Source organism: Pseudomonas sp. PDM01 (assembly GCF_014852325.1).
Classification (GTDB): domain Bacteria; phylum Pseudomonadota; class Gammaproteobacteria; order Pseudomonadales; family Pseudomonadaceae; genus Aquipseudomonas; species Aquipseudomonas migulae.
Genome location: NZ_JACVBK010000009.1, coordinates 229,844 through 287,157, shown reverse-complemented (window position 1 = coordinate 287,157; position 57,314 = coordinate 229,844). Strand labels below are relative to the sequence as shown.

Here is a 57,314-nt window from a genome sequence, read left to right as displayed (position 1 = left end):
GATGCGTTCACCATCGAACGGCTTCGCGCCACGGGTGCGATCTGCCTGGGCAAAACCAACATGCCGCCGATGGCGAACGGCGGCATGCAGCGCGGGGTCTATGGCCGGGCCGAAAGCCCGTACAACGCTGACTACCTCACCGCCCCTTTCGCCTCGGGTTCGTCGAATGGCGCCGGGACGGCGACCGCCGCCAGTTTCGCGGCCTTCGGTCTCGCGGAAGAAACCTGGTCGAGCGGTCGCGGTCCGGCCTCGAACAACGGTTTGTGCGCCTACACGCCGTCGCGCGGGGTGATCTCGGTGCGCGGCAACTGGCCGCTGACGCCGACCATGGACGTCGTCGTGCCCTTCGCCAGAACCATGGCCGACCTGCTTGAAGTGCTCGACGTGGTGGTGGCGGAAGATCCCGACACCCGCGGCGATCTGTGGCGGCTGCAACCCTGGGTGCCGATCCCGAGCGTCGCCTCGGTGCGCCCGGCGTCCTATGCCGAACTTGCGGCGAACACCGATGCACTCGCCGGCAAACGCCTCGGCGTTCCGCGCATGTACATCAACGCCGATCCCAACGCAGGCACGAGCGACGCACCGGGTATCGGTGGGCCGACGGGGCAGCGCATCAACACGCGTCCATCGGTGATTGGGCTCTGGGAAGAGGCCCGCAAGGCACTTGAAGCGGCGGGCGCCGAAGTGATTGAAGTCGACTTCCCGCTGGTCTCCAATTGCGAGGGTGATCGTCCGGGTGCGCCGACGGTGTTTACCCGAGGCCTGGTGTCGAAAGAGTTCCTGCATCATGAGTTGTGGGACCTGACGGCCTGGGCATTCGATGATTTCCTGCAGGCCAACGGCGACCCGAAATTGAACCGTCTGGTCGATGTCGACGGGCCGCTGATTTTCCCGCACGACCCGGGAACCCTGCCCAACCGCGAGGGCGACCTGGTCGCCGGCATGGACGAATACGTGCGGATGGCCGAGCGCGGCATCACCCCGTGGGATCAGATTTCCACAGTGCCTGATGGCTTGCGCGGGCTGGAAAAAACCCGTCGAATCGACCTGGAAGACTGGATGGATCGGCTGGGGCTCGATGCGGTGCTGTTCCCGACAGTGGCCGACGTTGCGCCGGCGAATGCCGATGTCGACCCGGCCTCTGCGGACATTGCCTGGAGCAACGGCATCTGGGTGGCCAACGGCAACCTCGCCATCCGGCATTTGGGTGTGCCAACGGTCACCGTACCGATGGGCGTGATGCCGGACATCGGCATGCCCGTCGGCCTGACGTTTGCCGGTCGCGCCTACGACGATTCGACGCTGCTGCGCTTCGCATCGGCATTCGAGTCGACGGGGACCAAGCGCCTGATCCCGCCTCGAACCCCACCGTTGTCGGCCGCTAAAAAGTAGAGCCGAGCGGTTTCACAGGGCAAGGCGTTGGTCGAAGTGTTCTTCCTTGAGAATATCGAACAACGCCTGCGCAGCCGCCGACAACTCCACCCCAGGCTTGGTCAACACCCCGATCGCCCGTTCCACCACCGGGTCACGCAGGGTAATGCACCGTGCGCCCAACTCGCGCATCTGCCCGGCACACAACGCCGGAACCGCGCTCACCCCCAGGCCACTGGCGACCATTCTCCCGACTGTCGCCAACTGATGGCTTTCAAACTCCACCGGCAACTTCATCCCTCGCGCTTGCAAGTGCTCCTCCAGCATCACCCGCACCGTCGAAGGTCGCTGCAAGGTAATGAAAGGCTCTTCAAGCAACGTCTGCCAATCAATGTCTTCGCGCCCTGAAAAAGGCGAATCGAACGGCACCACCGCCACAAACCGGTCCCGGTACAACGGCGTGAATTGCAGCGACGAACTTTGCGTCGGTTCAAACGCTACGCCCAACTCGACCTGCCGATCGCGCACCATTTCCAGCACCTGCTCGTTGATCACGTCATTCACCGTGACGTTGACCTTGGGATAGCGTGCGCGAAACGTCTTGAGGATCGGCGGCAGCAGGTTGCCGGCAAACGACGGCATCGCCGCCAGCGTCACGCGCCCGCGCTGCAGGGTAAAACGCTGGCGCAATTCGTCCTCGACATTGTCCCAGTCCGCGATCAATCGGCGGGCCAACGGCACCAGCGACTCCCCCTCGGGCGTCAGCGCCACGTTACGCGTGTTGCGGGTAAACAACCGCCCGCCCAGGCCCTCCTCCAGCGCCTTGATGGTCAGGCTCAACGCCGATTGCGACAGGTGCAATCGTTCGCAGGCGACGGCAAAGCTCAGACTCTGGGCCACCGCCAGAAAGGCGCGGATCTGCTTGACTGTCATAGGCTAACTGCTCCAGTAATGAACGCAGGTGCTTTCTGTAGGAGCATGGCTTGCCCGCGATGGCGTCCTGGAGATCGTCATCGCGGGCAAGCCATGCTCCTACAGGATTGATTGGTGAGTTTTATCTATCAATCAACCTTAAAAATCAACTTAACAAATAAATCCTCCAGCGAGACACTCCATCCCATACGGCTAGCCAGCCGCCCACAAAGAATAAAAGAGGTGCATATGGCAGGTTTCGACAAGCGCGTGAGTTCCTACGAGGAAGCTCTGGCAGGTCTTGAAGACGGCATGACGGTAATCGCGGGCGGCTTCGGCCTGTGCGGCATTCCGGAAAACCTGATCGCCGAGATCAAGCGCAAAGGCACCCGTGACCTGACCGTGGTTTCCAACAACTGCGGCGTCGACGGTTTCGGTCTTGGCGTGCTGCTGGAAGACCGGCAGATCAAAAAAGTAGTGGCCTCCTACGTTGGCGAAAACAAACTGTTCGAAGACCAACTGCTGAAAGGCGAAATCGAAGTCGTCCTGACACCTCAAGGCACCCTCGCCGAAAAAATGCGCGCGGGCGGCGCCGGCATCCCGGCATTCTTCACGGCTACTGGCGTCGGCACCCCGGTCGCCGAAGGCAAGGAAGTGCGCGAATTCCACGGTCGCAAGTACCTGATGGAAGAATCCATCACCGGTGACTTCGCCATCGTCAAAGGCTGGAAAGCCGACCATTTCGGCAACGTCATCTACCGCCACACCGCCCAGAACTTCAACCCGCTGGCCGCCACCGCCGGCAAGATCACCGTGGTCGAAGTCGAAGAAATCGTCGAACCCGGCGAGCTGGACCCGGCGCAGATCCACACCCCTGGCATCTACGTCGACCGGGTCATTTGCGGCACGTTCGAGAAGCGCATCGAACAGCGCACCGTGCGTAAGTGATCCCCTGCCCCCGGACCGAATGAAGGAATAACAACAATGGCACTTTCCCGCGAACAAATGGCTCAACGCGTCGCCCGCGAAATGCAGGACGGCTTCTACGTGAACCTGGGCATCGGCATTCCGACCCTGGTCGCCAACTACATTCCCGAAGGCATGGAAGTCATGCTGCAGTCGGAAAATGGCCTGCTCGGCATGGGTCCTTTTCCTACTGAAGAAACCATCGATGCCGACATGATCAACGCCGGCAAGCAAACCGTGACTGCGCGTACCGGCGCGTCGATCTTTTCCTCAGCCGAGTCCTTCGCGATGATTCGCGGGGGTCATGTCGACCTGACCGTGCTCGGCGCCTTTGAAGTCGACGTACAAGGCAACATCGCCTCGTGGATGATCCCCGGCAAGCTGGTCAAGGGCATGGGCGGCGCGATGGACCTGGTGGCCGGCGCAGACAACATCATCGTCATCATGACCCACGCGTCCAAGGACGGTGAGTCCAAGCTGCTATCCCAATGCAGCCTGCCGCTGACCGGCGCCGGTTGCATCAAGCGCGTACTGACCGACCTGGCGTATCTTGAAATCGAAAACGGCGCGTTCATTCTCAAGGAACGTGCGCCGGGCGTCAGCGTCGAAGAGATCGTCGCCAAGACTGCCGGTAAACTGATCGTGCCGGACCACGTTCCGGAAATGCAGTTCGCTGCCCAGTGAGGAATCATTCCATGCAAGAAGTCGTCATTGTCGCCGCCACCCGTACTGCCATCGGCAGCTTCCAGGGCTCGCTGGCCAATGTGTCCGCCGTAGACCTCGGTGCTGCGGTGATCCGTCAGTTGCTGACGCAAACCGGTCTGAACCCGGCTGAAGTCGATGAAGTGATCATGGGCCAGGTGTTGACCGCCGGCGCCGGGCAAAACCCTGCGCGTCAGTCCGCGATCAAGGCGGGCCTGCCGTTCACCGTGCCGGCCATGACCCTGAACAAGGTCTGCGGCTCGGGCCTCAAGGCCCTGCACCTGGCCACCCAGGCGATTCGCTGCGGCGACGCCGAGGTGATCATTGCCGGCGGCCAGGAAAACATGAGCCTGTCCAACTACGTCATGCCCGGCGCGCGCACCGGTCTGCGCATGGGTCACACGCAAATCGTCGACACCATGATCAGCGACGGTCTGTGGGATGCGTTCAACGATTACCACATGGGCATCACCGCCGAGAACCTGGCTGAAAAGTACAGCCTGACCCGCGAGCAACAGGACGCCTTCGCTGCGGCCTCGCAGCAGAAAGCCACGGCCGCCATCGAAGCCGGGCGTTTTGCCGATGAAATCACGCCGATCCTGATTCCGCAGCGCAAGGGCGATCCGCTGTCCTTCGCCACCGACGAACAGCCACGCGCCGGCACCACCGCCGAAGCCCTGGGCAAACTGAAACCGGCCTTCAAGAAGGACGGTTCGGTGACTGCCGGTAACGCCTCGTCGCTGAACGATGGTGCCGCCGCCGTGATCCTGATGAGCGCGGACAAAGCCAAGGCCCTGGGCCTGCCGGTGCTGGCAAAAATCGCGGCTTACGCCAACGCGGGCGTGGACCCGGCGATCATGGGCATCGGCCCGGTCTCGGCCACTCGCCGTTGCCTGAACAAAGCCGGCTGGTCCATCGACCAACTGGACCTGATCGAAGCCAACGAAGCCTTCGCCGCGCAATCCCTGGCGGTGGCCAAGGACCTGGAATGGGACTTGAACAAGGTCAACGTCAACGGCGGCGCCATCGCCCTCGGTCACCCGATCGGTGCGTCGGGTTGCCGTGTGCTGGTGACTTTGCTGCATGAAATGATCAAGCGCGACGCCAAGAAAGGCCTCGCCACCCTGTGCATCGGTGGTGGTCAGGGCGTGGCACTGGCGATCGAACGGGCTTAACGCGTTCAACGGACGGCGCGGGGACCCACGAAGATCCGCGCCATCCGGCAACAACCCCGGTGTGACAAACGTCGCACCGGGTTCCGGCGAACCGTGTTTCAGGCGAACTTCACGAGGTTCAACACTGGCAGCGGCCCACCCGGAAACTGCGCCAACCGCGCACCGACACTCAACTCCCCAAGATCAATCCCGAAGAAGCCCAAGCGTTCGGTCAACGCAACCACCTGAGCTTTCGCCTCGGCATCATCGCCCGACACAAACAGCACCCGCCGACCGCCCTCCGCCGCCGGATCGCTCTCCAGCAAGCGCGCTGCCAAGTGATTGAACGCCTTCACCACCCGCGCCCCCGGCACCCATTCAGCGAACACTTCGCTGGACATACGACCCTGCAAATCCACAGCCTTGAACGACGGCGCCTCAATCGAGTTATTGGCGTCGATCGCGATCCGCCCGCCGAAATCGGGCAAACCAGCAAGTGCAGTCGGCAACTTCGACCAGTTGACCGCCACCAGAACGATTGGCTGGGCGGCCGCTTCTTCACGGGTGCCGGCGCGTGCCGTCGGACCGAGCTCCGCCACCAGGGCGGCCAAGGTCTCCGGACCACGACTGTTGGCGATGACTACTTCGATGCCCTGACGGGACAAGGCTCTGGCAAACGCTGAACCAATGGCGCCAGCGCCGATGATGCCGATGATGCCGATAGTACTCATGGTGATTCACTCCAAGGGGTTGTCGTTGGCGTGAATACTGCGCTTGTCATTAGCCCTTGATTAGCGGGTAATGACTTGAATGATTTTCAAGCATTCATAGCAGGTGCCAGACATGGAAACCCTCGCCAACCTCGAATCTTTTGTACGCAGCGCTGAAACGGGCAGTTTTTCCGCCGCGGCACGTTTGCTGGCGCTGACACCCGCCGCGGTCAGCCGCAACGTGGCGATGCTGGAACGCAATATGGGTGTGCGGTTGTTCCAGCGTTCGACCCGCAAGCTGTCGCTCACTGAAGCCGGTGAGGGTTTTCTGGCCGGCATCGGCGGCAACCTGGAGGCGTTGCAAGCGGCGATCAGTGCCGTGAGCAGTGATCGCGGGGAGCCGGCCGGTGTGCTCAAGGTCAGCCTGGCGCCGACGTTTGGCATCGGTCATGTGTTGCCGTTGTTGCCGCAGTTCCTGGCGCGTTATCCGTTGATTCGCCCGGAATGGCACTTCGAAAATCGCCAGGTGGACTTGATTGCTGAAGGTTATGACGCGGCCATCGGCGGCGGCTTCGAACTCACGCCTGGAGTCATCTCACGGACGTTGGCGGCGGCGGATATCGTCGCGGTGGCCTCACCGGCCTACCTGGCAGGACGCACGCTGCCGCGCACACCGGCCGACCTGATCGGACACACCGGCATTGTGATGCGCGGCATTCGCACCGGGCGGATTCGTCAGTGGGTGATGCACGATCGAGCGGGCCATGAAGAGAGCGCCGGTCTGAACGAAAACATCGTGCTCAACGATCCTGCCGCCATGCGTGAGGCAGCGCTCCTGGGCCTGGGGGCGACACTGCTGGTGTTGCCGGATGTGGCAGCGAACATCGAGCGCGGGGAACTGGTGCGCCTGTTGCCGGACTGGCACGCCGATGCGGGGCCGATCTCGCTGTATTACCCGAGCCGGACGCTGATGCCGGCCAAGACCCGGGTGTTCATTGATTTTGTGGTTGAGGCGTTTCAACGGTAGACCGCGTCATCGTTCATCGCCGGCAAGCCGGCTCCTACAGGTTCACCATGTCCTTGTAGGAGCCGGCTTGCCGGCGATGAGGCCAGACCTGTCACCCAAAAAACTGAAAGATCAACCAACTATTCGCCCCACTGATCACCGCAAACAACCCCCACGCCAACACCCGCGTCGGCAATCGATTCACAAACGGCCCCATCAACTTGTGATCATTGGTCATGCGAATCAACGGATACAACGCAAACGGCAACTGTAAACTCAGCACCACCTGACTCAACACCAGCAGCTTGCCAATCGCGTTGTCCCCCATCAGCCACACACCGATAAACGCCGGGATCAACGCCAGCCCTCGGGTAATCAACCGCCGCTGCCAGCAGGGAATCCGCAGGTTGAGGTAACCCTCCATGATCACTTGCCCGGCGATGGTGCCGGTGAACGTCGAACTCTGACCGGACGCCAGCAACGCGACGCCGAACAGCACGCTGGCCAACGCGCCGCCCACCAGCGGGTCGAGCAAGTGATAGGCGTCCTGAATGTCCACCACATCGGTGTGCCCGGTCTTGTGGAAGGCCGCGGCCGCGAGGATCAGGATCGCCGCGTTCACCAGCAGCGCCAGTGCCAGGGAACCAATGGTGTCGATGCGCGCCAGTTTCACCGCGTCCTGCTTGCTGGCCAGGTCCTTGCCGATCATCCGGGTCTGTACGATCGAGGTGTGCAGGTACAAGTTATGCGGCATGACCGTGGCCCCGAGAATCCCGATGGCCAGGTACAGCGGCGCCGCATCGCCGATGGCCGACAGTGACGGCGTGAAACCCCGTGCGACGTCCGGCCAGTAAGGCTTGATCAGCAACAATTCAACGAAGAAACACACACCGATGGTGCTCACCAGCACCAGCATGATCGCTTCCAGTCGGCGGAAGCCACGGTTCTGCAGGGCCAGCACCAGCAGCGTGTCGAACGCTGTGAGGGCGATGCCGACGCTCAGCGAACAGCCCAACAGCAGATGGAACGCCAGCGCACAGCCGAGCACTTCGGCGAGGTCGGTGGCGATGATCGAGATCTCCGCCAGCACCCATTGGGTCCGTGCGGTCCGCGTGCTGTAGCGCTCGCGGGACAACTGCGCCAGATCGCGCCCAGTGGCAATGCCCAGGCGCGAGCACAAACACTGCACCACCATCCCCGCCAGACTGGCAAGCAACACCACAAACAACAGGCTGTAACCAAACCGCGAACCGGCCTCGATGGCGGTGGCCCAATTGCCCGGGTCCATGTAGCCGATGGACACCAGCAAGCCCGGGCCGGCGAAACGCAGGACACGCTTGAAAAATGACGCGCGAGGGTCAACAGCAACGCTGCCCGCCACTTCCGGAGGACAAAACGGCGCAGTGGCGACTTTGGGCAAACTGAATTTCACGCAAACATTCCAGAAAACAGGCGGGAGGGCGCAGCTTAGACGTTTCGCGCTTTTCGGTGTACAGACAAAACGCAAAGATCGCCGCAGTTGCCTTTGCTCTTGTAGGAGTGAGCCTGCTCGCGATGAACGATAACGCGCAATGTCTGGAACACCGCGGTGTTGCCATCGCGAGCAATCGAGCGTCGACCGGCTGCTCCTACAAAAGCAAAAACAACGGCGGGTGATGATCAGGGCTTGGCAATGCCCAGCAACTGCTCCCGCAACCCGGGATTGCTCGTGCGCGGGTCGAGCCAGATATCAAAAAACGCCCGGGCGAACACCGGGTCCGTCACCTCGTACTGCAACTGCGGGCCGACAAAAAAGCGCGCGCCCTGCCCCGGCAAGTAAACCCCGATGAGTCGGGTCCCGGCCTGCACATCGACAAACGCCTGCTGCATCTGCGCCTGCCATGCCGCGAGTTGCCCGGCACTCACCAATGCGCCCGACAGTCGTTTGATTTCTTCGACGCTGGCCTGGACCAGATCGTCCCGGGAAATCCTGCGCTGATAAATCAGCTCCAGGGCGAACGGCTGGTCGCTCGCAAATGGCTGCGCGGCGCTCCACAGACGAGCATTGTAGATATCGAAACCGAACATCCGGAACTCGCCGGTACCAACGATTTGGGCGCCAGGCAAAGACTCCTGCCAATTGGCCAACGCGTGGTTGCCCAGCAATACCAACAGCCACAGGGTATGACGCAGAGGTGATCGTGGTCGGGTCATGATCGGCTCGATTCAGCGCGTATGGGTTCTGTTACTTATACGCATAAAGTGTTGCTGTACAAGCTTTCAACTTTGTATACAAAAACAGCCAATCCTTAGAGCAATCTACTTGTCGCAATGCTAACGTTGCCGCTTCACTCAGGTCGGAGGCGCCTACGTGCTGCTGCTCAAACTGCTGGTCATTCCCGGGTTTCTCTTACTGATCTCCCTCGCGGGCAAACGCTGGGGCCCGAGTGTCGCCGGTTGGCTGTCAGGGTTGCCGGTGGTAGTCGGGCCGATTCTGTTCTTCCTCGCCATCGAACAAGGCGAAGTGTTTGCCGCGCAATCGGCGACCGCCGCGTTATCCGCGATGTTCGCGATGATTGCCTTCTGCGTAACCTACGCCCAGGTCGCCCAACGCGCGGGATGGCCTTGGGCGCTGACGGTTTCGCTGCTGGTCTGGGCCACAGCAGCGGTGGTGCTGTCGGTCATTCCACCGTCCCTGGTGTTCTCGGTGATCGCCGCCGCGACCGCGCTGCTGGCGGCGCCTTACCTGTTTCCCAAGGTGCAGCCGATCGTCTCCGGCCCGGCACCGAAGTCCGACAAATTGCTGCTGCGCATGATTGCCGGCGCCCTTCTCACTCTCGCGGTCACCTGGCTCGCCAGCACCGTCGGCGAACGCTGGAGCGGCCTGCTCGCGGTGTTCCCGGTGCTGGGCAGCGTGATGGCGGTGTTTTCCCAGCAAACCCGTGGCCCGGCGTTTACCGCCGCCTTGTTGCGCGCCACGGCCACCGGCATGTATTCATTCAGCGCGTTCTGCCTGGTCCTGGCGCTGACCTTGCCGGGCATGGGCCTGAAGGCCTTCGGCCTGGGCGTCGCGGTGTCGGTAGCCATGCTTGGCGTCACCCGGCGCCTGTTGGCCAAACCGGTGGCAACGCCCGCAACCCGTTCAACTATTTCGAACGAGTAGAACAACAACCCCGTACGTCAATCGAACGGGTTTCGCCCACTATCAGCCTCAGTTCCTGACCAACCACTGACTGAGGCCTACACCATGAAATTCTTTTTCCACCCTTCGCCAAACCCGATGAAAGTCGCCCTGCTGCTTGAAGAACTGCAAACGCCGTACGAATTGATCGGCGTCGACACCTTCAAGGGCGAGCAACACCAGCCAGCCTTCCTGGCGATCAACCCGAACGCCAAAGTGCCAGCGCTGGTCGATGGCGACGCCACCGTGTTCGACTCCCAGGCGATCCTGTTGCACCTCGCGCAAAAACATCAGCGCTTCCTGCCGACCTCCGTTGCCGGCCAGGCCGAACTGCTGTCGTGGCTGATGTTCATCGCCACCGGCCTGTCGCCATTCTCGGGTCAGGCAGTGCACTTCCTGCACCACGCCCCGGAAGACCTGGCCTACGCAAAAAACCGTTACCTCAAGGAAGTCGAGCGTCATTACCGCGTGCTCGATCAGCGCCTGGCCGACCATCAATACCTGGCCGGCGACACCTACAGCATCGCCGACATGGCGCTGTGGGGCTGGGCCAACTACGCGCCGTACATCCTCGGCGAAAACGGTTTGGCGGCGTACCCGAACGTCAAGCGCCTGTTCGATGAAATCAGCGCTCGCCCGGCGGCCGTACGTGCTCACGGCCTCAAAGAGAAGCTGGTACTGAAAGCGGAGTTCGACGAAGAAACCCGTCGCAACCTGTTCCCGCAAAACCAGGCGCAGTAATCCATTCCCCGCAAGCGAAGGTGATGAAATGAGTGATCAAGTCGCGTTTATCGTTTACCTGCCAGCCAAACCGGAACGCTTCGCCGAAACAAAGGAGCGCCTGCTGGACGTGGTGCACCAGATGTCGGCCGAGCCGGACTTCGTCAACACTTGGGTCCACCAGTTGCAGGACGAGCCGAACACTCTGGTGCTCTACGAAACCTGGAGCTGCAGCAAGGAAGACTTCATCACCCGTCACCTGAGCAAGCCGTATCGCCAGGACTACGAAAAGCTGTTGCCGGAGCTGTTGGCCAGCGACCGTCGGATCGAGTTTCTGGACGTGATCGAGAGCTACCCGGTGCGCCGGGACGTGTAACAGCGTAATCCCCGTGGTGAGGGCCAGCCTCTCACTATGGGCATCCCTATTACTCTGCGGCGTCGAGTTTATCCAGTGCCTGGTTCACCGCCAGCTCCCCAAGCATGATGACCTGCGCAATGCCCAACAGCGAATTGCGACGGGTCCCCTCCATATGATCCGCCAGGTCCATGGCCATGACATTGGCCGATGCCAGCGACTCGCACGCATGGCTGAGCAGGGTCTGGATATCGAGTTCGGGGTTGACGCTGAACATGCTGTCGAGTTGCCGTGGCGTGGCGTTGATCAGGGCAATGTGCGCGGCAGGATTGGCGTAAAAGTCGAGGGCGAGTTTGATGGTCTCTTCGAGCTTCTCTTGGTCAGTGCTTTGGGCTGGAGCGGACAGGTCCGGGTTGGGGGGATTGGGTGTTGGTTTGGGCATAGATGGAGCTCCGATGCTACTTAGAAGGAGCCATCAACCTCTCGCTACCAAACGGAGGGTGGCGGCCATACGAAGGTTGGTAGACCGGGCATCGGAACCGGCGCCCCCGAAGGAGCCCTGCGCATGGCCACCATAAAACGCAGCCCTGAGAAAGGGCCGAACAAGGTGACGCTATGCGTCGATGCTGAGGGTCTACCAAACCCGATCACTGTGTTTTTCAGCGACCGGAAAACAATAGAACCCACCCCAAAAGCGCACAAGCCGGCGGATTCTTACGTACCTGTAGGCAACGACGCAAGGTGTTGTAGCTTTCATGAAGTAACGCTGAGCGCGGTTAAACAACATTCGTGAATGCGTGGATTTGTCCTCATCGCGGTTCCCACAAACGACGTCAAAAATCAAAAATCCAGGGATTTTTCCCACGCGTTTTTCGGGTTGGCCTTCGGAAGTTTAAGGATTAGCGTGGTAGAGCCAAATCCGGTAACAGACCCATCTCGGCGCGAATTGAAGGAGAGCAAAACGGTGCGACTCAACCACCCGCAAAATGCGGTTTCCTTCCAGTTTGAGGAGGTCTTTAAGCACGCCATAATCGTATTTGGCGATCAGCAGTCGGTTGAAGACTGGCTGAAGAAACCATGCAGATACTTGGGCAGTAAAATCCCCTTGGAGCTGATCAACAACCCACTCGGCGTCCAAGTCATAGAGGACTATTTGACCCGGATTGAACACGGGGTCTATCAATGAATGCTTCGCCCCGAATGCTGAGCAACCCGACCGCCCGTTAGCCCACACTGGAATGCGTCACGACCTCCATGGGATGATCGCCCCCACCGCGAGACCACCCTGGAGATTTTGAATGTCACTGTTGAGTAAAAAAGCCGTTGTCCTGCTGCTGGCAGCAGTTGCCAGCCTGGGGGCTTTGAATGCACAGGCGGCTAAAGAGGTAGCGCCAGCGCAGAACGTCTCGATGCTGGGCGGAAAATTCAAATTCAACCTGCCCAAGGGCTTCGTTGCCAACCCGCTGCCGGCGGACGCGACCGGTGCGAGTGGCACCATGTACACCAACGCAACCACGAAAACTGTGGTGATTGCCGCTGAAAACACCATTCCTGGTGGCGTCAACGCCAAGGACAACGACGGTGAGTTCCTCGACGCCACGGCGTCCGACTTCGCCACTCAACAAGCCAAGGCGCTGCCGGATTTCACCAAGCTCAGTGAGAAAAGCCTGACCCAGAAAGGCACCGGCCTCGGTCTGCGGGAGATCGACAGCATCGCCACCCAGGGCGGCGGCAAGACCCTCGATACCACGCTGATGGCCGCCTCGGGCACGCGCATGGCGCTGGTAAAGGTGATTTCCCGTCTCAGCGACAATGCCGGCCACGAAGCGCTGGTTAAACAGATCGTCAGCGGCAAGTAAGGCTCAGGGGTTGAGGCGCTGCAACCAGGCGCTCAAATCCTGCATTTCGGCGGCACTGATGTTGTGGCCAACGCCTGGGTAGGCATGAAATTCAGGCTTGAGTGACAGGCTCTGCAACAGGCTGTTTGCCTCGGTGCCGTCGTTGAAGGGAAGGCGTTTGTCCGCCGTGCCATGCCCGATGAAAATCGCCAGTTTCTGAAGTTTTTCATCGGGCTTGAGCTCGGACTTGAGCACCGGCAAGATCCGCCCGCTCAACGCCGCGATCCCGCCCACGGCTTCGGGATGACGCAACGCGACCTCGTAAGACATGATCGCGCCCTGGCTGAAGCCCACCAGGAAAACCTTGCTCGGTACTGTGTGATATTTCTTCGCAGCCTGTGCGACGAAATCCAGCAACACCGGGCCGCTGGCCTTCAGGTCATCCGTCTCGCCGTTGTAGGCACCTTCTCCCTTCTTGCGAAACCACTGATAGCTGCCCTCCTCCATGACCATCGGCGCGCGCACCGACAGGTAGTTGTAGCGGGCGGGCAATTCATCCTTGATGCCGAACAGGTCCTGCTCGTTACTGCCGTAGCCGTGGAGGAAAATCACCAGGGGTTGATTGACCGATTCGGGGTTGGCCTGCTCCAGGTATTTGAGCGGCAGATCGGTGTGCAGCGGGGTTTCAGCGTGGACGGCGGCGGACGCCAGGAGTGTCAGCAGAGCGAGAACCTTCAACATAAACCTTCCTTCACAGAGCGCAGGATTCGGGGTTGAGCCTAACACTGTGAACTCAGCCGGGGGATTTTGGTGTCGCTGATACCGCCATCGCCGGCAAGCCGGTCTCGCTCCCACAGTTGAAATGCATTCCCCTGTGGGAGCGAGCCTGCTCGCGATGAAGGCATCAGCGACACCAAAGCATCCCGGTCAATCGTTAATCAACTTCCCAACGCGGATCGGCTCGCGCCCCGCAACTTTCGCCTGCCATGTCCCCGGTTGCGTATACCGCCCGCGATCAATCGCAAACAACACACCACTGGTGCCGGCGCGTACGGTGGTCACCCGGTCGCTCAACGGGTCAACCACTTCAAACAACGCATCGCCCTTCTCGACCCATTCACCGGCCTCGCGCAGGAAACTGACCACGCCATGATGCGGCGCAAACAGGTATTCCGTGCCTTCAAACGGCATACCTTCACAGCATTCACTCGGTGCGGCCGGCCAGGTGCCTTTGATAAAACCCTGTTCGGCAAGGAAGCCGAGAATGGCCTCGCAATTGGCCTGAGCCTGATCGACCCGGGTATCGCCCATGCTGCCCAGCTCCAGCGTTGTCGCCAGGTTGGCCGGTGGAATCGCCGCCTCGGGGAATGCCTTGGCCAGACGCAACCATGGTGAAGAACAGGATTCATCGAAAGAACTGCCGCCGGAATCCTCACACAGCAGCGCAACGCCCGCCTTCAGTCGAGCCGCCAGGGACTTCCATTGCGACCAGTGTTGCGGCAGCGCATAAATATGAATCGCCGCTTCGAAATCGCAATGCAGATCGAGGGTGATATCGGCGTCACAGGCATGGCGCAGCAGCAGGCGATGCATGGCTTCCAGCTGCGACTTCGGTGCAGGCAAACCGTCGAGAACCTGGCCCATGGCCTGACGAATCAACGCGATATTGACCTGGGCATCGGCGCCCAACTGATCACCGATCAGCTCGCCGACCGGCACGCTCAGTTCAACGAACGAGCGGTTGAAATTCTTGCCACTGCCGAGTTCGAAACGGCCCATGTGGCTGCCTTGCAGGTGTTGGTCCAGGCCGATGGGATTGGCCACGGGAACCAACTCGATCACGCCTTGCAACTGACCTTGGGCTTCGAGTTCGGCCAGGCGTTTTTTCAGCTCCCAGGCCGTACGCATGCCCGGCAGTTCGTCCGCGTGCAGGCTGGCCTGGATGTAGACCTTGCGCGAGCCCGTGCCGTAACGAAATACGCTGAGGGTGCGTTCGGAGCCCAAGTGGCTCCAGGGCAATGGGTGGTCGATGCGTTGCATGAAACTACTCCTTCAATATCAAACACTGAGACCCCCTGTGGGAGCGAGCCTGCTCGCGATAGCGGTGTGTCAGTCAATGTTTTGCTGTCTGACCCAACGCTATCGCGAGCAGGCTCGCTCCCACAGGGTTCTCGATTTATTAAAGAGAACATAAAAAAAGTGGCAACCGCCTTCACGGTTGCCACTTTCTTATACGGCTGGATTACTCGCCGTAAACATCAAAATTGAAGTACTTGTCCTGCACTTGCTTGTACTTGCCGTTGGCACGAATTTCAGTGATGGCGGTGTTGAATTTGTCCGCCAGCTCTTTATCACCCTTGCGCACAGCGATGCCGGCGCCGCCGCCGAAGTACTTGGCGTCTTCGTAGGTTGGACCCACAAAAGCGAAGCCCTTGCCCGCGTCGGTTTTCAGGAAACCGTCGTCGAGGTTGACCGAGTCGGCCAGCATCGCGTCGAGGCGACCGGAGACCATGTCCAGGTTGGCTTCCTGCTGCGAGCCGTAACGCACCAGGACAATACCGGCCGGTTGCAGCACTTCAGTGGCGAAGCGGTCGTGAGTACTGGCGCGCAGTACACCGACTTTCTTGCCCTTGAGCTCGGTCAGCGGATCTTTGACGTCGGTGCCTTCCTTCATCACGAAGCGCGCCGGGGTGTGGTAGTACTTGATGGTGAAATCGACGTTTTTCTTGCGGTCGTCGGTGATGGTCATGGACGACAGGATCGCGTCGATTTTCTTGACCTTCAGGGCCGGGATCAGGCCGTCGAACTCTTGCTCGACCCAAGTACATTTCAGTTTCGCCTGCTCACACAGCGCGTCGCCGATATCGACGTCGAAACCGGTGAGTTTGCCGTCAGGGGTTTTCATCGAGAATGGCGGGTAACCGGCTTCGATACCGATGCGGATCGGCTTGGCGTCATCGGCCACAGCGGTCAGGGACAACATCGACAGTGCCAGGGCACCGAACATCACTAGCTTCTTCATTTATAACTCCTGTGGGCGGAGGCTTTTATTGGCAGCGTTCGATTGGTAGCGTTCGGTCAGCGCTTTTTTGTTGGAGAAAACCGAAGTGGCGGGCAGTCTAGAGCGGCTTCAGGCGCGTAAATTGTGCATATGCGACAAATACTTATAGAAAAGGCGAGCTGCATGAACGATGAGATTCGCACCTTGAACCTGATCCAGCACCACCCCGCCGAAGGACCGGGCGCAATTGCCGACTGGGCTGCCTCCCGGGGATTGTCGCTGAACGTCTACCGCGCCGACCTCGGTCAATTGCCGCCAGTCAGCGCGGAACCGGCGATTTTATTGGGCGGGCCCTATGAGTCCAACGCCGGCCCCGCATGGCTGGAGGCTGAACGTCAGTGGCTGGCGCGCAGCCTGGAACAGGGCGCGGCGGTGTTTGCGATTTGTCTGGGCGCGCAGTTGTTGGCGCTGAGTCTGGGCGGGAATGTGCGGCGAATGGATCGGACCGAAACCGGCTGGACGCCAGTGCGCTTTGCCGATGGCCAGGTATTGAAGGTGCTGGAATGGCACGAAGACGCCATCGACTTGCCGCCCGGCGCGCAGCTACTGGCCAGCAGCGATCAGTGCGAGCAGCAGATGTATCGCGCAGGGCCTGCGCGGGTGGGTTTGCAGTTTCATCCGGAGTGGAATGCCGAATCGGTAGCAACGCTCAATGCGCACTTTGCCGAGGAATCACCGCTGCCTCGGGGAGCACCGGACAGCGCCGCCCATGCCGCCGTTTTTGACTGGTTGCAGGTGACGCTGGATGAGTGGTGGGCATTAGCCAAAGATCGCAAGAACACCCCAAATTTGTAGGAGCCAGCTTGCTGGCGATGGCGGTGGATCAGCCGACACGTCCATCGCCTGAACGGTCGCGATCGCCGGCAAGCCGGCTCCTACAGGGAAAGCTACATCAGCATTCGCAGCCGATGGCAGTTGGCCGTTGCACCTCAGTGCTCAACTCAAACCCTTCATCCAGCCACCCGGTCACTCCGCCGATCATTTCCTTGACCGGGTAACCCAGCGCCGCCAGTTTCACCGCGGCCTTGTTGGCACCATTGCAATGCGGCCCGGCGCAATACACCACGAACAGCGTGGATTTCGCCCAGGTTGCCAACCCTTCAGCAGTCAGCAGTCGTCCCGGAAAATTGATCGCGCCCGGCACATGCCCACGCTCGAACGCCAGCGGACCGCGCACGTCCACCAACACAAAATCCACTTCACCTGCCTGCTGGCTGCTGTGGACGTCGGAACAATCGGTCTCGAAGGTCAGACGGTTGCTGAAATGCATCAGGGCAATGGCCGATGGGGCGGCGGGAATGTTGCGGACCAGGCTGGTCATGAGCGGTACTCCAACGTGTTGGTGGGTGTGAGAAGACTTTATCCGCCGTGCGCTTGCGGCTAAAGTGGCGCACAAGACACCAACCGGGAATTTTCCGCCAAATGCAGCCCACCCCTGGATTAGTCGCGATTCTGGCCTACGACGGCCTCTGCACCTTCGAATTCGGCATCGCCGTGGAGATCTTCGGCCTGGCGCGCCCGGAGTTCGATTTCCCGTGGTACGAGCACCGGATCGTCGCCGTGGATCAGGGCCCGATGCGCGCCATGGGCGGCATTCAAGTGTTGGCCGATGGCGGCATGGAACTGCTCGGCGACGCCCGAACCATCATCATTCCCGGTTGGCGTGATCGCAACGCTGCGGTGCCTGAAACGTTGATCACCGCCCTGCGCCAGGCCCATGCGCGGGGCGCACGGTTGCTGTCGATCTGCTCAGGCGTGTTCGTCCTGGCAGCAACCGGTTTGCTCGACGGTCACGGTGCCACCACGCATTGGCGCTACACCTCGGAACTGGCGGCGCGTTTCCCGAACATCCTGGTGGACCCTGACGTGCTCTACGTCGACTCGGGCCAACTGATCACTTCGGCGGGCAGTGCTGCCGGTATCGATGCGTGCCTGCATTTGGTGGCACGGGATTTCGGCACCCAGGTGGCCAACTCGGTGGCACGACGGCTGGTGATGTCGCCGCAACGCACCGGTGGCCAGGCGCAGTTCATTCCGACGCCGGTCAGTCCTACGCCGCGCAGCGATCTTTCCCGCGTGATGCAGTGGGTTCGGGAGCGCTTGCATGAACCGCTGGAGGTCCGCGACCTGGCCAGCGAGGCGGCCATGAGTGAACGGACATTCCTGCGTCGGTTTACCGAAGCCACGGGCATGCCGCCCAAAGCGTGGTTGCAGCATGAACGCCTGGCGCGGGCCCGTGAATTGCTGGAGAGCACGAGCAGAAACACCGACCAGATCGCCGAGCAGTGTGGTTATCGCTCGGTGGAAAGTTTCCGGGTGGCGTTTCGCAACGTGGTCGGCGTGCCGCCGTCGGTGTATCGGGAGCGGTTTGGGCGGGGGATTGAAGCGAAGATTTGAGGTGTGTTTGAGGTCCCCTTCGCGGGCAAGCCTCGCTCCTACAAGGTATACGTGATCTTTGTAGGAGCGAGGCTTGCCCGCGAAGGCGGCTTCAAGGCTTGCGCAGCAGGTACGTATCCATAATCCACCCATTAGCCAGCCGCGCCGCCTTGCGCACTCGCTCGATCTCATCCGCCACGTCCTTGAGCTTGCCGCTGATGAGGATTTCATCCGGTGTCCCCAGGTAAGCCCCCCAGTAAATCTCTGTCTCCTGATCCGCCACCTGATGGTAGGAATCTTCCGCGTCGAGCATCACCACCAGGCTGTCGGCATCGCTCACCTGCCCTGCCGCCAGTCGCCGGCCCGTCGTGATTTCGAATGAGCGCCCAATCCGGTTCAGCGGCACTTTATGCTGGGCTGCCAATGCCTGAACGCTGGTGATACCGGGGATCACGTCGAACTCGAAGACGCAGCGGCCGGACGCCAGAATCGCCTGCAAGATCCGAATGGTGCTGTCGTACAACGCCGGGTCGCCCCACACCAGAAATCCGCCACACTGGCCGTCGGACATTTCCTCATTGATCAGCCGTTCGAAGGTCAGCTGCTTGGCAAGATTCAGGTCTTCCACACTGGCCTTGTAGTCCACCTCTCCGCGCTCGCGCTCCGGGCTGTGGGCTTCAACGAAACGGTAGGTGTGATCAGTGATGTAGCGCTGGCAAATCTCACGGCGCAGGTCGATCAGTTTGTCTTTGCTCTGGCCCTTGTCCATGAGAAAAAACACATCGACGAGGTTCAGAGCCTTCACGGCCTGCATCGTGATGTAGTCGGGGTTGCCGGCACCAATGCCGATGACCATCAGTTTTTTCATCAACAGGCTCCCTCAAGGTCTGTGCCCAACACACGTAAGCGCCAGCGACCATTGAAGCGCAATTCGATGGCTGACAGCGGTTCGACATCGATCAGATTGAACGCGGGACTTTGCAGCACATGGGTCAGCGCGGCGCGAATGACAAAAGGGTGGGTGATGGCAACGCTGTGCCCCGGTGTTGCCTCCAGGGTTTTCAGCCAGGCGGCCACCCGCTCGCCGAGTTGCGCTACCGACTCGCCACCGTGAGGCGCCGAATGCGGATCATCGAGCCAGCTCTGCAAGGTCTCGGGTTCGGATTGCTGCAGGTCGTCGATCCGCAAGCCATTCCAGCGCCCGAAATCACACTCCCTCAGCGCCTCGACAATCTCCACGTCATCGGCGAACAACCCGGCGGTTTGCCGGGTCCGCAATTCCGGACCGCAGAACAGGCGCGATGCCTTCTTGAGTCGGTAACCCAACGAACCTCTTGCCGATTGCCAATCCATCTCCACCGGCTCATCCGTAGGAAAACGCGCCAATTTCTGTGCGACGGTTCGAGCGTGGCACATCAGGGTCAAACGGGTCGCCTGCACGAAGGATCACTCGGTAAAAGGAAAGAAAAACAGCGTCACGCCGCCAACAATCACGCAATTGTGCCGTAAGAAACACGATTGGGGGCGTTTCGTTTTACCCCTTGCCAACGCTTGTCGCCCTTAAAAAACCGCTATCTCCGACACCCCTGTAAGCGAGGACCTACAAGGCTGAGCGACTTTGGTGTAGCCCCCGACATACGGGCATTTCGCCCCATTTTAGGGCCAGAAATGGCCGAGCAAAAATTCACTAGACATGGGGCGATCGTTCCATAAATACTGCCGTAACGGCTAATCTAAACAACACCCTCATCCAGCAGGAGCCCGGATGCCCGCTTCCAGCAACATGCACCACCGCCCCCGCACCCAGAACCCGACCGACAGTGTCAGCATGACGCTGCCTGCGGCAAGCAGCGACTGACTGGATAAGAAAAAGAGTGGCGCCTGGCAAACAGCATCAAGCGACCGCCGATTCAATGCGTGGAAACCGACAGTGATAGTCAGGTTCGTGCCAACCGCCGAACCCTTTGATACAGGAGTGCATCCATGCTGGTCTTACGCCCAGTGGAGTTAACCGACCTGCCCCAGTTGCAGCGACTGGCGCAAGAAAGCCTGGTCGGCGTGACGTCCCTGCCGGACGACACCGAACGCTTGCGCGAGCGGATTCTCGACTCCTGCGCCTCGTTCGATAAAAACGTGCAACAGCATGGCCCGGAAAACTACTTCTTCGTGCTGGAGGACCTGACCACCCGGCGCCTCGCGGGCTGTTCGGAAATCCTCGCCACTGCCGGTTTCGGCGAACCCTTCTACAGCCTGCGCAACCGGCATTTCACCAGCGCCTCGCGAGAACTGAACATCGAGCACGGCGTGCCGGCGTTGTCGTTGTGCCACGACCTCAGTGGCCACACCTTGCTGCGCGGGTTTCACATCGATACGGCACTGGTGCGCACACCGTCCTCGGAATTGCTGTCACGGGCGCGCCTGATGTTCATCGCCGCGCACCTGCCGCGCTTTGCCGAAGCGGTCATCACCGAAATCGTCGGCTTCAGCGATGAAGAAGGACGGTCGCCGTTCTGGGATGCGCTGGGCAAACACTTCTTCGACCTGCCCTACACCGAGGCCGAGCGCCTTTGCGGGCTGGAGAGCCGGACATTTCTTGCCGAACTGATGCCGCAATATCCGATCTACGTGCCGATGCTGCCCCAGGCCGCGCGGGACTGCATCGGCCGTATTCACCCCGATGGCCAGGAGGCCTTCGATATCCTTGAGCGCGAGGGGTTCGAGACCAACAGCTACATCGACCTGTTCGACGGCGGCCCGACCCTGTATGCACGGCTCGCCAACATCCGCACTATCGCGCAAAGCCAGAATGGCACCGCCACACCGGGCTCGACCATCGATGCCCGCGGACGCTACCTGGTGAGCAACGATTCACTGCGTAACTATCGCGCCATCGTCGCCGATCTGGACTACACCGCCGGGCAACCCGTGGTCCTCAGCGCCGAGATGTGCGAGGCACTGAATGTCACCGACGGCAGCCCGATCCGGGTGATCGCGCTGTGAGCATCCTCGCGTCCAGTGCCCAACGACAGCGCTCGAGCCTGCGCGTAGAAGGAGCTGCATCATGATTGTCCGTCCGGTCCAGATCACCGACCTGCCCGCCCTGTTGGCGCTGGTCCGGCAGGCCGGCCCCGGGTTTACCACCCTGCCCGCCAGCGAGGACCGCCTGGCGCACCGGGTGCGCTGGGCGCAACGGACTTTCGCGGAACAGGTTGAACGCGCCGATGCCGACTACCTGTTCGTGCTCGAAGACGACGATCAGCAAGTGGTGGGTGTCAGCGCCCTGACAGGGGCCGTTGGCCTGCGTGAGCCCTGGTACAACTATCGAGTGGGACTGACAGTCAGTGCGTCACCGGATCTGGGCATCCGGCGGCAAATCCCGACACTGTTCCTGAACAACGAAATGACCGGGCAATCGGAGATTTGCTCCCTGTTCCTGCGTCACGATCAACGCCACGGCAGTAACGGTCGATTGTTGTCGTTGGCGCGCTTGCTGTTTGCTGCCGAGTTTGCGCACCTGTTCGGCGAGAAGCTCATCGCCGAACTGCGTGGCAGCGCCGACGAGCAAGGCTGCTCGCCATTCTGGGACAGCCTGGGCCGGCACTTCTTCAAGATGGACTTCAACCATGCCGATCACTTGTCGGGGCTGGGCAGCAAATCGTTCATTGCCGAACTGATGCCACGCCAACCGCTGTATACCTGCCTGCTCACCGAACAGGCCCAGGCCGTGATCGGCAAGGCTCACCCGAATACCGAACCGGCATTGAAAATCCTCACCGCCGAAGGTTTCACGCACAAGGGCTACATCGACATCTTTGACGCCGGCCCGGTCATCGAAGCACCGCTGTCGAAAATCCGCACGGTGCGCGACAGCCAGGCGCTATCGCTGGTCATCGGCACGCCAGACGACCAGGCGCCGGTCTGGCTGATCCACAACCGCCGACTGGAAAACTGCCGCATCACCGCCGCCCCCGCCAGGCGAGTGGGCAACAGCCTGATCGTCGACCGGCTCACCGCCAAACGCTTGCAACTGCAACCCGGCAACTCGGTACGCGCAGTGCCGCTGCTCAATCAACAGCAGCAGGCTGCGGCGGCTTGAAACAACCTCACGCCTCTCAATGGCGGTTTCGATCAGGCCCGCTCTGCAAATTCGTCATCATTCTTCCCCCCTTAGCGTGATAGCCTTTTGTTTTTTCGGCGTTGACACTTTTGCTCAAGCCCTTCCATTCCATTGGTGGAACTCATATGTCCAGGCTTTCACATCAAGACTTGCGCCGTAACTTCCGTGAACTGTTCGCTTCCAAAACCTGCTATCACACCGCATCGGTTTTCGACCCGATGTCGGCACGCATTGCCGCAGACCTGGGTTTTGAAGTGGGGATCCTGGGTGGTTCCGTCGCGTCGCTACAGGTGCTGGGTGCACCCGACTTCGCCCTGATCACCCTCAGTGAATTCGCCGAGCAGGCCACTCGCATCGGCCGTGTCGCCCAATTGCCGGTGATCGCCGACGCCGACCATGGCTACGGCAACGCCCTTAACGTGATGCGCACCATCGTCGAGCTCGAACGTGCCGGCATCGCCGCCCTGACCATCGAAGACACCCTGCTGCCGGCGCAGTTCGGCCGCAAGTCCACCGACCTGATCGGTGTCGCCGAAGGTGTCGGCAAGATCCGCGCAGCGCTGGAAGCCCGGGTCGACTCGGAAATGGCCATCATCGCCCGCACCCACGCGGGCATCCTGCCGGTGCAGGAAATCATCAGCCGCACCCAGCAGTACCAGAAGGCCGGTGCGGACGGGATTTGCATGGTGGGCGTGCGCGACTTCGACCACCTCGAACAGATCGCCGAACACCTGAGCGTGCCACTGATGCTGGTCACCTACGGCAACCCGCTGCTGCGCGACGACAAACGTCTGGCGGAGCTGGGCGTGCGGGTCACCATCGACGGTCATGGCGCTTACTTTGCGGCGATCAAGGCGACTTACGACAGCCTGCGCGAGCAGCGGCAGATCCTCACTCAGACCTCGGACTTGAGCGCTACGGAACTGACGCATACCTATACGCAGCCTGAGGAATACATCCGTTGGGCAGAAGAGTTTATGAGTGTTAAAGAGTGACATTCAGTCGAGTCTGGCGTCGTCATCAAGGTGACGCCAGGCATCAACTTATTATAAATCCCCCTCACTACACCCAACTATAAAACCCTCTTAAGTCAGTTCCATCACAACACTTACACACAACCACTCACATTCATTTACAGCTACAGCCTTGCCCTGCATCACCAGCAGTGCAACTATCTTTACGTCACTACGACAACAAAACCAACCCATTATTATTTTGCGAGAGCACCATGAAAACAACAACCAACAACTGGTGTAGCACACCGCTATTTCACGCTCAAACCAACATCATCAACACATCGACACATAAACTTACTGCACTGTCTTGCATATCCGGATATACACCTCGCCTCAACGTGGGCAATATCCACGAAATCAAACGTTACTGGCAATTGACTGAAGCACCGCAATCTATTAAGTAACACTACCGACACATCCGACCAAGTGCTTGGCTTTCGTAGTTTGCAACGCCAGGCACCCCTACTAAATCAAGTTTCAACGTCTAACCACCAAAGTCTCAATACACACATTTTTTTCCAGCAAAAACCTGTACTGCACGCCCGATCGCTGATGGCGGCTATACGCCCACATTCACTCACACACTTTGAGTCAATGGATACGCCTATGATCAAGACCCTTATCAGATCAGACCTTCATCCAGAACAAATTATTAACACTCTCAAGACACTGGATCTGACCACCGAAGTAAAACACTTAGCCGCTTTATTGCATCAGAAAACTGCTGACGACCCCGAACTGTCCAGGGGAGCAGCAATCTTGAGCTCAACCAACATCCATACCGGAACGTTGACTTTGTACTATAACGCAAGTGGCAATATCAGCTTGAAGGCACCTGACAATGCCCCTGTTTCACCGCAACTCTATACGGTGCCGGGTAACAGCATTCTGTTCGCAATCAATGCGCAGTCGTATCGCGTTCAACTTTACGAAGTGGCGGATGACTACCTGATACTCGGACCACAAGTCACGGTCGACGCGGATAACCCCCTGCTCATCGACGGCACAAAAGTTCTGTTTGACAGCAATCCAACAGGGAACGGGCACCCAGCGTTTATCGGCAGCCTTAACTTTCCGGATAAGAGTGCCGATATCCGTGTTTTCGAACGCAGGTCATTACGCAAATGTGCCTGGTTCCCCCACGATAAAAGCGCCGCACATTATCTGGTCAGTCTGGAACTGCTTGAGGCCGTACAAGACCCAGATTCTAGCAAAGTGGCTGAAGAGTTGATTTATCACTATCACCCCGCAGTTGCGTGGAAGGCGTTCCAGCTCATATATGGCGCTGATCCCTGTAACGCTCGGAGATACGTGCCGCAATTGCGGAAGCTGCAAAATACTCATCTGAACCGTTTGCTTGACCAGCACCTGGATGAAGTCGCATGAACCTGAAGACTTTTATCGAGCGCATAGAAGGGTACGATCCGGATCGTGACAAACCACAAATCATTGCCGACCTGCGCGAACTCGCTACCCACAAAACATTACTGAGCGAGCATCTCTACAACACCCTCCAACGCGACGGTTACAACACCAAAAACAGTTTGTATAACGCCTACGCCTTCGTGCTGCACTATTCGGATGCCTACACCGTCCGCTTGGGTTTCTGGGCTCCAGTGACGAGCAAGGATGAGAGCGAAACGTTCATCTACAACTTGAACCACACCCACGATTTTGAGATTTATGCGGTGGGTTACAGCGGCGACGGCTACACCACCGTTATACGCAAAATACTTGATCAGGCGCCATTGCGTGTGGGTATACGACCTCCCTTAGGCGACGAATCAACACTTAAACTTGCCCAGGACGAAGTACTGCACATGCAACCTTATTACGAAGTACATCGACAACTGCCGCCCCAGTGCATGTCTTCCTCACTAAGCCTGATCATTCATGCACAGCCGTCAACCACCTCGGCCCAGGCCTGGTGTTTCGATGAGGACTACTTGCCGACCTATCCCGGCATTGCAACGCAGGAAACAGCGTTCTACGAACATACGTTGTCGCTGCTGGGTCTGGAATAGTCAGATTGAGAATCGGCGAGAACTCGTTTGTGCGGTTCGGCGAAGGCAGCGGTTTAAAACGTAAAGGATGTCCCCGGTTTCTACCGACCGAAGCCCGCTCCCACATGGGGATTTGTGCAGGCTTTCAAACCGGGTCGAACAGTTCGTGACGAGGTTCGCCCTCGCCGCTACAGATAACCCGATTGCGGCCGGTGGTCTTGGCCTGGTAAAGCGCCTGATCGGCGTCGTTGAGCCAGAGCGTCGCGTCTGTGTGCGCCTGGGTGAAAGCGGCCAGGCCGATGCTCAGGCTGACTTTCAGCGCTGGGCTCTGTTCGTAACTGAGGGTGGCGAAACGATCCCGCAGGGCATCCATGGCCGCCGCGGCGCTGCCGAGCGCAAGGTCCGGGAGAATCACACAGAACTCGTCACCGCCGTAGCGGCCGGCCACGTCAGTCGCCCGAAGGTTCTGTTTGAGCACCTTGCTCAACTGCCGCAAGACGATATCGCCGGCGACATGCCCGTAGGTGTCGTTGATGGCTTTGAAGTGATCGACGTCGATCAACGCAATAGCCCCACCCCGATTCTGGCGTTTACAGCGTTGGAATTCGACTTCCAACTGGTCCTTCCAGGCACCATGGTTGAGCAGGCCGGTGAGGCTATCGGTGCGACTCAGGGCGAGCAATTCGCGCTTTTGCCGGCCAAGCGTGGTGGCCTGGCGAAAGCAGATCCAGCCCAGCGCCAACGGATAAAGACACAGCAAGGGTAAACAGGCGTACAGCTGCAGTTGACTGGTTTCAGGAATAAAGGCCGGCGCAAACAGAAAGTATCCGACACAAACACCCAGAAGTTGCGCAACCGTGCCCACCAGCAGGAATCGCAAACCGCCAATGGCCACATTGTTCATCGCCATCATGGCAATGGTGGTTGCGCTGGGCAGCGGATTGAATTGCATGGCGGCGACCCAGAAGCCGCCGAGAAAGGCATCGACCAGCAGGTTACGGTGTTCGGCGTGGTAGGGAACCTTCGCCCGACGCGCCCATTGGTAGGCCACGTGTGGCCAGAAGATTCCGTTGAAGAGCATCATCGCCCAGACCCACAATGGCGGATCAAGCGGGTACATCGCGGCGGCCACACACACCAGTCCCGCGGCTAGCCCCAGGCTTCGCGATGCATAGAGCCTCCTGGCCAGTGAAAGTCCTTTTCCTCCCGTTTTTCCCATAAGGCCTCTGTACCGCTGAACGGAACCTGATCACACCTGGGGTTGCGGGTGTGCTCGAAGTCTAACAGGGCAACGTCAAATAGCCATCACCGGCCAGCAGTCTGAATACCGCGGTATAGACAGGAGGCGAGCCCCGAATGTTTGGCTATACCTGAAGAGACAAATAACGAGAAAAAAGGAGGCCCATGCAGACTTTCCAAGTGTTGATCATCGGCAGCGGTTTCGGCGGCCAGTGTGCGGCGATCAATTTGCTCAAGGCCGGCATCGATGATTTTCGTCTGTTGGAACGTCGGGACTTCTTCGGCGGCACCTGGTGCCAGAACACTTACCCCGGCGCCGCCGTCGATGTGCCCTCGCCGCTGTATTCGCTGTCCTTTGCGCCCTATCGCTGGACGCAAATGTTCGCCGAACAAGCCGAATTGCACCGCTACACGCAGCACGTGGTGGAGCAATTCGGCCTGCGCGACAGGGTGGAACTGGAGGCGAACGTCGAACGCATCGAATGGGACGACGACGCCAAACGCTGGGCAGTGCACACCGCCAGCAAAGGCACGTTCTACGCGCAGTTCCTGATCAACGCCTCAGGGCCGCTGAGTCAGCCCGTCGTCCCACACTTCGAGGGCCAGGAGCGCTTTCAGGGCAAGACTTTTCATACCAACCATTGGGATCACGCCTACGACTATCGGCATAAACGCGTCGCCATCGTTGGCAGTGGCGCCAGCGCGGCCCAGGTGATCCCGGCGATTGCTCCGGACGTCGCGCATTTGCATGTATTCCAGCGCACACCGCACTGGGTGCTGCCACGGGGCGACCGCACTTTTGGGCCTTTCCAGCGCTGGTTGCTCGGCCTCAAACCCGCCTACAAGCTGCTGCGCTGGATGATCTACTGGCAATTCGAAACCCGGGTGATTGCCTTCAAATATTCGAAACCGGCCATCCGCATGGTCCAGCAACACGCCCTGCGCTTCCTCAAACGACAAGTGCCCGACCCTGAACTCAGACGAAAACTGACACCGGACTACGCCATCGGCTGCAAGCGGGTCATTGTTTCCAGCACCCTGTACCCGGCACTCGGCCGCGACAATGTGACCTTGCACAGCCGCGAGCAAGGCATTGCCGCCATCGACGAAACCGGCATCGTCACGCAGGACGGGCAGCACATCGACGTGGACCTGATTGTCTGGTCCACCGGTTACGACGCCACTGACGGCGTCATTTCCTACCCGGTCAGCGGAAAAAACGGCAAGCAACTCAGGGATTTCTGGGCGACCTACCCTCGCGCCTACCTCGGCACCAGCCTGCCGGACTTCCCCAACCTGTTTATCGTCACCGGCCCCAACACCGGTATCGGCCATACATCGGCGCTGTTCATCATCGAATCGCAGATGAATTACATCCTCGACTGCATTCGCACGTTAAAAGAACAGGGTTTGCGCAGCATCGAAGTACGCCCCGAGGCAGAACGTACCTACACTGAAATGATCCACCGGGAGATGGAACGCACTGTATGGAAGTCAGGAGGCTGCCACAGTTGGTATCAAAGCAAGAGCGGTCATGTAATCGCCATGTTTCCGGGGTTCAGTTTCAGCTACCACCGATTGACCCGGGCACTGAAACCCGCCGATCACATGCTGTCCTGATCAGAGAGAAGGGAGACGCCTGATGCTTTTGTTGGTTGTCGCTATCGCAGTTTTCGCGGCCTGGAGCTGGTTGAGCTACCCGGCCATCGGTTATTGGCTCTATGACTTGAACATGGCGGCCGAAGCCAAGCTGTATCGGCTACACAAAATCGTCGTGCCCATCGCCGAAATGACCGTCTCGACCTGGCAAGGCGGGCCTTATGAAGCGTCAAGCAGTGTGCTGATGCTCCACGGCTACAGCGCCGACAAGAATATCTGGCTGCGTTTTGCCCGGCACTTTGTCGGCACCTACCGGGTGATCATCCCCGACATCGCGGGGCATGGCGAAACCGGCTTCAAGGCCGGCGGCGGTTATGACATTCCCTTGCAGGCCAAGCGAATGATCCAGTTGCTCGACGTCTGCGGCGTCGAGAAGGTCCACGTGATCGGCAACTCGATGGGTGGCTACATGGCGGCCTGGCTCGCGGCCACCTACCCGGAGCGCATCGCGTCGGTCGCGCTGATCGACCCGGCCGGTGTCACCGCCCCCGAAATCAGTGACCTGGAACGCCACCTGGCCCAGGGGCACAACCCGTTCCTGGTTCACTCCCGAGAAGAATTCCGGCGCTTCTACGCCATGACCATGGCCGAACCACCGTGGGTGCCCGGCGTGGTGCTGGACGCCATCGCCCAGCGTTATGAACAGTCCCGGGATGAGTTGGCAGAAATCTTCAGCGATTTTCGCGCCAGCCCGCCGATGGAGCCAAAACTGCCCGACATCAAGTGCCCGGCGCTGCTGCTGTGGGGGCGCAAGGACCGCTTGATCGATGTCAGTAGCGTGGCGATCTGGAGCAAAGGCATCGAGGATCTGCGTGTAGAAATCTGGGACGGCATCGGCCATATGCCGATGGTCGAAGAGCCAGGGAGCACGGCGCGGTTATATCGGGAGTTTTTGGCATCCCAACGCTCGGAAAGCCCTCAGGACCAGAGGATGCATTGAGCAAGCAGTCCTTGGAAGAATGAAGTCCGTAAGATTCTTCGTTTGTCGGCGGCGCTGAAGGCTGCGATCTTTTCCGCATCCTTTACGTCACCGCGCCAGGAATTTTTTCATGAGCCACCCGAGCTTTGTCAGCCCTGACCTGATCCGCCAACGCTTCTCCAAAGCGATGTCCGACATGTACCGCGAAGAAGTGCCGCTGTACGGCGCGCTGATGGAACTGGTGGAGCAGACCAACCGCCATGTACTGGAGAGCGATCCGCAGATCGCCCGACAGTTGAACAGCACCGGCGAAATCCAGCGCCTGGACCTGGAGCGTCATGGCGCCATCCGCGTCGGCACCGCCGCTGAACTGGCCACCCTCGCCCGGCTGTTTGCGGTGATGGGCATGCAACCGGTCGGCTATTACGACCTGACCCCGGCCGGCGTGCCGGTGCATTCCACGGCGTTCCGCGCGGTGCATGAAGCCGCACTGCAGGTCAGCCCGTTTCGAGTGTTCACCTCGTTGCTGCGTCTGGAATTGATCGAAGACCTTGAGCTGCGCGCCTTTGCGCAATCGGTGCTGAATAAGCGCTCGATCTTCACGCCAAAAGCATTGAACCTCATTGATCGTGCCGAAACCGAAGGTGGCCTCACCGAGCCCGAGGCCCAGGACTTCGTCGAGCAAGCGCTGGAAACCTTCCGCTGGCACCACAGCGCGACGGTCACCGCCGAGCAGTACCAGAAACTCAGCGCCCAGCATCGCCTGATCGCCGACGTGGTGGCGTTCAAGGGGCCGCACATCAACCACCTGACGCCGCGCACGCTGGACATCGACATCGTGCAGGCGCAAATGCCGGCCCACGGCATTACCCCTAAAGCGGTGATCGAAGGCCCGCCCCGCCGGCAGTGCCCGATCCTGTTGCGTCAGACCAGTTTCAAGGCGCTGGACGAGCCTGTTGCCTTTACCGATCAGGCCGAAAGTCGCGGCAGCCACAGCGCTCGTTTCGGTGAAATCGAGCAGCGCGGCGCGGCGCTCACGCCTAAAGGACGAGCGCTGTATGACCGTTTGCTCAATGCTGCTCGCGACGAACTCGGGGACTTCCCCAACGAAGGCAACGCCGCACGCTATAACGCGCTGATGACGCAGCATTTCAGCGAATTCCCTGACACCGTCGAGGGCATGCGCCTACAGGAACTGGCGTACTTTCGCTATTTCGTGACGGAGAAAGGCGTCGGAGCGCCGGCGCTTAAATCCTCGTCTCTGGAAGATCTGCTCAGCGGAGGCTATTTGCGGGTTGAACCGCTGGTTTACGAAGATTTCCTGCCGGTCAGCGCGGCGGGGATTTTTCAGTCAAACCTGGGGGATGCCGCGCAAACCCACTACGGCGAGCATTCGAATCGGCAAGCATTCGAGCAAGCCCTGGGACGATCGACCATCGATGAGTTGGGGTTGTATGCCGAGACGCAACGGCGTTCGATCGAGGAATGCTTCGCAACGCTCCGTTAATCCCCCCTTGTAGGAGCCGGCTTGCCGGCTCCTACAAGGTTCGTGGTTATTTCAGCTTCGTCAGCAGCGCTTCAGCCGCCGCCTCGGACGACGCCGGATTCTGCCCGGTCAGCAGCAGACCATCGGTCACCACATAACTCGCCCAGTCATCTCCCTTGGAATAAATCCCGCCCTTCTCCTGGAGCATGTCCTCCACCAGAAACGGCACCACATTGGTCAGTTGCACCGCCTCCTCCTCGGAGTTGGTGAAGCCAGTCACACGCTTGCCTTTGACCAGCGGTTGGCCATCCGCGCCCTTGACGTGACGCAACACGCCCGGCGCATGGCAGACCAAAGCAACCGGCTTGCCCGCCTTGTAAAACGCCTCGATCAATGCGATCGAAACCTTGTCTTCAGTCAGATCCCACAACGGGCCATGCCCGCCCGGATAGAAAACCGCATCGTAATCTTCGGCTCGCACGCTGCCGAGCAACGCGGTGGACGCCAATGCGGACTGGGCTGCAGAATCCTTGCGAAAACGCTCCGTCGCAGCGGTCTGCGCATCGGGCTCATCGCTTTTGGGGTCCAGTGGCGGCTGGCCTCCCTTGGGCGACGCCAGCGTCAGCTGAGCGCCGGCGTCTTTGAAAGCGAAATACGGTGCCGCGAATTCCTCCAGCCAGAAGCCGGTTTTCTTACCGGTATTGCCCAATTGATCGTGGGACGTCAAAACCATCAGGATTTTCATGTCGCGCTCCTTGAATGTGGGAAATGTACGGTTATCTCAGCGCAGATTTGACCACCCGGCTGCGCAGTTCGTTGCACTTGTTACACGGGTTCTCTCAGTGATGGCCAACCGCCTTGATGCGCAAGAAGTTGCGCAATCGACCGAGCAAATCGTCCGGTTTCACTGCACAACATCCGGCTAATCAGGGCCTCCAGCCGAGTGCGCAAGAAGTTGCGCAGTGCTGCGCAACTTCTTGCGCACATTACGCGTAGATCCTTGCGTGGCGTTTCAAAAACAGTCGCAAATCAATCTCAAAGCTTTGTTTTATATGGCTTTTATCGTTTATGGCACGGACCTTGATAACAGTCATGCACCCACCGGGCGATACCGCCTCCCGGGCACCTTTATTTATTCAGCAAGGAGAGCATCCATGGCAACACCAGCGTACATGTCCGTTACTGGCGAAAAACAAGGCCTGATCACTGCCGGCGCCTTCACTGCCGACTCCGTTGGCAACACCTACCAGGAAGGCCACGAAGACCAGGTCATGGTTCAGGCTTTCAGCCACGACGTGATCATCCCGCGTGACCCGCAATCCGGCCAACCGACCGGTCAGCGCGTACACAAGCCAGTCGTGATCACCAAGGTCTATGACAAGGCTTCGCCTCTGCTGCAAGCGGCTCTGACCTCCGGCGAGCGCATGAGCGAAATCGTTATCCAGTGGTTCCGTACTTCGGCTCAAGGTACTCAAGAGCACTACTACACCACCAAACTGGAAGACGCGATCATCGTCGCCATCAACAACAAAATGCACAACTGCCAGGATCCAGGCAACTCGCACTTCACCCACCTGGAAGAAGTGCAGTTCACCTACCGCAAAATCACCTGGACCCACGAAGTATCCGGTACTTCGGGTTCCGATGACTGGCGTGCTCCAGTCGTTTAATTACGGCTGATCGTTACAAGCATCGGCCAGCTCTGCTGGTCGATGTTGTTTACGCCCCTCCAGAATTTCGCGTGCGTTGATCCGCTTTGCGGTTGTCGACGAACGCCGCTCCACAGCACGAGGAACAAGGGATGTTCGCGCCGGCCAATCAGACTCACTTTGCCCTGACCATCGAAGGTCTTTCCAGCGACTTCCAGGTTTTATCCCTGCAAGGTCGGGAAGCCATCAGCCAGCCGTTTGTGTTTGAGGTGGAACTGGTCAGTGAAAAGCCGTCCCTGGACCTCGAAAGCCTGCTGCACAAACCGGCCTTTTTGCAGCTCTCGCCCGACGGCAGCGGCATCCATGGCCAGATCTATCGCGCCGCCCAGGGTGATTCCGGCAAACGCCTGACCCGCTACGCGGTGACCCTGCGCCCGCAACTGTCCTACCTCGCGCACCGCATCAACCAGCGCATCTTCCAGAACCTCACGGTACCGAAAATCATCGGTCTGGTCCTCGAAGAGCACGGCATCCAGAGCAATGCCTACCAATTCAAAGTCGGGGCGATTTATCCCGAGCGCATCTACTGCGTTCAGTACGATGAATCGGACCTGCAATTCGTCCAGCGCCTGTGCGAGGAAGAAGGTATCCACTACCACTTCGAGCACAGCGCCACGGCCCACAAACTGGTGTTCGGCGATGACCAGACGGTGTTCCCGAAACTCGCGCCCGTGGCCTATCAGCAAGATTCCGGCATGGTCGCCAGCGACCCGGTGATCAAGCGCTTCGACCTGCGCCTGGAAACCCGCACCAGCCGCATCACCCGCCGCGACTACGACTTCGAAAAACCGCGCATCAACCTCGAAAGCGAACACCGTGGCGACGCCCTGCCCGACCTCGAAGACTACGACTACCCTGGTCGCTTCATCGACCGCGAACGCGGCAAGCACCTGGCCAAACGTGCCCTCGAACGTCACCGCAGCGACTTCCAGCTGGCCGAAGGCAAAAGCGATCAGCCGTTGCTGGTCAGCGGCCATTTCCTGGCCCTGACCCAACACCCGAAAGCTAAATGGAACGACCTGTGGCTGCTGACCGAAGTCCTGCACGAAGGCAAACAGCCGCAAGTGCTGGAAGAGTCGGTCACCAGCAGCACGACCAACCTGAAAGACGACTTCCATCAGGGTTATCGCAACCGCTTCCAGGCCACCCCGTGGGACGTGCCGAACCGCCCGCCGCTGACGCAGAAGAAACCGCGCATTCTCGGCAGCCAGAGCGCCGTGGTCACCGGGCCCAAAGGTGAAGAAATCCACTGCGATCAGTACGGCCGCGTCAAAGTGCAATTCCACTGGGACCGCGAAGGTCAGGCCGACGACAAGACCAGCTGCTGGCTGCGCGTCTCCTCTGCGTGGGCCGGTGCGCACTACGGCGGCATCGCCATCCCGCGAATCGGCATGGAAGTGCTCGTCACGTTCCTCGAAGGCGACCCCGACCAGCCGCTGATCAGCGGCTGCCTGTACCACAAGGAAAACGTCGTCCCGTACGCCCTGCCGGCGAACAAGACCCGCACCACCTTCAAAACCCTGAGTTCGCCGGGTGGCGCAGGCTTCAACGAACTGCGCATCGAAGACAAGAAAGGCCAGGAACAGATCTTCCTCCACGCCCAGCGCGACTGGGATGAAAACGTCGAACACGACCAGAAGATCCGCGTCGGCAACGAACGCCACGACACCGTGGAGAAGAACAGCTACAGCGAATTCAAGGCCGAAGAACACCACACCGTTTATGAAGACCGCAAAGTCGAAGCCCGCGCCAACGACCACCTGACCGTGGGCGTGAACCAGCACATCAAGATCGGCACCGGGCAATTCATCGACGCGGGCCAGGAAATCCACCTGAGCAGCGGCATGAAAATCGTGCTCGAAGCCGGCAGCGAACTGACCCTGATCGGCGGCGGCAGCTTCATCAAGATCGATGCCGGCGGCGTCACCATGAGCGGGCCGGCGATCAACATGAACTCCGGTGGCGGACCGGGCAGCGGGACGGGGGCTGCGCCGATATTGCCGGGGCCGTTGAAGCAGGCGGATGCGGATAAGGCCGGGCAATTGCTGGTGCCCGCGCAGCGCCAAGCGTTGATGCAGAAGAAGCCGATCTGCGCGATTTGCGAGAAGGCCAAACTGGAGGCGCAAAATGCTTAAGTCCGACTGGACGCTGGAAAACGGGTTGCCCCAAGGCCTGCCGTGGAATGGCACCGTCGGATTGTTGCTGGATGGCGTCAGCGTCGAGAAACTGCCCCAGCACCTTTATCAATGGTCGGATGACCCGGTGTTCGAGCCTCTCTACCTCGGCACCCAGTGGGCGGAATTGGGCGACGTCTCGCCGTGCCTGGTTCAGATAAATGCGCAGAGCAATCCCATCCTCGCGAAGTTTCTCGCCGAGCCCCGCCAGGAGTGGGGCTACCTGGTGTTCAGCGATCAACCCTGGACACAAATGGTCGAGCACTTCCGCTGGCTGACCAGCGTCATGCACCCTCAGGGTGAAGAAGTCCTGCTGCGCATCGCCGACCCTGCCGTGGCCCACGCATTGCTCGGTCACGCCGAGAGCATCAAGGACCCTACCCTGTTCGGCCCCTGCTCGCAGATCGTCGCCGCCGACGCGGCATTGGGTTGCTGGCACATCAACCAGCGACCGGGCAAAGCCCCCGAGCCGAACCACAGCAAACGCTATCGCTTGAGCGACGAGCAACTCAGCCAACTGGATGAAGTGAATTTCCGCAGCATCGTCCTGCGTCTCGACCAGCACATGCACGAATACTTCCCGTCCTATCAGGCACAATCGATGCCGCTGCACCGCTGGGAACACCTGCACGCACTGGCCTCGACCTCCTACGATCGCGGCTTCAACACCGAACTCGACATCACCCTCTACGCCAACATTCACGGGTTCCTCGGCGAGCGAGCGCTGGAGGAGCATCCGGACCTGGATGCGATACTCAAGACCCCGTCGGAACAAACGCCCGCTCAGAGACTCGAACGGGTCGCTGATATTGCCCAGGAACGGGCCGAAACCCTGCACAGGAATCAAGGATGACCACGCCAACATCGGCCGGCAAAAGCCCAAACAACGTTGCAAAAAGCCAGGACGACGGCAAGTGCTCCCTGGGTGGCTGCCCCCTGATGAAGGCCAAGATCCAGCTCATCCCGCTGCGTTATGGCCTCGTCGAACGGCTCGACCCATCCAGTGCACTGGCGATGCCGTACAAGACCACTTCCCGTCCACTGGGCATTCGCTTGATCCGCGACGGCTGGCTCTACGTCATCGTCGACAAAAAACCTCAAGCCGTCATGCACGAATACCGCATCCAGAACGGCATCGTGACCCAACTGCTGTGGGAAAAAGGCGAGATCACCGCCAACAAACGCGAAAGCAACGTAGGCGAAGCCGTGCTGGTCTTCCCGCGTTCGAGCAAGCTCTACGTCAACTACTCCGAAGTGCAATGGACCGCCGCCAAATGCGCGCAGGTCATCAAGCACAAGTCCGAGCGTGAATACTTCATGCAGGCAGTAGACCTGACCAAGGCTGATCCGGAGAAAGGCGCGACTAATCTGCTGACGCCGAGTCAGGCGGAGAAGTGGATTGCGGAGGTTGCGGAGCAGCCGAGCAAATCACCGGCAGCTGCAGGGGCTAAACCAGAGGAAAGCAAAGACTATCTCTGGGAACAAGCGTCGCACTTCAAGAAAACTCAGCTGGGTGCGCTGAAAAAACAAGTGAAAGCGGAAAACGAGCGTGATCACCTGTACCTGGTTGTGCAAGACGATTTAGGTGTTCTGCGCGACCTTGCCGAGCATCAGGATTTGGTAACTGGCTGGATCAGTGACTGGAGTGACGCTGAGGCCAATCAAAAGAAGTATGTGTTTGGTTGCTACATCGAATCGTTGTACACCGTTACGACCGCAAATCTCTCCAATGCCGCAAAAGCAGATCCTCGCTTCGCAAAGCTTAATGACGAGACAAGCCCTGAGCAGCGACAAAACATCGTCGACTACGTGAATGTAAAAAACCAAACACAATGGTCTGGTGTAGGTACTCATAAAAGTGCTATCACCACTGCAAAAATGCGGATGCGCACAAATCTTGGCCCCCTGTATCCTCGTTACGAGGATCTGATTGAATCAATCGAAGATAATGCTGATGATGCACTTAATGGCGCCAAGATGGGGCAACAAGGCATCAATGACCTGATTGACCGCCCTGCAATGGAGGCATTCCTTAAACAACAAAGGGCTCAACTCAATCGTTGGAATAATCGTCTCGACCTAATCACCGACGATCGAATCAAGCTAGTTTGCGAAGGTCGATTCTATCGTTCCGCCTGGTATTATGACCCAAACTTCAGCAACCAATTGGAAAGCTCCTTGAGTGCTGAATATGCATGCATGAAAGATATTTGTCGAACCGACAAAGCTACCAAAGCAATTGCAGACCTAATAGAAAAAGAGCCTGGCTTTACCGTTCCTACGTTCTTCACACTTAGCCTATCTGATCGAAAAGACTTTCAAGCCAAACTAGCATCACTTTTCAAATATGCACGAGATGGCTGGAAAGCAAACAAAGACTTTAAAGCAGCACAAAAAACCATAGAAGAATACAAAGAACTAGTAAGCAGCAAACTAGCTGCAACTATGAATCTGGGTCCTGACGGCATTACCTTTGATCAACTCCGCAACACTGCCTATGACCCAGCGAAGCAATTGAAACTTGCAGATGCAATGGAAGAGGCCATGCAGGGCCTTGGTAACGGACGCACCATTGACCCCGCCAAATTCCTTCGACGGATTCCCGGCGCTGCTTGGATTGATATATTCCGAGCATTTAATCAAGGTGGAATCACACTATCCTTTGCTTCCGCCGATCAAATTCGACGCTTCGAAGCCGACATGGAAAAGCTCTCGGAGCTTCGTCAAGAGATGTCAACTCTCAAAAACAAAATCAAACAAACTTTAGCAAGCGAACGAAAAGGGAGAGCTCCCAAAGGTAGTCATCGTTCGCTAGTTTCTCAACGAAAAGCGATACAACAGTCAGTAGCACCATTGGAATCAAAAGTAGCGCAAGCTATGAGTCCGATTGGAGAAGCACCAGGAAAGACCGGAATAAAAATAGCCGGTCTAAATAGTTCACAAGTAACTGAATTCCACCGAATGGCTGAAGATAGCCGACTGAGAAAGCAATACAAAGGCCTGAGCGCAGATGTCTACAAATCCGCTGGCGGCGACTTGTTCGCTTCTGCGGCCTTTGTTATGCAGGCGATTAATTTTATTGTAGTTCTCGGAGAAGTAAGAAGAAAAGAAACCAGGGATAGATCAGATGTCATATCATTTTTTAATGCGCTATTTTCCACCGTTGGGGGAGGATTTGCAGCGCTTCAAGGTATAGCAAGTACCAGCCTTTCGGTCGCGGTAAACAATTACACTAGTGTTGCAGGAAAAATTAAGTATGCCGCGCGCCTTGGCAAGCTGACTGGTTTCCTGGGGCTTGGAGGCTATGGATTTAGCACAGCAGCAGCTGTACTTAGCCTATCAGGAGAAAAAGGGTCGATTGCAAGATGGACTGAAGCAATGAGAACTGGCGATAGTGCCAAGCTGGCAGGTGCAAGCATGACTTTGGCTGGTGATTCTGGACAAGTTGTGGTAAACGGTTGGGCAACGACTCAGACAGCTCATAGTCTATTCAAAGCAACTACTACACTTAATGAAGCTAGAGCGGTGGCTTGGGCAACTGCAGGAGCAAGGGTATTGAGCATCGCAGCAAGGGCAAACTTTATCGGTTTAGTGCTGACAGGTTTGCAGTTGGGCGGAGAATGGATCTATAACCGCAACAACAAAACTGAATTAGATAACTGGCTACAAAAAGGTGCCTGGGGGAAAAAAAGCAACAATAACAGCTTAGATGAGGAGCGCCTACTCTTAGCGGACATTACTGGCGCCCCCAAAGTCACATTACGAAAAATCAATAATCAATCGATGGCTGTGCTTAGCATCCCAAGCATGACGGCTCGAGAGTTAGATGCAGCAGGTCTTGGAATTTCCGCCTACTGGATGAATAATCTCCAGCGAAACGACTGGGAGGCCTGGACTGAGCCGATGCTATATCAGCTAAACCTTATCAGCGACCAAGATGCACCACTAGAGTTAGGCTTGGAAATATTTCAACATGAAGCAAATGCCCAGAGCGGTCTTGCTATTAAGCTTCGCTATCGACCACTTCCAAGCTCGGATGTTATACGAGAGAAAAAATTCGAGACACTGACATTGAATGCTGGCAATGATAAGGAAATACCCCCAACATCGATTTTGCGGACTCGCAAGGAAAACTCTCCTTGGGCACTCATAACCCATGACTATTTAAGTACATCCACCCAATCTCAAATATCCGGTTAATCAGATGCCAGCACCTGACAATAACATAATCGACGAAATCAATATAAAACTTCAAAGACCGACAGCCGGAGAAGTACGTAAATTTGCGACGGGTGAGGCCGTATTTCTGGCTCCACTCCCCGTCCCTACTGGCGACACCCCTATGGACTTAGACGGAAGTTTCATAGAAATCAATGAATCTTTTCTCGACATTGGAAGCAGTAATTTCAACAAGGCATTTCAAACACAAGCCATGATTGGACTCGTCATGGCTTTTATAATTACATGCGTTGTGATCGGCCCCCTTATCATTGGCCTAACAGCTTTTGGGGATCCTTATGGCCGAAGCTTTTCAGATAATTTTTTAGAGTTTTTCTTTCCAGGATTGGAATTTGCTATGTGGGGGGCCTTGGGTTTCTCAGCTATGGGGATTTACGTAATTCTCAGCAGTACTTTTAATAAAACTCGAAGCCGTCCAATCCGCTTCCATCGACAACGACGTGAGGTTTGCTTCTTTCCCAACGGGTCCGACGAGCAGGTCATCCAGCCATGGGAAGAAATGGTCTCATGGCTTTCCGTCAGCACGGGTGTTACAGGTGTAGGCGTCATGAGCAATTACACTTTTGGAATGGCATTCGACGACCAAAAACGTAATAAAGTGCACTTCGTGAACCAACAAGTTATGACGCCGACGCATGCATTAAGCAAGTGGGAAGCAATACGTATCTATATGGAAAAAGGCCCGAAATTTTGCCCCGGCAAGGCGCCATATGAAGGTCGACACACATTCGATCAACAACGTGAAACCATTAGTCAGGAATACCGCGAAGGCGACCGCTCCGCGCTTGGAGTTGGTTGGTGGTACTTTTCCCATCTAATCACCTTGTGGCGCTTTCCGTACTGGGTAGCGGAATGGGACCACCGCTACAGCATGAAGTCCTTACCTAACTCCATTGCTGAATGGTCAAAATCTCTACCGCCTGAGCAGTGGGCCAAGCCGAGCCAAGCTTTGAAAGAGCAAAGCGCCAAGATCGAGAAGGCTTTTGCTCAGGGACAAGATTTCATGACTTACTTCAAGGCAAATCTAAACGCAAACAAGACAGAAGAATCGATAAATAACTGAATGGAAACGATGAGCCACGTCCTTGAAGCATAAATACGACCGACTACCTCATGCCGGAGACTTTAAAAGTGAATCCGGCACAGAGATTGTCTACTTATCACCTAGGCCAGTGCCTACAGGTCTTCCGCCTTTCAGTGCTCGCCAGCTGCATCGTGACACCAACGATGTCTTTCTGGACTTTGCAGTCGGCCGTGCAAATTTCGAGTTCATGGCTCGTGCAGGCATCGGTTCGGTAATGTTCATCACCCTCTTCTTCCTTTTTGTATCAGGTTTTGGCTCGTGGCTGAGAAGAGACGTTCAGCCTTTCTGGACCAGTTGGATAGATTTTTTTACAAACGCCTACGTCCAGGGATTCATCTGGTGTCTTTCCGCTGTTTACGTTTGTATATTTTGTTATGCAGTCCGCCAGATCACTGTTCACCCCCCTATCCGCTTTAACCGACAACGCCGTGAAGTTGTGTTCGTACCAAAAAAGGGAGCCGCGCCACGCTATGTCCCTTGGGAGGAGGCAATCGCTTGTGTATCCGCGGGCCAGCTTATTGCTCAATATGCGGTGATGCCCGAATACAAGCTAATGATCGGTTTGCGTGATAGTGCCAGTGGCGATGTCTTGTGGTCCGTAGTGCCGAGCAGCAGTTTGAGTCTGGCCGTGTCCGAATGGGAGGCGATCCGCATGTACATGGAAGTGGGAAGTTTCGCGCTGCCATCTGATGAAACGGAAGAGTTTGAAGAAGGCAGCGTTCCCTTTTTCCACTTGTGTCGACGTAGCTACCGCGTGGATCACTCATTTCTACGCTACGTAGGGGGTTTTCTGGTCATTCAATTTTTCAGCGGCTGGACTTTGCCGTGCTATATCTCTGGCTGGGTCAACAACCGCCCAAAAGCCGCCTTCCCTAAAGAAGTCCTAGAGTGGTCAAAACCTCTCAACGTCGAGCAACACGCTGTGCCAAGCGAAGCGTTACTCGAGGAAAGCGCTGAAATCCGGAAGGCCTTTGCCAAAGGGCAAAACCTGCTGGATTACTTCAAGGTGAAATTTTCCGAACCGGCTAAAGAGCCCACAGTGGATGCGTCCTAGGCCGAATACCGTTTATGGCTCTCCGAATGACACCTATCTCTGCGCAGCACGACGAGTTCGATATTAAACAGCAGCGCCCTGCCGCCGGTGAAACTCGTCGTTTTGCTACTGGAGAGGCTCTATTTTTTTCGCCACTGCCGGTGCCTACCGGGCAAATCCCCATGGATTTCGGCGGAAGCTTCGTTGAAGTCAACGAGACATTCCTCGACTTGGGCAGTAGTAATTTCGGCAAGGCTTTCCAAGCTAGGGCAATGATTGGGCTCGGTATGATATTCATCTTCTCATGCCTGATTGTTTTGCCTTTGCTTGCAGGATCTACTACTTGGGGAAATCCATTTTCCGAATCCTTTTGGGACAGAGCTGCAGGTATGTTCCATTTCGGTGTGACCTTTAGTCTTTGGGGAGGAGCAATAGCCGCGCTTCTCGGTACTTACGTTATTTTTAGCACTACCAGAGCGAAGTCCCGCACCCGTCCAATTCGATTCAACCGCCAACGTCGTGAAGTCTGCTTTTTCCCCGAAGGTTCTGACGCTCCTGTCATTCAACCATGGGAAGAGACAGTATCTTGGCTTTCAATCAGTACAGGTGTGACTGGAGTGGGGGTAACAAGCGCCTATACCTTTGGTATGGCGTTCGACGATTCCAGAGCTGACGTAGTGCACTTTGTGAGACAAGGAGTAATGACTCCTACTCATGGCTTGGGCAAATGGGAAGCCATACGTGTCTATATGGAAAAAGGACCGGAGTTCTGCCCTGGCAAAGCCCCCTACGAAGGCCGTCACACCTTTGATAAAGAACGACAAGACATGCATGAGGAATACCAGCACAACGAGCGTTCCGCGTTAGGCGTTGGCTGGTGGTACCTGACACACCTGATCACTTGGTGGCGTTTCCCTTACTGGGTTGCAGAGTGGGACCATGGCTACAGTATGAAAGCGTTGCCGGACTCGATTGCAGACTGGTCGAAACCACTGCCGCCGGAGCAATGGGCAACGCCAAGTGCCGAGTTGGTTGCACAGAGCGCCAGGATTGAAAAAGCCTTTGCTCAGGGCCAGAGCTTCATGGAGTATTTCAACGCCAGTAAGCACCCGATGCAAAAAACAAGTTAAGAAAAACGGGCGATCAAACGATCGCCCGTTTTTTATGCACGCTCAGCCAATAAACTCTCTTCAACCTCATACTTGACCACCACCCGATTCTTATAAAGCCGCACACTCTCCAACACCTGACTCTCCTGGCCCTTAGTCCTCACATCCCGCCAGATTTCATTCTCCCGAAACACCCGCCCGCCTTCACGCACAAACCGGTGTTCCCGTTGATAAACGTGATACCGAAACGCCCGGACCTGATCACACAACAACTCCCCTTCCAACTGCTGCTCAGCCACTTTCAACTTCAACTGAAAGTGCCGATCCGTCGGGTTGTGCAGCACCAGGTCGATGTAGTTGTAAAAGATCGCCGCCCCGGAACCGAATGGCAGCACGCGCCCCTCGTCAGGAAATGGGTCGAAGCTGTGATTCGATCGTTCGACTACCAGCAGCGGGGAGTGAATCGCCATCCAGTGGATCAGGTTGCTTAGCTGGCAAATCCCGCCACCGACGCCGCTGCGTGCTTCACCAAAGGACAGTTCCATGCCTTCGACGTAACCGCGTTTTCGGGTCGGTCGGCCGACCAGACGGCAGAAGGAAAAGTATTCACCGGGGCCAATGACCACGCCGTCTATTGAAGCCACGGCCAATTTCAGGTTCACGACTTTGTTGTGTTGCAGCTGCACATCGGAGTTGCCGAGTTTGCGGATCAGTTTGGAGGTGTGTTTGAGGTATCGGTACGGCAAGCGCTCAAAGGTGTCTTTCGGGCGAGCGTAACGTTTGCGGGAGAAGCGCCACGCCAGTTGGCGGAACAGTCTTTTTTGCCACACGCGCAGCCAGTAGAGGGCCGGGTGATAAAGGGAGAGAGGTTTCATCCGTGTCAGAACGGCGGCTGCCGTTTTTATCCTTTACAAGAAATGCTAGGCATCCTATCGGATTTATGCAGTGCATATTGCACTTGAAGAAGGTGTTCGCCCAGTGTAATGGCCTCGGCAATCCATGCACTGGTAAAGAGCCCTGACACTGGGCGAACGGGAGGGATTTTAATAGAAGTTGGCGGATATGTCCGTGTGCATAAACATGAAATTTGTGTACACAATGTTTAACAAAATGTCGATTGCAATATCACGCCGACAACTTTTAAACCCACCAGTTAGACCATTAATTCTGATCATTCCTATACAAGAAACTGTACAGGAATGATCAAGCTGTAGAGCCAAGACTCAACTTTAGTGTTGAGTGGTCACTTTCAATACATCGGTATACGTCACGACGACGCTCTGCCCTACTTTCAAGTCTTTCAGTTTTTTCTGAACTTCAGGTTTTTCAACGTTGATGGTTTTCGAGTGTCCGCGGGGTCCCTTGAAGGTCACCTGATTTTTCGCCACATCAATTTTGGTGATTTGCAGTTGTACCTGCACCTGACGGAAGGCTTCACCCCCAGGGTTGGGGTCGTCTTTGGTGGCGCGGATTTCTCCGGTGCGTTCGGTAGAGCCCGGCAGACCTTTGTCGACATCGGTGTCGAGGTAAGCGGCAACGGAGCGGATCACTTCGACAGTGACCTTATCGCCGACCTTCAGGTTACCCAGATTCTTGGCCTTGTCGCTCAGTTGTACATTCACCTCACGGCCTTCAGCACCTTCAAGGACGACTTGGTGGTTGGCGGCGTCTACGGCCAGGACTTTGGTCGTGACTTGATCGGCTTCAACGACGGCAGACAACGGAATGTCCGCTGCCACGGCGCTGAAGCTGACAGTGGACAGCACGGTGGCGAGGGTGATGGCTTTGGTCAGAGCATGAAGTTTCATAAGCGGAACATTCCCTGTGGTGGATGGCAGCAGACGGCTCTGAATCGAGGTTCGGCGCCGTCTGTGCCACTGAGCATAGACGCTGTTCAGCGATTGTCCGCCGTCTCTTGCACGGGTGGACGCGGTACGTCGGAGTATTTCGAGGCACGCGCTGTCGAGAGCTGCGACTCAATACCCGGTCATTTCCAGATAGCCCTGCCCTGCATGACTGCCGCTCAGGCGCACGGGGCCTTCCCAGTATGGAATGCGCAAATTCATCCAGGCATTGCGATTGAGGGCATCGAGGGTGATGTCGAGGTGCTTGGCGGGGATTTTGATTGACCAGCGCACCGGCATCGAACGACCGGCAACTGTCGCGGTGTCTTGTGGTGTGAGGGTGATGTCGGCGGCGTGCAATAACTGAGTCTGGCCCTGCGCGTCGATCCAGGTGCCGGTGAGATACGGCTCGCCGTTTTTCTGCCGCATGCGGTACAGCATGACCTGTTCGCCGCTGTCCAGGTGCAGGGAAAACCAGTCCCAACCTGTCTGATTGGCGGTCAGTGGCTGGCTGCTCCACTCGCGGTCAAGCCAGGCTGGACCGCTGACCTGATAGGCCTTGCCGTCGATATCCAACGTGCCGCTGGCCTGGAAAAACGGCTGGCTGTAGTAGTACGACGCCTGGCCCTGTTCGGATTTCTGACTGAAACCCTTGTCGCCCTGAAGCACCAGTGGACGCGTGGACGTCAGCCGCAGCTGGTAGCCGAACGCCTTGTCGCGGGCACTGAGTTGAAGTTCCGCCAGAGGATCGGCGCCCTGGCTGCTGAATCGCCATTCGTCGATCCACGCGTTGAACGGGTCAAGACTCACACCCGCCTGACCAACGCCGCCCCGGGAATAACGCTCGGCAGCATGATGCACCGTGGCAGAGGTCACCGCAGCATGCCCCAACCAGATCACCTGATTGCCCCAACCCGCCACCTCGGGCGCGGCTTTCAAGGCACTGCGAAACAGCGTCCATTGCACGCCGAACTCGCGGCCCTGATCGTCCTTGAGGTTAGCCGTGACGTACCACCACTCGATCCGAAAGCCATCGTGGGGACCGTGATCCGCCGGGAAACTGAACACCCGGCCGGGCACTACGGGTGTGAACGCGGCAGCTTCACCCCCGAGCCCGGCGAAACCTTTTTCAACCGACGCCGTGTCATCGCAGCCGCTCAAAAAAAGTGCCAGCAACAACGCGCCGAGCTTAATCCTCATGAGCAAACGTCCTCAGCAGGTCCGCCGGTTGCGAGCGATACAGCGCGTACAGCGGCCACGCCGACGCCAGCAAAGTCGCGAGCAACGCCAGCCCCATCAACTGCAACAGCTGCAACGGAAAGACCCGCAACGGCAGGCGCCAGCCGAACGCCTGAACGTTGATCACCGTGTCCAGGCACCACGCCAGCGCGATGCCCAACGGCAACGCCAACATCAGCGTCAGCACTGCCAGCAGCCAGGTTTGCCCGAGGTTGAGCAGCATCAATTGTCGGCGCGTCACACCCAGCGCCCACAGGGGCGCGAGTTGTCCGAGGCGGCTTTGGCTCTGGGTCAGCAGGCTGATGAACAGCGCCACGCCCGCGACTGCGAGGGTCAGGCTGTTCAGCGCGGCAGTGGCGGCGAAGGTGCGTTCGAACACTTGCGTGGACCAGCCCTTGAGCCGGGCCTGATCGACGATGCGACTGTCATCGAGGGCGAAGCGCGCTTGCAGGGTTTGCAGGAACGGCGCAATCAACGGCGGGTCGATGCGCAGGTTGAAACGGTTCGGCGTCAGTTGCGGCCAGCCGCGCAGCAGGTGATTGACGTTGACCAGGAGATGACCCTTGGGGTTGCCGTAGTCGGCGTAGATCCCGACGATTCGCGGCGACCAGGGGCCCGCCGGTGTGGGAATCGTCAGGTGGTCACCCAGATGCACTTTCAACCGCCGCGCCAGTTGTTCGCTGAGCATCAAGGCGTCGTCCTTGGCCAGCCGGTCCCACGGGTTGTCGCCCAAGGCCTCCAACAGCGGCCAGTGCTGGCGATAGGTCGGGTGATCGATCACGCCGAACACGTCCGCCGGCCAGCCTTGCAACTGGATCGACACCTGCCAGTTGGGCAGCACCGCGCTGAGGGAGGGTTGCTGTTTGAGCCAACTCTGCAGTTCTCTGGCCTGGGCCGGATTTTGCGGGTTCACGTACAGCTCGGCAGTCAGGCGTTGTTCGAGCCAGTTGCTGAAGGTCTGGCGGAAACCGGCGGTCATGCTGCCGGCACCGATGTTCGCCGCCAATGCCAACAGCAGCGCCATCAGCGCCAGGCTCAGGGCCGGCAGTTGCTGGCGGCAATCGGCGAGAAACCATTGGCCGAGCACCGAGCGGCTGCGCTGCAGCGTCAGGTTCAACACGCTGTTGAGCACCACCGGCAGCGCCAGTGCGGCACCGATCAACAATGCCGCCATCAGCACAAATCCACTGGCGAGGCTGTCGCCCCGGATCAGCGCCAGTAACGCGATCACGCCGGCAATCGCCGCGACCCACGCCTGGCGCCGCAACCAGCGTGCGTGAGCCTGATGCCAGGCTTGCGGATCGGCCAGGGCCAGCAACGGCAGACGCGCCGCCCGCAACAAACTGTTGGCACCGGCCAACAACGCGCCGAACAGGCTCAAGCCGACGCCACTGAGCCACCACCATGGACTGAGGCTTAACTGCCCCGCCACTTCGGCACCGTACAAACCGCGCAAACTCGCAGCGACATCCGGCAGCAGCACGCTGGCCAGTAGATAACCGCTGGCAACGCCGGCAAGGCCGCCGATCAGTGCCAGGCCGCCCAGTTCAACGGCGAGGCAAGCGATCAACATCCGTGCGCTGACACCACAGGCGCGCAAGGTTCGCAGCAGCCCTCGGCGTTGCTCCAGCGCCAGCCCGATGGCCGCGTGAACGATGAACAGGCCGACCACGAAAGACAGAAAACCCAAGGCATCGAGGTTCAGGTGAAAACTTTCGGTGAGTCGCGAGAGGTTGTTTTCTTCGCCGCTGCTTTTGAGTTGGAGCTGGCTTTTGAACTGATCCGGCAAGGTGGCGGTGAAATCCTTGGGCAGCAGCAGACGAGACAGTTGCTCCGGCAGCCCCAGAATCTGCTGGGCGAAGCCGATATCCACCAGCAACACGCCGGGGGCCATGTCGGTTTGTACATGCAGCGGCGGCAATGTCGCCCCGCTCAACGTCAGCGGCTGCTCGCCTTCGCGCATGCCCAACGCTTGCAACGTCTGCGGCGAAATCCAGGTGCTGCCCGGCGGGCTGAAAAACCGGACGATCTGCTCAATGTCCAATGCCCGCCCGGCCACCGCTGACCCGGCCGGCAGCGACACCGGCTCGATGCCCATCAGTTGCAAGCGCTGGTCTTCATGGCCCTTGAGCGTCACCCGCCCTTGCAGCACCGGCGACACCGGCCAACCGGCGCGGCGCAGTTCGATAAACAATGACTGAGAAAAAGTCCCGCCACCGGGTGCGCTGAGGCTGGCCTGCGGCTCACCGCCGATCAACTGACTGGCTCGCGCGTAACTTTCCCGCGCCTGACTGTTGAGCGCCTGCACACCGGTCAGCAGGCTGGTGGCCAGCCACAGCCCGGTCAGCACACTGAAAAACTGCACCGGGTGCTGCCGCCAATGGCTGAGCAGCGCCCGCAACGTCTCGCGAAAGACCCTCACCTCAGTGCTCGTCCGCGCCAGCCAGACGGCCACGGTGCAGCACCACTTTTTCAGCCAGCCGCGCGGCCACTCTCGGGCTGTGAGTGACCATCAACAACGTCGTCGGACTGTCGTCGAGCAGTTCCAGCAACAACTTCAGCACTTCATCGCTGGTGGCTTCATCGAGGCTGCCGGTGGGCTCGTCGGCCAGCAGCAGTTTAGGTTGCGACGCCAGCGCCCGGCCCAGCGCGACTCGCTGTTGCTGGCCGCCGGACAACTGCTCGGGATAACGCCGCAGCACATCGCCCAGGCCCAGACGCTTGACCAGATGCGCCTGCCAGCGCGCATCATGCCGCCCCGCCAGCCGCGCCTGGAACGCCAGATTGTCCTCCACGCGCAAACTGCCGATCAGGTTGAACTGCTGGAACACCAGGCCGATTTCGGTGCGTCGCCAGTTCGCCAGTTGCCCTTCATTCATCCGTTCTAGCTGATGTTCACCACTGCGGATGCTGCCGCTATCGACCTTGTCCAGCCCGGCGATCAAGTGCAGCAAGGTGCTTTTGCCGCTGCCCGACTCGCCCATCAGCGCCAGGCTGCTGCCGGATTTCAGCGTCAGGTCGACACCTTGCAGCACCGACAGAGGACCTTGCGGAGTGGCGTAGCTTTTGAAAACGCCTTGGACCGAAAGCATGGGTGAACCTGTTTGAGGGGCGTGGGGCAAAGGATAGCGGCCGCGGAAGTGGAGTTGGGACAAATTTCAGGTTTGCGTTGCACGTTAGGGCCCCATCGCGAGCAGGCTCGCTCCCACATTGGATCTTCGTTGCGCCAAAGATCAAGGTGGGAGCGAGCCTGCTCGCGATAGGGGCAACTCATTTTCGGCTCAAAAACTCAGCACTTCACCCCCACCCACGTAAAACACAACGGCAACTGCGCCTCTCGCTGCTGATACTGATCATAAATCTCCTCCCGGTTGGAATGCGGATATTCCTTGAAGTGGCTGATCTGCAACCCCGCTTCGATGGCGCCGGTAAACATCTCGCTGAGGGTGTGGACGAACCAGTAGGACGTCGCGGCCTGCTGTTCGACTTTACCTTCGTAGACGATCGGCTGGTCCTGCACGAAAGGTTCGCGGCGGAAGTACGAAGTGACCGGGCGAAAGGGATCGTCTGATTCGGGGTCGAACATTTCCAGGAACGGGTGGGTTTCGTACACCACCAACGCCCCGCCGGGCTTGAGGGTGCGGGCGACGTGGCGGAAGAATTCGCCAATGTCCGGCATCCAGCCCAATACGCCGATGGTGATCAGGGCCACATCGAACCGGTGGTGCAGTTCACTCGGCAGGTGATGAATGTCGGCCTCGACGAATTCAGGCGCGTGCGGCGAGCGGGAAGCCAGTTCCCGCGCCTGATCGAGAAACGCCGCGGACTGGTCAACGCCGACGACGCTGCGGGCACCGAGCGCAAACAGTGAAAGACTTTCGCGGCCGTTGTTGCAGCCCAGTTGCACCACGTCCTTGCCGTCGACCCCGACCTGCTCCAGCACACCGCGCAACGTGTCGTCGATGCAGCAGAAATCGCCCAGTGTCACGGCCTTCAACAGGGACGGCCATTCGGGATTGTCTTTGTGGTGTCGGGCGGAGTCATTCCACGCATCGCGGTTGCTGGCGATGGCTTTTTCTTTGGTCAGCATTTCCATTGCACGCTCCAGAACTCGGGTTTATCAGACCGGCCCGAGTCTAGATCAGCGTTTTTGAAAAACCCATGTGGTGTTTGTTGGAATGTTGTAAGCCGGCAACGCCCCCGTACGGCAGCTATAGTTAATGGCCTTGGGGAATTGCGGGACAACCGATTTCGCAGGTGCTGCCATGAAACACACCGATTTGATGCTGTTGCTCATCTTCTGCCTGACCGCCACCACGGGGGTTCACGCGGATGACAACCTGACGCCGCCGTCCGGGTACAGCAGCGAGTTCAACTATTACGGCGAAAACCAGCCGTTCGCCCACCCCGTTCCGCCGACGCTGAGCACGGTGCCACCGCGCTCGTACATTCCCACGGCGCCGCAGGATTTCATCCCGATCTCCAGCGAGCACGTGTTCTCCGATTCACGGTTGCCGACCGTCGCGGATGCCACCGTCCGGGTGTTCATCCGCTCCTATGACCCGGAACTCGGCGTCTACGTGAACGAAGAAGTCGTCGACCCGACCTGCCTGCTGGCCTGCCTCAGTCGGCAGGGCCAGGCGACGCCCGTCTACCACTGACGCTTGTCCGGGCGGGCGAGGCCGAGTTTTTCGATCCGGTAACGCAGCATGTCGCGGCTCAAACCCAGCAGGCGCGCGGACTTGGTGACGTTCCAGTCGGTCTTGTCGAGCATCTTGCGCACCATGTCGCGCTCGACCTCCGGCAGGTTCATCGACTCGCTGCCGTTGTACGCCGGGCGCACTTCGTTATGGGGCGCCTCGGGCATCGCCACCGGCTCGTCCACCAGGCTCAGGCAGACGTTCAACTGGTGCGCGGCGATGGTGTCGTACTGGGCCAGCAGCACGGTTTGTTCGAGCATGTTGCGCAACTCGCGCACGTTGCCCGGCCAGCTGTAGCTCATGAGCAATTCTTCGGCCTGTTCGCTGAAATGCAGGTTCGGTTTGCCATAGCGTTTGCCGTGGATGGCGAGGAAGTGCCGGGCCAGCAACAGGACGTCTTCGCCACGGGTATAAAGGCGCGGCACCTTGATCGAAATGATGCGCAAACGGAAGAACAGGTCGCGGCGGAACTTGCCCTGCTGGACCATTTGTTCGAGGTTGCAATTGGTTGCGCTGATCACCCGCAAATCAACCTTGCGCTCCTTCACCGAACCGACCCGGCGAATGGTCCGGTCTTCCAGCAGCTTCAGCAGTTTGGCTTGCAGCAGCAGGTCCATTTCCCCGACTTCATCGAGAAACAAGGTGCCGCCATCCGCCGCTTCCACAAGGCCAACGCGACGGTCCTTGGCGTCGGTGAATGCCCCCTTCTCGTGGCCGAACAGCTCCGACTCCACCAGATTGGAGGGAATCGACGCGCAGTTGAATTCAATGAACGGACCCTTGCTGCGCGGGCCGTCGAAATGCAGCGCGCGGGCCACCAGTTCCTTGCCGGTGCCCGTCTCGCCTTCCACCAGCACCGGCGGCAAATCGGCGTTGGCCATCCGGCGCTCGGCGTCGAGCAACTGGCCGATGGTGTTTTTCAGGAAGACCATGGGCCCCGATTCGCCGATCAACGCCTGCACCCCCGACTTCTGCGCTTCGCGTTCCTGATAGAACGACAGCGTGCGCTCCATCCGCTCGGTGGCCAGGGCCTTGTCCAGCAACAGCTTGAGTTCCGGCAGCGCCACCGGTTTGGTGACGTAATGGAACGCGCCTTCTTTCATCGCCACCACGGCGTCTTCGACATTGCCGTAGCCGGTCATCATGATCACTTTCAGGTCCGGCGCGCTGATACGCAGCTTCTGGATCAGATCGTGACCGCTCATGCCCGGCAACGAGTTGTCGGTCAGTACGACGTCCGGGGCAAACGTGTTCATTTGCTTCAGCGCATCTTCAGCCGAGTGGCAGACCGTCACCTCGAAGTCTTTGCGTTCCAGGTAGGTCTGAAGATTCCCGGCGAGGATTTCGTCATCCTCGACCAGCAGAATGCTGTACCCCATATTCCCCTCCCGTTGCCACTTTGAAGTTCAGACAAACGCGGGTTCCTTCCTGCTCCTGGCTGGTCAGTTCGACCGAACCTTCAAAACGCTCCATTATTCTTTTGACCAGGGCCAGGCCCACACCCAACCCGCCTTGCTTGGTGGTGAAAAACGGTTTGAAAACCATTTGTTGCTGCTGTTTGGTCATGCCCTTGCCGGTATCGCTCAGGGTCATGCGCAAGAGTCCGGACTGCGGCGACTCGATATCGATGCTCAGCACGCCGCCCTTGGGCATGGCTTCCAGGGCATTGGCGAACAGGCTATTGAGAATTTGCGTGAGCAGCACCTGTTGGCTGACGACCGGTGGGCAAACCTGCGGTGTGAATCGGACTTCGACACCGGAGCGCTTGATCAGCGCGTCAAAGGCACTCAGGGTGTCGTCGATGGCCAACACCAGGTCTACCGTTTCGTAGTCGTCATTCACCGGCCGCAACGACACCAGCAACTCGCGAACCCAGCGCGACATGCGATCGACCTGGTTGATGATGTCGCCAATGTTCTTCTGCGCGCTCTGACTGGCGATTTCCTGGGCCAGTTCAGCGCTGGAGCGAATGTTCGCCAGCGGGTTGCGCAAACTGTGGGCTACGGCCGAAGACATTTCCCCCAGCGCGACGAAGGTTTCGTTGGCAATCAGCTGTTTCTGCTGGCTCTCGATCAGCTTCGCCGCACGCCGCACAATCCAGAACAGCCCCAAGTAGATGGCGGCACCACCGAGCACGGTGGCCAGCCAGATGGCCTTGAAACCGCGCTGGATACGTTCAACCAGATCAGTAGGCTCCTTGTAGACCTCGACCATGGCGATGACTTTGCTTTTGTCGGCGTTGAACATCGGGATGTAGTTTTCAACGAACAGGTACTGGGGCTCGTGCAACAGTTTTTGTTCGGGACGTTCTTCATCGACTTCGTGGTAGCTGGTGGAAACGGGTTCCTTCATTTCGAAAGACTCGTCCAGTTCATCGTCGTCTTCGATGCGTACGCCGATCAGCTCCGGGTTGGTCGACCAGACCACGGTGCGATCCTGGGCATACACCGTGGCCAACAGCAGGTCCGGCAGGTTTGCCACATGATCGAGAAACTCGATGCGCGCCGCAGCACGTGCGCCCGGGTTCACGTCGGGATGGGCGTTATCCAGGCGAGAATCGAGCATTTCGCCCATGGTTCTTTCCGGGGAAATCGATGCGTGGCGGATTTCGGCAGCACCGATGGCCTGGATAAATTGCGCGGTCAGCATGGAATCGCGTTCGATGCTCTCCTCCACCACGAAACGGGTGGAGATGTACCCCAGCCCCGCCGCCACGGCGGCAATGATCAAAAAACTGGCAAAGGAAAACCAGCGCAGCAGATTGAATTCGCCACGCCAGCTCGTGCATTCCCCCGCCGGAAGGTTCGACGGAGCAGGTACTTTTTGTTGTTCGAGTATCTGCATGGTGGGTCCTGAATTCGGTACTGGCATGAAGCCTATTCAGTGGCGTTTCGCATCAGTGTAGGTGTCATTGATCGAGTCGGCGGTTCAATGATAGTAATTCGCCGCTATGGCACCTGCGCCGCTTGCAACGATTGCTGACGATCGGTTTCCTCCTGCAAAAAATCAATGATGGACTGCGCCGCTTTCTCATCAAGGCGCAGGTTTGGCATCGGGATTTTGTCGAAGCGTTGAAACAGTTCCAGCGCAATCGGGTCTTTTTCGGCCAGCATGCGATCCGGTTCGCGGATCCAGCGATTGAGCCAGGCGGGATCGCGCACGCGGGTTACGCCGATCAGGTCCGGGCCGATGGCGCGCATGCCGATGCCCTGCCCGTCTTGCGGCCCGAGGCTGTGGCACGAGGCGCAACGGGTGCGAAACAACTCTTCGCCGTTGCTCGGCGGGCGGATCTCGGGCGCATCGGCATAATTTTCTTCAACACTGGGTTGCTTCCAGTTCTGCAAGGTATTGGCCAACTGATCGGCGAGGATCCATGGGTTCTCGAACGGTGAGGCTTTCATCCAGCGACCGGTGCCCTGGTTGCCGACGATCAGGCTCAGGTTGTGGTCCTTGCTGCGACCGTTGTCGACGCCCTCGATGAACAGCCCGAGCTTTTTGCGCAGGTCGGTGACGGCCTCGAACTCCCCGGTGAGGAACTGCCAGCCCGGTCCGACTTTGAAGCGCTGCGCGTAGGCCTTGAGCACCTCGGGTGTATCGCTCAAAGGATCGATGCTGATCGAGTAGAAAAAAATATCCTGGCCGACCCGGGGCCCCAACAACTGCTGCACCTGGCGCAGGCGCGCGGTTTCCAGCGGGCAGGAATCGCTGCACGTGGTGAAGATGAAGTTGATCACCACCACTTTGCCTTTGATCATGTCATCGAAAAAACGCACCTGCCGACCGTCCTGGTCGGTCAGCAAGGTGTTGGGAAAGTAATCGCGCCCCCAGGGTGTCGCCGATTCCGTCGGCGACGGCGACAGTGCACCTTCATGAGCGAGCAGCACCTGGCTGGCCAGCAAAAACGTCACCAGTACCAGAATCAGGTGCATGCCCAGTGCGCGGGAGCGCGGCGTGTGCAGTGTCATGTCGGCTCCCCTGCGGATCATGGCTTGATCACCACTTGTGGGCCGTAGCCATCGCCGGTGCGGAAGGTTGGCAGTGCAGCAGAGTTCACGTAGCGCACGCCATCCCAGCTCGGCAGCGGAACCGGCATCAATTGCAATTGCCCCGGTTTCTCAACGTCCCAACGCAACAGCATGGAGTTGTCTTCATGTTGAGTGTTGTGGCAGTGCTCCATGTACGTCCCGGCGAATTCGCGGAAGTGGATCGCAATCTCGACGCTGTCCAGGCCGTCCTTTTCCGGACCGATGCGGTACACGTCCTTACGTGCCCATTTTTCCCATTCCGGTGGTAGCTTGCCGCCGCGACTGAGGATGATCCCCTCCTCGAAGTGCACGTGAACCGGGTGGCTCCAGCCCTCGCCGCCGAGCTTGATGTTCCACACTTCCAGCGTACCGAAGCCCGTGGCGCCGGCATCGGTCGGGCCGGAGGCCAGTTTGGTCGAGACGTTCAGCCGACGAGGGTCCATTCTGAAACCGAAACCGCCGTCGGTCTTGATTGTCCACGGCGCCGAATCGGTGCCGTCGGAACGACCGAAGGTGAAGGTGCGATGACGGGCCTTGGCCAGCAGCGCCTTGTCGGCCACATTATCGCGGTGAATTTTCAGCGGGATCATCACCAGGCCTTCAGCCTTGCCCGGTTTGGCCGGTTCATAGGCCGCCGGGTCCATGGCCAGGTCCTGACCGGTGTAGGCCTTGACGTTGAATTGCAACACTTTGCCTATCGCCGGATCACCATCCTCCCACTTCGGCCCCTTGCTGGATTGCCTGATGACGGCCTTGTACTTCTCGGACAGCACGTCAGCCAGGGCGACGGGTTCTTCCGGGCCCTTGCCGTCTTCGTGCACCAGCAGGTTGACGAAGAACAGCTTGTCGCCCGCCTTGACCCCGTTTTTCGAGAAATTGACGACGATGTCGAAACGTTCGGCGATGCCCATGGTTGGCAGGATCGCGTTGTGATTTTGAGTATCGCCGTCGGCATCCAGGTCCATGGTGCCGTCGAACGGCACGGCGTGTTCCATGATGTTGCCGTCGTTGGCAATCATGTGGAACGGCACGCGGGCGTACGACAAGCCTGACCCGACAGGCCCTGGGAACTCGCCGCCGGTGCCCTTGATCTCGCGCACCAGCGCGAGTTTGAAGTAGCGCGATACCGAGCCATTGAGCATGCGGAACCGATAGCTGCGGGCGCGCACATCCAGGACCGGTTTCCACTGCCAGTTGACCAGCACCTGATCACCGAGGAAGCCGTCGGTATTGAACGGGTTAAACCACAGTTGACCGTTCTTGTCCCACGCTTTATCGGCAAACAGCAGGTTGACGTCGTAGTCGCGGTTGCCCCAAGGCAAGGCGTTGCCACTGGGTAAACGCAGGTTGACGCCGTCATTCACCGCTTCATTGCCACGGTCCAGGGCGCTGTAGTAGTTCATCATCGCCGCGTTGCCCTTGTAGACGTTCTGCGCGGTGAAATCGAGCATGTGGTCGTGAAACCAGTGGGTGCTCATGGTTTCGCGCCAGTCGCCACGGATCTTGATCGTGCCGTTGTCGCAGGTCTTGCGGCTGGGGATGAGGTCGTTGGTCCACAGGGTTTCGCCCGGCGAGCACGGAAAAGCTGCACGCGGGTCTGTAGCCGTGGTGTTGATGCTGTCGTAGCCAGCCAACTGGATCGGCCAGCGATAGTCGTAGAATTGCCCGGGGAAGAAAAATGCGTTGGCATAACCGTCGCTTTCGGCCGGTTGGTGACCGTTGTGTTCGTGGGTGCTGAGGGTGTGCAGACCAAAACCCATGTTCGCCGACGGGTCGATCGGCAAGGCGTTGTAATGGCGCATCAGCACGGGTTGTCCGTAACGCACCATGAGCAATTTTGGCGGCAAGGTGCCGTCGAAGGTCCAGACCGATTTATGGTTCTGCACCGGCATTTTCGGGTGAAAACGCGCATCGACGCCTTTGGCGGTGCCTACGGTCGTCGGCAGGCCAGCCACATTGTAATAGAGGCCACCGGGGCCAAACTCGCCCATGGCATAGCGGTGCATCTGACGACTGTCACGCAACCCGGTATTCACCCGTGCGCCGGATTGCACAGTCTTGTAGGCGATCTGCGGGTAAAACTCGTTCCAGCGCTGGTGCGACCAGCCTTTTCCTGGTGGACGGCCTTCAGCCGACGAACCGATACGCCGGTTGAGGAAAAATTCGATCTGCTTCTGCCAAGGGTTGCGGTCGACCACGTTGGAATAATGGCTGGGAAACGGTGTCAGCCCGGGTTGGCGCATGAAAGCGTCGAGCGCCGCACTCGGCGGAGCGCTGCGAGCGACACTGGTGGGATCCTGTTGCGGCAGCGGGCCGATGGCGGCCGGTGGAAACGGCAACTGCGCCGCCGGGGTGGTGGGGTCGAGTTTTTCCGGACCGAACTCTTCGAACAGCACCAGTTGCTGAGTGAACGGCAGAGCACCGTACAACGGGCTGGGTTTGCCGTTGGTGGGGTAATTGAAGCTGGTCTGTATCGCCGGCGGAAGGACGTTTTCCTTGAGCGGGGTCTCTCGGGTGCCTTTGACGCCAGCCGGCAAGTCGAAGGCATCCAGGTTGGCGGGGGGCATGGTCAAAATGGCGTTCAAGGCACCTGCCTTGTCAGCCGGCTCGTCGTAATACGCCGAAGGGTCGGAAGGTGGCGGCTGCCCCTCGTCGTCGATCGGGCTGGCGCGCAGGCTCGTTGTGCCGAGCGTCATGGCCACGAAAACGCTAAGGGGCGTCAGGAGACCAAACCATTTGCAGGGGTGCTGCGCTTTTCTGTCCATCACCAGCCGCCTCGAAGTCGTGAAGGGGGTAATGGGGGTTTTGCAAGGAGCTCGCCAGACTTGCTACAGCCTATACAAACGCACTAATACTCGTGGAAACAATGGCTTATCAACATCAATTTGCCATTCCCCGAAAAACGACTGGGGAATGACACCCGCAACCGGGGAAAGTTCGTCCCCATTTCAGGGACTGCGTTGGAACGACAGGCGAACACTTGTGCCCTCGCCCTCGCGACTGTCCAGGCTCACCGTACCGCCGCAACGCTCCATAATCCGCTTGACCAGTACGAGCCCGACGCCGAGCCCGCCTTGCTTGGTGGTGAAAAACGGCCGGAAAGCCATGCTGCGCTGTTCCTCGTTCATGCCTCTGCCGGTATCGCTCACCACCACGCTGACGTCTCGGGCATCCGGCTCCAGAATGACGGTGAGCGTGCCGCCCTGGTCCATGGCCTCCAGCGCGTTGGCCAGCAGACGGTTGAGTATCTGCGTCAACTGCATCTGCTGGCTCAGGACCATGGGCGTGTCCTTCGGCTCGAACACCACATGAACGCAGGCCTTGGCGATCTGCTGCTCGAAGGCCATGAGGCTGTCGTGCACCGCCGCCACCAGGTTCACCGGTTCCG

At 58.6% G+C, this 57,314-nt stretch carries 53 protein-coding genes (2 of these 53 running past the window's edge); 29 read left to right on the top strand and 24 right to left on the bottom strand.

Going from position 1 to position 57,314, the window contains the following annotated elements:
• A protein-coding gene (locus tag IB246_RS23020; protein ID WP_008044964.1) for an amidase crosses the window boundary here: on the top strand, positions 1-1,392 show its 3' portion. It extends 324 nt beyond the left edge of the window; 1,392 of the gene's 1,716 nt are visible here — the last part of the coding sequence; its start codon lies off the left edge, out of view; its stop codon occupies positions 1,390-1,392.
• Between the two features lie 12 nt (positions 1,393-1,404).
• On the opposite strand, the gene IB246_RS23015 is transcribed toward IB246_RS23020, so the two are convergent.
• The gene (locus tag IB246_RS23015) at positions 1,405-2,304 is read right to left on the bottom strand and encodes a LysR family transcriptional regulator (protein WP_008044962.1); all 900 of its coding nucleotides are present in this window, start codon (positions 2,302-2,304) and stop codon (positions 1,405-1,407) included.
• Positions 2,305-2,532: 228 nt separating this feature from the next.
• Between IB246_RS23015 and IB246_RS23010 the strand changes: the two genes are divergently transcribed.
• The 3 genes from IB246_RS23010 to IB246_RS23000 are packed head-to-tail and all read left to right on the top strand — an operon-like array spanning position 2,533 to position 5,126.
• Positions 2,533-3,231, top strand: coding sequence for a CoA transferase subunit A (locus IB246_RS23010; protein ID WP_008026716.1), 699 nt, complete (start codon positions 2,533-2,535; stop codon positions 3,229-3,231).
• 36 nt (positions 3,232-3,267) lie between these two features.
• Positions 3,268-3,933, top strand: a complete 666-nt coding sequence (locus tag IB246_RS23005) for a CoA transferase subunit B (RefSeq protein ID WP_008026717.1) — start codon at positions 3,268-3,270, stop codon at positions 3,931-3,933.
• Between the two features lie 11 nt (positions 3,934-3,944).
• A complete protein-coding gene (locus IB246_RS23000; RefSeq protein WP_008044961.1) occupies positions 3,945-5,126 on the top strand; it encodes an acetyl-CoA C-acetyltransferase in 1,182 nt (393 codons plus the stop codon).
• Positions 5,127-5,224: 98 nt separating this feature from the next.
• Here IB246_RS23000 and IB246_RS22995 read toward each other — a convergent pair whose 3' ends face one another.
• Positions 5,225-5,827, bottom strand: coding sequence for an NADPH-dependent F420 reductase (locus IB246_RS22995; protein WP_412548151.1), 603 nt, complete (start codon positions 5,825-5,827; stop codon positions 5,225-5,227).
• 121 nt (positions 5,828-5,948) lie between these two features.
• On the opposite strand from IB246_RS22995, the gene IB246_RS22990 reads away from it, so the two are divergent.
• The gene (locus tag IB246_RS22990; RefSeq protein WP_008044946.1) at positions 5,949-6,842 is read left to right on the top strand and encodes a LysR family transcriptional regulator; all 894 of its coding nucleotides are present in this window, start codon (positions 5,949-5,951) and stop codon (positions 6,840-6,842) included.
• Between the two features lie 91 nt (positions 6,843-6,933).
• Here the strand turns inward: IB246_RS22990 and IB246_RS22985 are convergent, their stop codons facing one another.
• Both IB246_RS22985 and IB246_RS22980 read right to left on the bottom strand, forming a co-directional pair.
• The gene (locus IB246_RS22985) at positions 6,934-8,253 is read right to left on the bottom strand and encodes an Nramp family divalent metal transporter (protein WP_008026721.1); all 1,320 of its coding nucleotides are present in this window, start codon (positions 8,251-8,253) and stop codon (positions 6,934-6,936) included.
• A gap of 227 nt (positions 8,254-8,480) precedes the next feature.
• Positions 8,481-9,014, bottom strand: coding sequence for a chalcone isomerase family protein (locus IB246_RS22980; protein ID WP_008044945.1), 534 nt, complete (start codon positions 9,012-9,014; stop codon positions 8,481-8,483).
• A 157-nt stretch (positions 9,015-9,171) separates the two neighbouring features.
• On the opposite strand from IB246_RS22980, the gene IB246_RS22975 reads away from it, so the two are divergent.
• The 3 genes from IB246_RS22975 (at position 9,172) to IB246_RS22965 (ending at position 11,077) form a co-directional block, all read left to right on the top strand.
• Positions 9,172-9,963: a hypothetical protein gene (locus tag IB246_RS22975; RefSeq protein ID WP_008044943.1), complete on the top strand. Its 792-nt coding sequence runs from the start codon at positions 9,172-9,174 to the stop codon at positions 9,961-9,963.
• Positions 9,964-10,047: 84 nt separating this feature from the next.
• On the top strand, positions 10,048-10,722 hold the full coding sequence (locus IB246_RS22970; protein WP_008026724.1) for a glutathione S-transferase family protein: 675 nt from the start codon (positions 10,048-10,050) through the stop codon (positions 10,720-10,722).
• 28 nt (positions 10,723-10,750) lie between these two features.
• Positions 10,751-11,077: a putative quinol monooxygenase gene (locus IB246_RS22965; RefSeq protein ID WP_008044942.1), complete on the top strand. Its 327-nt coding sequence runs from the start codon at positions 10,751-10,753 to the stop codon at positions 11,075-11,077.
• A 49-nt stretch (positions 11,078-11,126) separates the two neighbouring features.
• On the opposite strand, the gene IB246_RS22960 is transcribed toward IB246_RS22965, so the two are convergent.
• Complete coding sequence (locus IB246_RS22960; protein ID WP_008044941.1) at positions 11,127-11,498, bottom strand: DUF6124 family protein; 372 nt, start codon at positions 11,496-11,498, stop codon at positions 11,127-11,129.
• Positions 11,499-11,621: 123 nt separating this feature from the next.
• Here IB246_RS22960 and IB246_RS22955 point away from each other — a divergent pair, with 123 nt between their 5' ends.
• The 3 genes from IB246_RS22955 (at position 11,622) to IB246_RS22945 (ending at position 12,915) form a co-directional block, all read left to right on the top strand.
• A complete protein-coding gene (locus IB246_RS22955; RefSeq protein WP_008044940.1) occupies positions 11,622-11,849 on the top strand; it encodes a hypothetical protein in 228 nt (75 codons plus the stop codon).
• Positions 11,850-12,242, top strand: coding sequence for an MbcA/ParS/Xre antitoxin family protein (locus tag IB246_RS22950; RefSeq protein ID WP_081500243.1), 393 nt, complete (start codon positions 11,850-11,852; stop codon positions 12,240-12,242). It abuts the gene before it with no gap.
• Between the two features lie 112 nt (positions 12,243-12,354).
• Positions 12,355-12,915 carry a hypothetical protein gene (locus IB246_RS22945; RefSeq protein WP_008044937.1) on the top strand — a complete coding sequence of 187 codons (561 nt, stop codon included), beginning with the start codon at positions 12,355-12,357 and terminating at the stop codon, positions 12,913-12,915.
• A gap of 3 nt (positions 12,916-12,918) precedes the next feature.
• Here IB246_RS22945 and IB246_RS22940 read toward each other — a convergent pair whose 3' ends face one another.
• From IB246_RS22940 to IB246_RS22930, 3 genes are all read right to left on the bottom strand, one after another.
• Positions 12,919-13,635 carry an alpha/beta hydrolase gene (locus tag IB246_RS22940; RefSeq protein WP_008044936.1) on the bottom strand — a complete coding sequence of 239 codons (717 nt, stop codon included), beginning with the start codon at positions 13,633-13,635 and terminating at the stop codon, positions 12,919-12,921.
• Between the two features lie 186 nt (positions 13,636-13,821).
• On the bottom strand, positions 13,822-14,934 hold the full coding sequence (locus IB246_RS22935; RefSeq protein WP_008044935.1) for a M14 family metallopeptidase: 1,113 nt from the start codon (positions 14,932-14,934) through the stop codon (positions 13,822-13,824).
• A 202-nt stretch (positions 14,935-15,136) separates the two neighbouring features.
• Entirely contained in the window at positions 15,137-15,916 is a 780-nt protein-coding gene (locus IB246_RS22930) for an ABC transporter substrate-binding protein (RefSeq protein ID WP_008026734.1), read from the bottom strand.
• A gap of 174 nt (positions 15,917-16,090) precedes the next feature.
• On the opposite strand from IB246_RS22930, the gene IB246_RS22925 reads away from it, so the two are divergent.
• Positions 16,091-16,750, top strand: coding sequence for a type 1 glutamine amidotransferase (locus tag IB246_RS22925; RefSeq protein ID WP_085988417.1), 660 nt, complete (start codon positions 16,091-16,093; stop codon positions 16,748-16,750).
• A gap of 97 nt (positions 16,751-16,847) precedes the next feature.
• On the opposite strand, the gene IB246_RS22920 is transcribed toward IB246_RS22925, so the two are convergent.
• Positions 16,848-17,276, bottom strand: coding sequence for a rhodanese-like domain-containing protein (locus tag IB246_RS22920; protein WP_008044933.1), 429 nt, complete (start codon positions 17,274-17,276; stop codon positions 16,848-16,850).
• 101 nt (positions 17,277-17,377) lie between these two features.
• Here IB246_RS22920 and ftrA point away from each other — a divergent pair, with 101 nt between their 5' ends.
• Positions 17,378-18,352 (top strand): transcriptional regulator FtrA, encoded by a 975-nt coding sequence (gene ftrA / locus IB246_RS22915; RefSeq protein WP_008044932.1) that lies wholly within the window; start codon positions 17,378-17,380, stop codon positions 18,350-18,352.
• A gap of 91 nt (positions 18,353-18,443) precedes the next feature.
• Here the strand turns inward: ftrA and cobF are convergent, their stop codons facing one another.
• Together cobF and IB246_RS22905 are read right to left on the bottom strand one after the other, a co-directional pair.
• Positions 18,444-19,199 (bottom strand): precorrin-6A synthase (deacetylating), encoded by a 756-nt coding sequence (gene cobF, locus IB246_RS22910; RefSeq protein WP_008044931.1) that lies wholly within the window; start codon positions 19,197-19,199, stop codon positions 18,444-18,446.
• Positions 19,199-19,771, bottom strand: a complete 573-nt coding sequence (locus IB246_RS22905) for a histidine phosphatase family protein (protein ID WP_008044925.1) — start codon at positions 19,769-19,771, stop codon at positions 19,199-19,201. The genes cobF and IB246_RS22905 overlap by 1 nt, the downstream gene beginning before the upstream one ends.
• A gap of 543 nt (positions 19,772-20,314) precedes the next feature.
• Here IB246_RS22905 and IB246_RS22900 point away from each other — a divergent pair.
• The 5 genes from IB246_RS22900 to IB246_RS22880 all read left to right on the top strand — a co-directional run bounded on the left by IB246_RS22900 (position 20,315) and on the right by IB246_RS22880 (position 25,488).
• Positions 20,315-21,331 carry an arginine N-succinyltransferase gene (locus tag IB246_RS22900; RefSeq protein ID WP_008044922.1) on the top strand — a complete coding sequence of 339 codons (1,017 nt, stop codon included), beginning with the start codon at positions 20,315-20,317 and terminating at the stop codon, positions 21,329-21,331.
• A 61-nt stretch (positions 21,332-21,392) separates the two neighbouring features.
• Positions 21,393-22,427: an arginine N-succinyltransferase gene (gene astA / locus IB246_RS22895; protein ID WP_008026743.1), complete on the top strand. Its 1,035-nt coding sequence runs from the start codon at positions 21,393-21,395 to the stop codon at positions 22,425-22,427.
• A gap of 146 nt (positions 22,428-22,573) precedes the next feature.
• Entirely contained in the window at positions 22,574-23,443 is an 870-nt protein-coding gene (locus IB246_RS22890; RefSeq protein ID WP_008026744.1) for an isocitrate lyase/PEP mutase family protein, read from the top strand.
• A gap of 627 nt (positions 23,444-24,070) precedes the next feature.
• Entirely contained in the window at positions 24,071-24,850 is a 780-nt protein-coding gene (locus IB246_RS22885) for a hypothetical protein (protein WP_008044921.1), read from the top strand.
• Positions 24,847-25,488 carry a hypothetical protein gene (locus tag IB246_RS22880; protein WP_008044919.1) on the top strand — a complete coding sequence of 214 codons (642 nt, stop codon included), beginning with the start codon at positions 24,847-24,849 and terminating at the stop codon, positions 25,486-25,488. Before IB246_RS22885 ends, IB246_RS22880 begins: the two co-directional genes overlap by 4 nt.
• A gap of 124 nt (positions 25,489-25,612) precedes the next feature.
• Here the strand turns inward: IB246_RS22880 and IB246_RS22875 are convergent, their stop codons facing one another.
• On the bottom strand, positions 25,613-26,686 hold the full coding sequence (locus tag IB246_RS22875; RefSeq protein WP_008026745.1) for a diguanylate cyclase: 1,074 nt from the start codon (positions 26,684-26,686) through the stop codon (positions 25,613-25,615).
• Between the two features lie 185 nt (positions 26,687-26,871).
• Here IB246_RS22875 and IB246_RS22870 point away from each other — a divergent pair, with 185 nt between their 5' ends.
• The 3 genes from IB246_RS22870 to IB246_RS22860 all read left to right on the top strand — a co-directional run bounded on the left by IB246_RS22870 (position 26,872) and on the right by IB246_RS22860 (position 30,791).
• On the top strand, positions 26,872-28,326 hold the full coding sequence (locus tag IB246_RS22870) for a flavin-containing monooxygenase (protein ID WP_008044918.1): 1,455 nt from the start codon (positions 26,872-26,874) through the stop codon (positions 28,324-28,326).
• A gap of 22 nt (positions 28,327-28,348) precedes the next feature.
• On the top strand, positions 28,349-29,305 hold the full coding sequence (locus IB246_RS22865) for an alpha/beta fold hydrolase (protein ID WP_008044917.1): 957 nt from the start codon (positions 28,349-28,351) through the stop codon (positions 29,303-29,305).
• A 109-nt stretch (positions 29,306-29,414) separates the two neighbouring features.
• Entirely contained in the window at positions 29,415-30,791 is a 1,377-nt protein-coding gene (locus IB246_RS22860; protein WP_008044916.1) for a VOC family protein, read from the top strand.
• A gap of 46 nt (positions 30,792-30,837) precedes the next feature.
• Here the strand turns inward: IB246_RS22860 and IB246_RS22855 are convergent, their stop codons facing one another.
• Positions 30,838-31,515 carry a type 1 glutamine amidotransferase domain-containing protein gene (locus tag IB246_RS22855; protein ID WP_008044915.1) on the bottom strand — a complete coding sequence of 226 codons (678 nt, stop codon included), beginning with the start codon at positions 31,513-31,515 and terminating at the stop codon, positions 30,838-30,840.
• Between the two features lie 409 nt (positions 31,516-31,924).
• Between IB246_RS22855 and IB246_RS22850 the strand changes: the two genes are divergently transcribed.
• From IB246_RS22850 to IB246_RS22820, 7 genes are all read left to right on the top strand, one after another.
• A complete protein-coding gene (locus IB246_RS22850; RefSeq protein WP_007919523.1) occupies positions 31,925-32,440 on the top strand; it encodes an Hcp family type VI secretion system effector in 516 nt (171 codons plus the stop codon).
• A gap of 131 nt (positions 32,441-32,571) precedes the next feature.
• Positions 32,572-34,614, top strand: a complete 2,043-nt coding sequence (tssI, locus tag IB246_RS22845) for a type VI secretion system tip protein VgrG (RefSeq protein WP_008044914.1) — start codon at positions 32,572-32,574, stop codon at positions 34,612-34,614.
• Positions 34,607-35,506: a DUF4123 domain-containing protein gene (locus IB246_RS22840; RefSeq protein ID WP_008044907.1), complete on the top strand. Its 900-nt coding sequence runs from the start codon at positions 34,607-34,609 to the stop codon at positions 35,504-35,506. The genes tssI and IB246_RS22840 overlap by 8 nt, the downstream gene beginning before the upstream one ends.
• Positions 35,503-38,853: a toxin VasX gene (locus tag IB246_RS22835; RefSeq protein WP_008044904.1), complete on the top strand. Its 3,351-nt coding sequence runs from the start codon at positions 35,503-35,505 to the stop codon at positions 38,851-38,853. The genes IB246_RS22840 and IB246_RS22835 overlap by 4 nt, the downstream gene beginning before the upstream one ends.
• A 4-nt stretch (positions 38,854-38,857) precedes the next feature.
• Positions 38,858-39,955: a DUF6708 domain-containing protein gene (locus tag IB246_RS22830; protein WP_318652994.1), complete on the top strand. Its 1,098-nt coding sequence runs from the start codon at positions 38,858-38,860 to the stop codon at positions 39,953-39,955.
• 22 nt (positions 39,956-39,977) lie between these two features.
• Entirely contained in the window at positions 39,978-41,030 is a 1,053-nt protein-coding gene (locus IB246_RS28750; protein ID WP_225609123.1) for a hypothetical protein, read from the top strand.
• 26 nt (positions 41,031-41,056) lie between these two features.
• On the top strand, positions 41,057-42,139 hold the full coding sequence (locus IB246_RS22820) for a DUF6708 domain-containing protein (RefSeq protein WP_081500241.1): 1,083 nt from the start codon (positions 41,057-41,059) through the stop codon (positions 42,137-42,139).
• A 32-nt stretch (positions 42,140-42,171) separates the two neighbouring features.
• On the opposite strand, the gene IB246_RS22815 is transcribed toward IB246_RS22820, so the two are convergent.
• From IB246_RS22815 to IB246_RS22790, 6 genes are all read right to left on the bottom strand, one after another.
• Positions 42,172-42,993, bottom strand: coding sequence for a VanW family protein (locus tag IB246_RS22815; protein ID WP_032832893.1), 822 nt, complete (start codon positions 42,991-42,993; stop codon positions 42,172-42,174).
• A gap of 354 nt (positions 42,994-43,347) precedes the next feature.
• Positions 43,348-43,926, bottom strand: a complete 579-nt coding sequence (locus tag IB246_RS22810; protein ID WP_008043603.1) for a hypothetical protein — start codon at positions 43,924-43,926, stop codon at positions 43,348-43,350.
• Between the two features lie 168 nt (positions 43,927-44,094).
• Positions 44,095-45,162: a lipocalin-like domain-containing protein gene (locus tag IB246_RS22805; RefSeq protein WP_008043605.1), complete on the bottom strand. Its 1,068-nt coding sequence runs from the start codon at positions 45,160-45,162 to the stop codon at positions 44,095-44,097.
• Entirely contained in the window at positions 45,152-47,623 is a 2,472-nt protein-coding gene (locus tag IB246_RS22800) for an ABC transporter permease (RefSeq protein ID WP_008043607.1), read from the bottom strand. The genes IB246_RS22805 and IB246_RS22800 overlap by 11 nt, the downstream gene beginning before the upstream one ends.
• Position 47,624: 1 nt before the next feature.
• Complete coding sequence (locus tag IB246_RS22795; protein WP_008043609.1) at positions 47,625-48,293, bottom strand: ABC transporter ATP-binding protein; 669 nt, start codon at positions 48,291-48,293, stop codon at positions 47,625-47,627.
• Between the two features lie 197 nt (positions 48,294-48,490).
• A complete protein-coding gene (locus IB246_RS22790; RefSeq protein ID WP_008043610.1) occupies positions 48,491-49,297 on the bottom strand; it encodes a class I SAM-dependent methyltransferase in 807 nt (268 codons plus the stop codon).
• Between the two features lie 169 nt (positions 49,298-49,466).
• On the opposite strand from IB246_RS22790, the gene IB246_RS22785 reads away from it, so the two are divergent.
• Positions 49,467-49,862, top strand: a complete 396-nt coding sequence (locus IB246_RS22785) for a hypothetical protein (protein WP_008034150.1) — start codon at positions 49,467-49,469, stop codon at positions 49,860-49,862.
• Here the strand turns inward: IB246_RS22785 and IB246_RS22780 are convergent.
• The 5 genes from IB246_RS22780 to IB246_RS22760 all read right to left on the bottom strand — a co-directional run.
• Positions 49,853-51,280, bottom strand: coding sequence for a sigma-54-dependent transcriptional regulator (locus IB246_RS22780; protein ID WP_008043613.1), 1,428 nt, complete (start codon positions 51,278-51,280; stop codon positions 49,853-49,855). The two genes, IB246_RS22785 and IB246_RS22780, sit on opposite strands and share 10 nt — an antisense overlap.
• Positions 51,249-52,745: a sensor histidine kinase gene (locus tag IB246_RS22775; RefSeq protein WP_008034155.1), complete on the bottom strand. Its 1,497-nt coding sequence runs from the start codon at positions 52,743-52,745 to the stop codon at positions 51,249-51,251. The genes IB246_RS22780 and IB246_RS22775 overlap by 32 nt, the downstream gene beginning before the upstream one ends.
• Before the next feature lie 104 nt (positions 52,746-52,849).
• Positions 52,850-53,866, bottom strand: a complete 1,017-nt coding sequence (locus IB246_RS22770) for an SCO family protein (RefSeq protein WP_008043625.1) — start codon at positions 53,864-53,866, stop codon at positions 52,850-52,852.
• Between the two features lie 17 nt (positions 53,867-53,883).
• Positions 53,884-56,691 carry a multicopper oxidase domain-containing protein gene (locus tag IB246_RS22765; RefSeq protein WP_008043627.1) on the bottom strand — a complete coding sequence of 936 codons (2,808 nt, stop codon included), beginning with the start codon at positions 56,689-56,691 and terminating at the stop codon, positions 53,884-53,886.
• A 183-nt stretch (positions 56,692-56,874) separates the two neighbouring features.
• Positions 56,875-57,314: the 3' portion of a sensor histidine kinase gene (locus tag IB246_RS22760; protein ID WP_008043628.1), read on the bottom strand. The gene runs 1,006 nt beyond the window's last position; only the last 440 of its 1,446 coding nucleotides appear in the window; its start codon lies off the right edge, out of view; it ends in the stop codon at positions 56,875-56,877.

Excerpts from the sequence above, each read along its gene's own strand:
- IB246_RS22790 (WP_008043610.1), bottom strand. The coding sequence starts at position 49,297 with ATGGAAATGCTGACCAAAGAAAAAGCCATCGCCAGCAACCGCGATGCG.
- IB246_RS22850 (WP_007919523.1), top strand. The coding sequence starts at position 31,925 with ATGGCAACACCAGCGTACATGTCCGTTACTGGCGAAAAACAAGGCCTG.
- IB246_RS22980 (WP_008044945.1), bottom strand. The coding sequence starts at position 9,014 with ATGACCCGACCACGATCACCTCTGCGTCATACCCTGTGGCTGTTGGTA.
- ftrA (WP_008044932.1), top strand. The coding sequence starts at position 17,378 with ATGCAGCCCACCCCTGGATTAGTCGCGATTCTGGCCTACGACGGCCTC.
- IB246_RS22780 (WP_008043613.1), bottom strand. The coding sequence starts at position 51,280 with ATGGGGTACAGCATTCTGCTGGTCGAGGATGACGAAATCCTCGCCGGG.
- IB246_RS22770 (WP_008043625.1), bottom strand. The coding sequence starts at position 53,866 with ATGACACTGCACACGCCGCGCTCCCGCGCACTGGGCATGCACCTGATT.
- IB246_RS22870 (WP_008044918.1), top strand. The coding sequence starts at position 26,872 with ATGCAGACTTTCCAAGTGTTGATCATCGGCAGCGGTTTCGGCGGCCAG.
- IB246_RS22815 (WP_032832893.1), bottom strand. The coding sequence starts at position 42,993 with ATGAAACCTCTCTCCCTTTATCACCCGGCCCTCTACTGGCTGCGCGTG.
- IB246_RS22940 (WP_008044936.1), bottom strand. The coding sequence starts at position 13,635 with ATGTTGAAGGTTCTCGCTCTGCTGACACTCCTGGCGTCCGCCGCCGTC.
- IB246_RS22775 (WP_008034155.1), bottom strand. The coding sequence starts at position 52,745 with ATGCAGATACTCGAACAACAAAAAGTACCTGCTCCGTCGAACCTTCCG.
- IB246_RS22880 (WP_008044919.1), top strand. The coding sequence starts at position 24,847 with ATGAACCTGAAGACTTTTATCGAGCGCATAGAAGGGTACGATCCGGAT.
- IB246_RS22970 (WP_008026724.1), top strand. The coding sequence starts at position 10,048 with ATGAAATTCTTTTTCCACCCTTCGCCAAACCCGATGAAAGTCGCCCTG.
- IB246_RS23005 (WP_008026717.1), top strand. The coding sequence starts at position 3,268 with ATGGCACTTTCCCGCGAACAAATGGCTCAACGCGTCGCCCGCGAAATG.
- IB246_RS22855 (WP_008044915.1), bottom strand. The coding sequence starts at position 31,515 with ATGAAAATCCTGATGGTTTTGACGTCCCACGATCAATTGGGCAATACC.
- IB246_RS22810 (WP_008043603.1), bottom strand. The coding sequence starts at position 43,926 with ATGAAACTTCATGCTCTGACCAAAGCCATCACCCTCGCCACCGTGCTG.
- IB246_RS23015 (WP_008044962.1), bottom strand. The coding sequence starts at position 2,304 with ATGACAGTCAAGCAGATCCGCGCCTTTCTGGCGGTGGCCCAGAGTCTG.
- IB246_RS22945 (WP_008044937.1), top strand. The coding sequence starts at position 12,355 with ATGTCACTGTTGAGTAAAAAAGCCGTTGTCCTGCTGCTGGCAGCAGTT.
- IB246_RS22865 (WP_008044917.1), top strand. The coding sequence starts at position 28,349 with ATGCTTTTGTTGGTTGTCGCTATCGCAGTTTTCGCGGCCTGGAGCTGG.
- IB246_RS22990 (WP_008044946.1), top strand. The coding sequence starts at position 5,949 with ATGGAAACCCTCGCCAACCTCGAATCTTTTGTACGCAGCGCTGAAACG.
- IB246_RS22920 (WP_008044933.1), bottom strand. The coding sequence starts at position 17,276 with ATGACCAGCCTGGTCCGCAACATTCCCGCCGCCCCATCGGCCATTGCC.
- IB246_RS22935 (WP_008044935.1), bottom strand. The coding sequence starts at position 14,934 with ATGCAACGCATCGACCACCCATTGCCCTGGAGCCACTTGGGCTCCGAA.
- IB246_RS22885 (WP_008044921.1), top strand. The coding sequence starts at position 24,071 with ATGATCAAGACCCTTATCAGATCAGACCTTCATCCAGAACAAATTATT.
- IB246_RS22795 (WP_008043609.1), bottom strand. The coding sequence starts at position 48,293 with ATGCTTTCGGTCCAAGGCGTTTTCAAAAGCTACGCCACTCCGCAAGGT.
- IB246_RS22785 (WP_008034150.1), top strand. The coding sequence starts at position 49,467 with ATGAAACACACCGATTTGATGCTGTTGCTCATCTTCTGCCTGACCGCC.
- IB246_RS22890 (WP_008026744.1), top strand. The coding sequence starts at position 22,574 with ATGTCCAGGCTTTCACATCAAGACTTGCGCCGTAACTTCCGTGAACTG.
- IB246_RS23000 (WP_008044961.1), top strand. The coding sequence starts at position 3,945 with ATGCAAGAAGTCGTCATTGTCGCCGCCACCCGTACTGCCATCGGCAGC.
- tssI (WP_008044914.1), top strand. The coding sequence starts at position 32,572 with ATGTTCGCGCCGGCCAATCAGACTCACTTTGCCCTGACCATCGAAGGT.
- IB246_RS22765 (WP_008043627.1), bottom strand. The coding sequence starts at position 56,691 with ATGGACAGAAAAGCGCAGCACCCCTGCAAATGGTTTGGTCTCCTGACG.
- IB246_RS22820 (WP_081500241.1), top strand. The coding sequence starts at position 41,057 with ATGACACCTATCTCTGCGCAGCACGACGAGTTCGATATTAAACAGCAG.
- IB246_RS22960 (WP_008044941.1), bottom strand. The coding sequence starts at position 11,498 with ATGCCCAAACCAACACCCAATCCCCCCAACCCGGACCTGTCCGCTCCA.
- IB246_RS22805 (WP_008043605.1), bottom strand. The coding sequence starts at position 45,162 with ATGAGGATTAAGCTCGGCGCGTTGTTGCTGGCACTTTTTTTGAGCGGC.
- astA (WP_008026743.1), top strand. The coding sequence starts at position 21,393 with ATGATTGTCCGTCCGGTCCAGATCACCGACCTGCCCGCCCTGTTGGCG.
- IB246_RS22835 (WP_008044904.1), top strand. The coding sequence starts at position 35,503 with ATGACCACGCCAACATCGGCCGGCAAAAGCCCAAACAACGTTGCAAAA.
- IB246_RS22860 (WP_008044916.1), top strand. The coding sequence starts at position 29,415 with ATGAGCCACCCGAGCTTTGTCAGCCCTGACCTGATCCGCCAACGCTTC.
- IB246_RS23010 (WP_008026716.1), top strand. The coding sequence starts at position 2,533 with ATGGCAGGTTTCGACAAGCGCGTGAGTTCCTACGAGGAAGCTCTGGCA.
- IB246_RS22900 (WP_008044922.1), top strand. The coding sequence starts at position 20,315 with ATGCTGGTCTTACGCCCAGTGGAGTTAACCGACCTGCCCCAGTTGCAG.
- IB246_RS22965 (WP_008044942.1), top strand. The coding sequence starts at position 10,751 with ATGAGTGATCAAGTCGCGTTTATCGTTTACCTGCCAGCCAAACCGGAA.
- IB246_RS22930 (WP_008026734.1), bottom strand. The coding sequence starts at position 15,916 with ATGAAGAAGCTAGTGATGTTCGGTGCCCTGGCACTGTCGATGTTGTCC.
- cobF (WP_008044931.1), bottom strand. The coding sequence starts at position 19,199 with ATGAAAAAACTGATGGTCATCGGCATTGGTGCCGGCAACCCCGACTAC.
- IB246_RS22840 (WP_008044907.1), top strand. The coding sequence starts at position 34,607 with ATGCTTAAGTCCGACTGGACGCTGGAAAACGGGTTGCCCCAAGGCCTG.
- IB246_RS22875 (WP_008026745.1), bottom strand. The coding sequence starts at position 26,686 with ATGGGAAAAACGGGAGGAAAAGGACTTTCACTGGCCAGGAGGCTCTAT.
- IB246_RS22950 (WP_081500243.1), top strand. The coding sequence starts at position 11,850 with ATGCGTGGATTTGTCCTCATCGCGGTTCCCACAAACGACGTCAAAAAT.
- IB246_RS22830 (WP_318652994.1), top strand. The coding sequence starts at position 38,858 with ATGCCAGCACCTGACAATAACATAATCGACGAAATCAATATAAAACTT.
- IB246_RS22955 (WP_008044940.1), top strand. The coding sequence starts at position 11,622 with ATGGCCACCATAAAACGCAGCCCTGAGAAAGGGCCGAACAAGGTGACG.